The following is a 55,989-nucleotide window of genomic DNA, read 5'->3' on the forward strand; positions in this document are numbered from 1 at the left end:
ATGGCGTCGATACGGCCGTTGCGCAGGTCGGCAAACTTGCTCGGGTCGTCTTCATAGGTGCGCACATCAGCTTGCGGTACATCCTGTTTCACCCACTGCTCGTAGTTGGTGCCCAGGCCCACGCCGACCTTCTTGCCGGCCAGGTCGGCGGCCTTGTGGATGTTCAGCTGCTCGGCCTTCTTCTTCAGGATCAGCGCCTGGATGCCGGAGATGGTGTAGGGCTCGGAGAAGTCGTACTTCTTCTTGCGCTCCTCGGAAATGGTGACCTGGTTGATCACTACGTCCAGGCGCTTGGACTCCAGTGCAGCGAGGATGCCGTCCCACTTGGTCGGCTGTACCTTGGCCTTGACCCCGAGTTCCTTGGCCAGCAGTTCGGACAGCTCGACTTCGAAGCCGGTCAGCTTGCCATTCTCGTCCTGGAAGCTGAACGGTGGGTAGGTGCCTTCCAGGCCGACGTTGATCACGCCTTTTTCCTGGATGGTCTTGAGCTGCTCGCCGGCAAAGGCCTGGCTGAGCAGGCCGACACCCAGCAGGAGTGCCAGGCTGGCGTTGAGTAGCGGTTTGGCGAATTTCGACATGTGGAAGCCCCGCGCTTGTTGTCAGTGGTGGGTGGCGACTATAGGGTTGGCCGTTTAGGCCAGGAAATAATAAAAAATTATTTTCTTATTTCCTTTAGTGTTTGCGTCAGTGCCGGCTGCATTGAGGGTAGGCGAGTATCTTCCTCCCGTCATCGCTGCTTATGCCTGACTTAGTGCAGGATGGAATAAAGCGTTGTTTTTTCCAAGGGAAGGATTTGCCGTAGAGTGGCCTGCATACAAAAAACAAGTTTGGCCTACTCAGGCAGGAGAACACCGTGAGCGAACAACCTTCATCCGGGCGCTGGCAGTTGCAGAGCATCGTCGCCGGTCTGCGCGGTGCCCGTGAACAATGGCGTACGCGCAATGGCCGCAGCAGTGGCGAGCAAGGCGGGCGTGAGTTGCCTTCGCGCGAGGCGATGCGGCAGATTCTCGAGCAACTGTGCGGCGCGCTGTTCCCCATGCGCCTTGGTCCTGTCGACCTGCGCGAAGAAAGTGAAGACTTCTACGTCGGTCATACCCTGGATGCCGCGTTGACCGCCTTGCTGGCCCAGGCCCGCCTGGAGTTGCGCTATGCCGCGCGGCAAAACAAGGCCGAACTGGCCGGCGTCGATGCCCATGCGCTGAGTCTGGTCCAGGGCTTTGCCGCCGCCCTGCCGGGCCTGCGTGTACTGCTCGACACCGACGTGCTGGCCGCCTACCACGGTGACCCGGCGGCGCGCAGCGTCGACGAGGTGCTGCTGTGCTACCCGGGCATCCTGGCGATCATCCATCACCGCCTGGCGCACCACCTGTACCAGGCCGGCTTGCCGCTGCTGGCGCGGATCAGCTCGGAGCTGGCGCATTCGGCCACCGGCATCGACATTCACCCCGGGGCGCAGATCGGCCCGAGCTTCTTCATCGACCATGGTACGGGTGTGGTGATTGGCGAAACCGCGATCATCGGCGAGCGCGTGCGTATCTACCAGGCCGTGACCCTGGGGGCCAAGCGCTTCCCCAGCGACGAATCGGGCACCCTGCACAAAGGCCTGCCGCGTCACCCGATCGTCGAAGACGACGTGGTCATCTATGCCGGCGCCACGGTCCTGGGGCGGATCACCATCGGCAAAGGCTCGACCATTGGCGGCAATGTGTGGCTGACCCGTAGCGTGCCGGCCGACAGCAACATTACCCAGGCCAACCTGCAGCTGGATTGCCAGGACAAGAACTGAACCGGTGTTGCCTGTACCGGCCTGTTCGCGGGTGAGCCCGCGAAAAGGCCGGTACAGAAGGGCGCCAATCAGCGCCCTGATTCGCATTGAAATCCTATCCATGTTTAACTTGAACGCTTGTTCAATGAAAAAACGCTGGTCCGCTGCCGGTGTTCAACAGGAGGATTCCTTTGCTGAACCCGTTCATTCCGAACCTTACGTCATTCGACGAGGTGCGCCGCCCATGAGTGCACCGATCCCATCCCTTGCCGCTGGCAAGATCCGCATGAACCCCCCGGTGTTCTATTTCGCGGCGAGTTTCATCCTGCTTTTCGGCCTCGTGGTCATTGCCAACCCGCGCAGTGCCGGCGACTGGTTGCTGGCGGCGCAGAACTGGGCGGCCAACACGGTCGGCTGGTACTACATGCTGGCGATGACGCTGTACCTGGTCTTCGTGGTGGTCACCGCCTTGTCCGGCTACGGCAAGATCAAGCTCGGTGCCGACCACGACGAACCCGAGTTCAGCTACCTGTCGTGGGCTGGCATGCTGTTCGCCGCCGGTATCAGCATCACCCTGTTCTTCTTCTGCGTTTCCGAGCCGCTGACCCACATGCTGCAGCCGCCCCAGGGCGAGGCGGGCACGGCCGAGGCCGGGCGCCAGGCCATGCAGATCCTGTTCCTGCACTGGGGCCTGCATGGCTGGGGCGTGTTCGCCTTCGTCGGCATGGCCCTGGCCTACTTCGCCTATCGCCACAACTTGCCGCTGGCCTTGCGTTCGGCGTTGTACCCGCTGATCGGCAAACGCATCAACGGGCCGATCGGCTACGCGGTGGACGGTTTTGGCATCATTGCCACGGTGTTCGGCCTGGGTGCCGACATGGGCTTTGGCGTGCTGCACCTGAATGCCGGCCTCGACTACCTGTTCGGCATCAGCCATAGCCAGTGGGTGCAAGTGCTGCTGATCGTCCTGATGATGGGCGCGGCGGTCGCCGTGGCCGTCGCCGGGGTGGAGAAGGGCGTGCGGGTGATGAGCGACATCAACCTGTTCCTGGCCTGCGCGCTGTTGCTGTTCGTGCTGTTCGCCGGGCCGACCCAGCACCTGTTCAACACCTTGATCCAGAACCTTGGCGATTATCTGGGAGCCTTGCCGCGCAAGAGCTTCGATGTGTATGCCTACGGCGAGAACAATGGCTGGCTGGGCGGCTGGACGGTGTTCTACTGGGCCTGGTGGATTGCCTGGGCACCGTTCGTGGGCCTGTTCATTGCCCGTATCTCCCGCGGCCGCACCATCCGTGAATTCGTCTTCGGCGTACTGCTGATTCCGCTGGGCTTCACCCTGGCGTGGATGTCGATTTTCGGCAACAGTGCCCTGGACCAGGTCATCAACCATGGCATGACCGCGTTGGGCCAGTCGGCGCTGGATAACCCGGCGATGAGCTTGTACCTGCTGCTGGAAAGCTACCCCTGGAGCAAGACGGTGATCGCCGTGACGGTGTTCATCAGCTTCGTGTTCTTCGTCACTTCGGCCGACTCGGGCACCGTAGTGCTGTCGACCTTGTCGGCAACCGGGGGGGATGCCGACGAGGACGGGCCGAACTGGCTGCGTATCTTCTGGGGCGCGATGACGGCACTGATCACCAGTGCGCTGCTGTTCGCCGGCAGCATCGATTCGCTGAAATCGGCGGTGGTGCTGACCTCGCTGCCGTTCTCGCTGATCTTGCTGTGCATGATGTGGGGGCTGCACAAGGCGTTCTACCTGGAGTCGCAACGGCAGATCGCGCAGATGCACTCGCTGGCCCCGTTCGCACAGTCACGTCGCGGACGCGGCGGCTGGCGCCAGCGCCTGAGCCAGGCGGTGCATTTCCCGTCGCGCGACGAGGTGTACCGCTTCATGGACGACGTGGTGCGCCCGGCGATTGCCGATGTGCGCGAGGTATTCGAGCAGAAGGGCCTGGTGCTGATTACCCAGGACGACCCGAGCCATGACAACGTCAGCCTGAAGATTGGCCATGGCGAAGAACAGCCGTTCATCTACCAGGTGCAGATGCGTGGCTACTTCACGCCATCGTTCGCCCTCGGTGGGCTGGGCACCCAGGAGTTGAAGAACCGTCGTTACTACCGGGCAGAGGTGCACCTGAGCGAAGGCAGCCAGAACTATGACCTGGTGGGCTACAGCAGGGAGCAGATCATCAACGATATCCTCGACCAGTACGAACGGCACATGCAGTTCCTGCATCTGGTCAGGTAACCCGCTGGGGCCGCTTTGCGGCCCAGCGCTACACAAGGCCGTTGCTGCGCAGGTATACGATCCCCTGCAGGAGCGGCCTTGTGGGCGAAAGGAGGTCGAAGGCCTCCCCAGGGCCGTGTTAGAAAGGCGCATCCCCAAGAATGGTCGCCCGGTGCATGACCCGCCGATTGGGCCGGTAGTCATCCACGGCAAAGTGCTGGGTCACGCGGTTGTCCCAGAACGCCACGTCATTCTTCTGCCAGCGCCAGCGAATGCTGAACTCAGGCCGCGTGGCATGGGCGAACAGCAGCTTCAACAGTGCTTCGCTTTCCAGCTCGCTCAGCTCATTGATGCGTGTGGTGAACCCTTCATTGACGAACAACGCCTTGCGCCCGCTCACCGGATGCGTACGCACCACCGGGTGCGACAAAGGCGGGTTGTTGCGCCGTGTGGCTTCCCAGCGCGCCAGGTCTTCTGGCGTGGTGCCAAAGCGCTCCAGCGGAAACGACTTGGTGAAGTCGTGGGTGGCAGTGAGCCCGTCGAGCATCTCGCGCAGGGGCGCCGACAACGCTTCGAAGGCCGCGATCCCGCTGGCCCACAGGGTATCGCCACCGTAGGCCGGCAGCTGCTTGGCGCTGAGTACCGCACCCAGTGCCGGGGTCGGCAGGAAGGTCACATCGGTGTGCCACACGGCATTGTCGCGCACATCGGTGACCGCCGTATCGAGGATCAGCACCTGCGGGGTCTCCGGCACATTGGGATAGATCGGGTGGATGTGCAGGTCTCCGAAGCGGGCAGCAAAGCGTGCCTGCTGCTGCGGGGTGATCGGTTGGTCGCGGAAGAACAGCACCTGGTGCTGCAGCAACGCCTGTTCGATGGCGTCGCGCTGCGCGGCGCTGATGTCGCGGCTGAGGTCCACGCCGCTGATCTGGGCGCCGAGCGCCGGGCTGAGTGGGGTGATGGTCAGGCTCATGTCGGTCTCTTCAATCTGGCGCCAGGTTGCTGGCGTGGTCAACAGGGTTCAGTGGCTTTGCCCGTGCCAAGGCACCAGCTTGCGTTGCAGGGCGCGCAGGCCCATCTCTAGGGCGAAGGCGATCAGGGCGATCAGCAGGATGCCCAGCAGCACCACATCGGTTACCAGGAACTGCGCCGCCGACTGCACCATGAAGCCCAGGCCGCTGGTCGCCGCGATCAGCTCGGCGGCCACCAGGGTCGACCAGCCAACCCCCAGGCCGATACGCAGGCTGGTGAGGATGTCAGGCAAGGCGCTGGGCAGGATCACATGGCGGATCAGCTGGGCCCTGGTGGCTCCCAATGATTGCGCCGCGCGCAGCTTGGCCGGGTCGACCGTGCGCACGCCGGTGGCCGTGGCAATGGCGATGGGCGCGAAGATCGCCAGGTAGATCAGCAGCACCTTCGACAGCTCGCCGATGCCGCACCAGATGACGATCAGTGGCAGGTAGGCCAGCGGTGGGATTGGCCGGTAGAACTCGATCAACGGGTCGAGAATGCCACGGGCAACACGGTTGTAGCCGATGGCGATGCCCACCGGAATGGCAGTAAGGGTGGCGGCCAGCAGGGCTACGCCGATGCGTCCCAGGCTGGCACCCAGGTGCTGCCACAGGCTGGCGTCCATGTAGCCCTGGGTCAGTAAGGTCCAGGCCCTGGCCACGATATCGGCCGGCGAGGGCAGGAACAGCGGCTCGATCCAGCCGGCTGCGGTCACCAGCCACCAGGCCAGCAGCAGGCCGGCCAGGGTCAGCGTACTGATCCAGCGGGTGGCCAGGGGGGCGCGCAGCCTCGCGACTGGCCGGGGTTGGGTGTTGTGTTTGCCGGTAACCGGCAGGTCCAGGCTGCTCATGCACGCTCCTGCAGGCTTTGCCGTTGCGAGAACACCCGCGCCAGCACATGCTCGCGGGTTTCGATGAAGGCCGGGTCGGACTTGATCGCCCGGGCCGGTTCGCCGGCCGCATGGCGCTGGCCGAAATCCAGTTGCAGGCGTTCCACCACGCGACCTGGGTTGGGTGCCAGCAGCACCAGCTCGCTGGCCAGGAACACCGCTTCTTCGATGTCATGGGTAATCAGGAACACCGGCTTGGCCGTGCGTTGCCACACCTGCAGCAACAACTCCTGCATCTGCTCGCGGGTAAAGGCATCGAGCGCGCCGAACGGCTCGTCCATCAGCAGTACCCGAGGGTCGGCTGCCAGCGCCCGAGCCAGGCCCACGCGCTGCTTCTGGCCGCCGGACAATTGCCAGATACGTCGCTCGGCAAAACCGTCGAGGTCGACCAGGGCCAGCATTTCGCGGGCCTTGGCTTCGCGCTCGGCGCGGGGCATGCCGGCCAGTTCCAGGCCGAAGGCGACATTGGCCAGCACGTTCTGCCAGGGCAGCAGGGCATCGTCCTGGAACACCACGCCACGCTCGGCTCCGGGGCCCTGGACGGGCACGCCGTCCAGGGTGATGCGCCCGCCGCTGGGGGCGACGAAGCCGGCGATCAGGTTGAGCAACGAGGTCTTGCCGCTGCCGGAAGGCCCCAGGGCCACCAGCAATTGGCGTGGCCCCAGGCTGAGGTTGATGTCGGCCAGCACCGGGGTAGCGGCGCCGGGGTACTGTGCGCTGACGCGCTCCAGTTCGAGCAAGGCCATGGCAGGCTCCGGTCGGTTTCTGCAGGTTCAGTTGGGCAGGTATTGGGCACTGACGTATGGCGCATAGTCCGGCAGTACCGCGTCGACCTTGCCTTGCTGCTTGAGGAAGCTGGCCGTGTCGGTCAGCGCCTGGGTGGTCGGCGTGCCCAGGGCACTGGCCTGGTCGGCTGCCAGCGGGTAGACGTTACCCTGCAGCAACAGCGGGATGTCCGCGGGCTTGGCACCGGATAGCTTGGCCAGCTTGGCAACGTTGTCGGGGTTGGCCAGCCAGGCTTTCGGGTCTTTGCGGTAGTCGGCATAGGCGTCGAGGGTGACCTTGGCGAAGGCCTTGACCACGTCCGGGTGTTTGGCGGCGAAGTCCTTGCGAACGATCCACGCGTCGAAGGTCGGCGCACCTTTTTCAGCCAGCTCGCCCGAGGTAATCAGTACCTTGCCGTTTTCCTTGGCCACGCCCAGGGCCGGGTCCCATACATAGGTAGCGTCGATGTCGCCACGTTTCCAGGCAGCAATGATTGCTGGCGGTGCCAGGTTGAGAATCTGCACTTTGGACGGGTCGATGTTCCAGCTTTTCAGCGCTGCCAGCAGGCTGTAGTGGCCGGTGGAAACGAACGGCACGGCGACTTTCTTGCCGACCAGATCCTGCGGCGTGTTGATGCCGTTGCGGGCGACCAGTGCCTCACCGGCACCGATCTGCGTGGCGATCAGGAAGGTTTCGACCGGCAGCTTGCGGGTAGCGGCGGCGGCCAGCGGGCTGGAGCCCAGGTAGCCGATCTGTACGTCGCCGCTGGCCACGGCCGTGATTACGTCAGCGCCGTTATCGAACTTGCGCCAGTCGATGCTGGCCTTGCTGGCTTTTTCATAATTGCCGTCGACCTGCGCGACTTTGGCGGGGTCGACGGTGGTCTGGTAGGCCACGGTCAGGCCGGCAGCCTGGGCCAGCCAGCTGGCGCTGGCGAGGGCCAGGGCGGCGAACAGGCGCAACGGAGCGTGCGGGATCATGGTGAACCTCTCGTCAGCAATCGGTGTGATAGATGGCGAAAAGGCTAAATGATCTAAGAAAAGCAAAATAAATAACTTTTTTGCATTAGCTTAGGAGCTAATCGCTTGAATCACGGCTGCTACCGCGAGCCCGGGCAAGCTGACCTCACTCAGTGGCACGATCTGGAAGTGCTGCTAGGCTTTTCCGTCCTGATAGAACGATGTGGAATTAGGTTATGAGCAAACGTTTGCAAATAACTATTGGTTATTAATGGTCCCGTTGTTACTACGAATGGCTGTAACAGTTCCTAACATATTCCAGAAAAATCTTACCAATTCATAAAACGGTCATTTTGGATTTATAGGATTGTCATTATCCTGTAGCGCAGGGGGCGTCTTAGACCAAAGTCGCGAAACGTTTAGAAACGATTGACTTAATGGTCACGCTTTGGGACTAAATCGCCAATCCACGGTGAGCGGGGCAACAGATCCTGCCGCCAGAGATACACAAGAATTAGAACGTAGAGGAGCAAAATATGTACAAGTCCAGCCTGGCCCTGGCCGTGGCATTGGGGGTTCTCGCCCAGCAAGCAGGCGCTGCCGGTTTCGTTGAAGACAGCAAACTGTCGCTCAGCTCGCGCACCATGTACTTCAACAACGACAACCGTGAAGATCACGCCAAACCGGGTGCAGAGCGTCCGGACCAGCGTGAGTCGGGCCAAGGCTTCAAGCTCGACTACATCTCGGGCTTTACCCAAGGCACCGTAGGCTTCGGTGTTGATGCCCAGGCGCTGTGGGGTATTCACCTGGATGGCGGCGAGGGTTACCACAAGTCCGGCTTCTTCCCGGATGACGGCAAAGGTTCCGCCGCCCAGTGGGCCCGTTTCGGTGCCAATGCCAAGGCGCGCTTCTCCAAGACCGAAGCGCATTTCGGTAGCGCGCTCGCACCGAACCTGCCGATCCTGGTTTCCAACGATGGTCGTCTGCTGCCACAAACCTTCGAGGGTGGCACCATCCAGTCGAAGGAAATCGACAACCTGACCATCAACGCCGGTCAGCTGACCCATGCCATGGGCCGTGCTTCGAGCAACCGTACCGGTCTGTCTGTTGCCGGTTCCAATGCCGAAAGCAACAAGTTCCGCTACGGCGGCCTGGACTACAAGCTCACTCCAGACCTGACCCTGCAGTACTACTACTCGAACCTGGAAGACTTCTACAAGCAGCACTTCCTGGGCGCCACCCACGTGTTCAAGATCGCTGACGACCAGTCGTTCAAGACCGACCTGCGCTACTTCGACAGCAGCAGCGACGGCAAGAATGGCAACGACAGCGCTTACAACTTCAACAACAACGGTGGCTATGCCAAGAACACCGGCGAGATCGACAACAAGACCTGGTCGGCCATGTTCACCTATACCCTGGGTGGCCACGCGCTGATGGTCGGTCACCAGCAGGTGGGCGACGACGGCGGCTTCGTATGGTTGAACCAGGGTAGCCTGAGCAACGACAGCGGCACCTCGGAAGGCGCTGGTGGTTCCAGCTTCTACCTGTTCACCGACAGCATGATCAACCAGTTCGCTCGTGCTGGCGAAAACACCACTTTCGGTCAGTACTCCTATGACTTCGCGGCCCTGGGTGTGCCAGGCCTGAAGGCATCGCTTGCTTATCTGCGTGGTGACGATATCCGCAACAAGTCGGGCAACGGCACCTACAACGAATGGGAACGCGATGCGCGCATCGACTACACCCTTCAGGAAGGCACCTTCAAAGGCCTGGGCTTCAGCCTGCGCCAAGGCGTCTACCGTGGGTCCGGCGAGAGCAGCGCCGACCAGGATCAGGCTCGTTTCATCGTGAACTACACTTACAGCTTCCTGTAAGCCGTAGTCACAAAGAAAGCCTCGCCTAGTGCGAGGTTTTTTTTATGCCTGTCGTTGATAATTCCTTGGAGTTATAAATAAATCGTTATTTATTCTTTTTATTTCTCTCCGAGTACAGGCACATTCACTCCATGCACTACAGAACACAGCACAGGAGCCGCAGCCCATGAGCCTCAAACTCGGCGATATCGCCCCCGATTTCGAACAGGATTCCAGCGCAGGCAAGATCCGTTTCCACGAATGGCTGGGCAATAGCTGGGGCGTGTTGTTCTCCCACCCGGCCGACTTCACCCCGGTGTGCACCACCGAGCTGGGCCTCACCGCCAAGCTCAAGGACGAATTCGCCAAGCGCGGGGTCAAGGCCATCGCCCTGTCGGTCGACCCTGTCGACTCGCACCAGCGCTGGATCGAGGACATCAACGAGACCCAGAACACCGTGGTCAACTTCCCGATCATCGCCGACGCCGACCGCAAGGTGTCCGACCTGTATGACCTGATCCATCCGAATGCCAGCGACACCCTCACCGTGCGCTCGCTATTCGTTATCGACCCGAACAAGAAGGTGCGCCTGACCATCACCTACCCGGCCAGTACCGGACGCAACTTCAACGAAATCCTGCGGGTGATCGACTCGCTGCAACTGACCGACAACCACAAGGTGGCCACGCCTGGTAACTGGCAGGACGGTGACGAGGTGGTGATTGTGCCTTCGCTGAAGGACGAAGAGGAGATCAGGCAGCGTTTCCCCAGAGGTTACCGGGCAGTCAAACCCTACTTGCGTCTGACTCCGCAGCCCAATCGCTAAAGAATTCCTCGTTGCATTGCTCTTAGCCATAGCAGGGATATTCGGGCCGTTTCGACGGCCCTTTTTTATGCCTGTGGCAATTGCATCAGCCTTTTCGCGGGCCGTCTGTATAAAAACATAATGGAATAAACAAATAAAAAAATATGATTTCTAGATATATGGCTGCACTGGTAATGTCACTCCCAACCCAGCCAAGGAAACGCTGCAATGTTGGTTGTCTCAATCGGTGGTAGCCCCAGTACCCGTTCACGTTCCGGCTTGCTGCTGGAGCGTTCGCGCCAGTGGCTGCAGGATCGTGGTGTCGAAGTGGTGACGTTCCAGGTACGCGACTTCCCCGCCGAAGACCTGCTGCATGCCCGTTTCGACAGCCCGCAGGTGCAGCATTTCCAGCAACTGGTAGCCCAGGCCGATGGCCTGATCGTTGCCACCCCGGTGTACAAGGCATCTTTTGCCGGCGCCTTGAAAACCTTGCTCGACCTGCTGCCCGAGCGGGCCCTGGCCAACAAGATCGTGTTGCCGGTCGCCACCGGCGGCAGTATCGCCCACATGCTGGCGGTGGATTACGCACTGAAACCCGTGCTGTCGGCACTCAAGGCGCAGGAGACCCTGCAAGGGATCTTCGCCGACGACAGCCAGATTGCCTACGCAGATGGCAGCAAACCCGCGCAGCTGGCACCAGCGCTGGAACAACGCCTGCAGGATTCGCTGGAGACCTTCCACGTCGCCCTGGCCCGCCGGCCGCGCCCCGTGGCCCCCGGCGTGCTGGAAGAACGCCTGATCAGCGCTCGCTGGAGCATCTGACCGGCATCACTTGTTTCACCACCTTACTCGCCCGACAACGAGGCAAGCAGGTGCAACCCGAACCCCATCGCACAGGAGAGCGCCATGCGCACAGTCTTCTTGCGTCGCGGTCTGGTCGCCCTGTTTGCGGCGGCTGTGTCCTTCGGCGCCATAACCCAAGCCCAGGCCGAGAGCCTGCGTATCGGCTATCAGAAATACGGCACCCTGGTGCTGCTCAAGGCCAGAGGCACGCTGGAGAAGCGCCTGGCCGAGCAGGGCGTGCAGGTGCAGTGGACCGAATTCCCCGGCGGCCCGCAGCTGCTTGAAGGGCTGAATGTCGGCTCCATCGATTTCGGTGTCACTGGCGAAACGCCGCCGGTGTTCGCCCAGGCCGCCGGTGCCGACCTGCTGTACGTCGCCTATGAGCCACCAGCGCCGCACAGCGAGGCGATCCTGGTGCCGAAGGGTTCGCCGGTGCAGTCGGTCAAGGACCTCAAGGGCAGGAAAGTCGTCCTCAACAAGGGCTCCAACGTGCACTACCTGCTGGTCCGCGCGCTGGAAGATGCCGGCCTCAAGTACAGCGACATCCAGCCCGTCTACCTGCCACCGGCCGACGCCCGCGCCGCCTTCGAGCGCGGCAGCGTCGATGCCTGGGTGATCTGGGACCCCTACCAGGCGGCTGCCGAACAACAGCTGCAGGCGCGCACCCTGCGCGATGGCAAAGGGCTGGTCGACAACCACCAGTTCTACCTCGCGACCCGCAACTATGCGACCCAGCATCCGGCGGTGATCAACACCCTGATCGAAGAAGTCCGTGCGGTCGGCCGGTGGTCACAGGCCAACCCGCAGCAGGTGACCGAGCAGGTTGCACCGCTGCTGGGCCTGCCCGCCGACATCACCCTGACCGCGGTCAAGCGCCAGGGCTATGGCGCCGCAGCGCTCACCCCGGAAGTGGTGGCCGCGCAACAGAAGATCGCCGACACGTTCCAGGCACTGAAGCTGATACCCAAGCCGCTGAGCATCAAGGACGCGATCTGGACACCCCCGGCCAAGGTCGCCAGTGCGCCTTGATTGACTTGCTGCGCCGGGGTCTTGCCCTGGCTGAGCCCCCCTTGAGGAGACGACTCCAATGAGCCTGAACATTTTCTGGTTTCTGCCCACGCACGGTGATGGTAAGTACCTGGGCACTTCGGATGGCGCCCGCGCTGTCGATCATGGCTACCTGCAGCAGATCGCCCAGGCGGCCGACCGCCTCGGTTTTGCTGGCGTGCTGATCCCTACCGGGCGTTCCTGCGAGGACTCCTGGCTGGTCGCGGCATCGCTGATCCCGGTGACCCAGCGCCTGAAGTTCCTGGTCGCCCTGCGCCCCGGCATCATTTCGCCCACCGTGGCGGCACGCCAGGCGGCCACCCTCGATCGGCTGTCCAATGGCCGCGCGCTGTTCAACCTGGTGACCGGCGGTGACCCGGACGAGCTGGCCGGGGATGGCCTGCACCTTGACCACCAGGAGCGCTATGAAGCGTCCGTGGAGTTCACCCGTATCTGGCGCAAGGTGCTGGAAGGCGAGGTGGTCGACTACGACGGCAAGCATATCCAGGTAAAGGGCGCCAAGCTGTTGTACCCGCCGATCCAGCAACCACGCCCGCCCCTGTATTTCGGCGGCTCCTCCGAAGCCGCCCAGGACCTGGCTGCCGAGCAGGTGGAGCTGTACCTGACCTGGGGCGAGCCGCCCAGCGCGGTCGCGGAAAAGATCGCCCAGGTACGTGAAAAAGCTGCTGCCCAGGGCCGCGAAGTGCGCTTCGGCATCCGCCTGCACGTGATCGTGCGGGAAACCAACGAAGAAGCCTGGGCTGCCGCTGACAAGCTGATTTCGCACCTGGACGACGACACCATCGCTCGCGCCCAGGCCTCGCTGGCGCGCTTCGACTCGGTCGGCCAGCAGCGCATGGCGGCGCTGCACAACGGCAGCCGCGAGAAACTCGAAGTCAGCCCCAACCTGTGGGCCGGCGTCGGCCTGGTGCGTGGCGGTGCCGGTACCGCGCTGGTCGGCGACGGCCCGACCGTTGCGGCGCGGGTCAAGGAATACGCCGCGCTGGGCATCGACACCTTCATCTTCTCCGGTTACCCGCACCTGGAAGAGTCGTACCGGGTGGCCGAGCTGCTGTTCCCGCACCTGGACGTGCAGCGCCCCGAGCAAGCCAGTGCCGGCGGCTACGTGAGCCCGTTCGGCGAGATGGTGGCCAACGACATTCTGCCCAAGTCCGTTGCGCAAAGCTGAGGGCCAGGTCATGAGTCGTGCAATTTCAGATAGCCTTGGCCAACGCCTGGCGCCGTGGGCGCTGCCGATCCTGCTGCTGGCCGCCTGGCAGCTGGCGGTCAGTGCTGGCTGGCTGTCGACCCGTATCCTGCCGGCGCCCAGCGCCGTAGTCAGCGCCGGCGTCGAGCTGGTGCGCAGTGGCGAGCTCTGGACCCATCTGGCCATCAGTGGCTGGCGTGCCGGGCTGGGCTTCGTCATCGGCGGCAGCATCGGCCTGGTGCTGGGTTTCATCACCGGCTTGTCGAACTGGGGCGAACGCCTGCTCGACAGCTCGGTGCAGATGATCCGCAACGTGCCGCACCTGGCGCTGATCCCGCTGGTGATCCTGTGGTTCGGTATCGACGAGTCGGCGAAGATCTTCCTGGTCGCGCTGGGCACGCTGTTCCCGATCTACCTGAACACCTACCACGGCATCCGCAACGTCGACCCGGCGCTGGTGGAGATGGCGCGCAGCTATGGCCTGTCCGGCTTCAGCCTGTTCCGCCAGGTAATCCTGCCGGGTGCCTTGCCATCGATCTTGGTCGGTGTGCGTTTCGCTCTCGGCTTCATGTGGTTGACCCTGATCGTTGCCGAAACCATCTCGGCCAACGCCGGCATCGGCTACCTGGCAATGAATGCCCGGGAATTCCTGCAGACCGACGTGGTGGTACTGGCCATCGTCCTGTACGCCCTGCTCGGCAAGCTTGCCGACCTCGCTGCTCGCGGCCTGGAGCGCGTGTGGCTGCGCTGGCACCCGGCTTATCAAGTGGCGAAGAAGGAGGGCGCATGACCATGCTCAAGGAACAGCCGCCACGCCTGTTGCGTGGTATCCCGCTGGCTTCCAGCGGCCTGCGCAAGACCTTTGGCCAGCGCGAAGTGCTGAAGGGCATCGAGCTGCATGTTCCGGCTGGCCAGTTCGTCGCCATCGTCGGCCGCAGTGGCTGCGGCAAGAGCACCTTGCTGCGCCTGCTGGCCGGGCTCGACCAGCCCACTGCCGGCCAGCTGCTGGCCGGTGCCGCACCGCTGGAACAGGCCCGCGAAGAAACCCGCCTGATGTTCCAGGACGCACGCCTGTTGCCATGGAAGAAGGTGATCGACAACGTCGGCCTGGGCCTCTCTGGCGACTGGCGCCCGCGTGCGCTGGAAGCCCTGGAGGCCGTTGGCCTGGCCGACCGCGCCAACGAATGGCCGGCAGCGCTCTCCGGTGGGCAGAAGCAGCGCGTGGCCCTGGCCCGGGCGCTGATCCATCAACCGCGCCTGCTGCTGCTGGACGAGCCGCTTGGTGCGCTGGATGCACTGACCCGTATCGAGATGCAGCAACTGATCGAGCGCCTGTGGCGCCAGCACGGCTTCACCGTGCTGCTGGTCACCCACGATGTCAGCGAGGCGGTAGCCGTGGCTGACCGGGTGATCCTGATCGAGGACGGCGAGGTCGGGCTCGACCTCACTGTCGACCTGGCGCGGCCCCGGGCGCGGGGTTCGCACCGCCTGGCCGCGCTGGAAAGCGAAGTGCTCAACCGTGTTCTGTCGGCCCCGGGCGCCGCGCCCGAACCGGATCCTGTTGCCCCTTTGCCCACGCAATTGCGTTGGGCGCACTGAACCCGCAGAAGCCCCCAAAGAAGGAATGACATCATGACCATCAAAGCCATCAACGTTCGCAACCAGTTCAAAGGCACCGTAAAGGAAATTCTCGAAGGCCCGGTACTGTCGGAAATCGACGTGCAGACTGCCTCGGGCATCGTCACTTCGGTCATCACCACCCGCTCCGTACGTGAGCTGGAGCTGCAGGTAGGCAGTGAAGTGATCGCCTTCGTGAAGTCGACTGAAGTGTCCATCGCCAAGCTGTGATGGGGTTCAGGGGGCTGCTTGGCAGCCCTGTCCCCTCTAACAGGCAGCTGCAGGAGCGGATTTATCCACGAAGCAGGCGACGCGGGGGCTGGCACCGGCTGTGCCGGTGATCGCGGCTAAAGCCTACTGGGAACCGGCTTGCCGGCGATGAGGCCCCGAAACTTAGCGCTTGGCCAGAAACGGCGGCAGGTACAAGCCCAGATACGCCTCGCACACCCGCTTGCCTTCCTCGGCCATGCGCGGGGTAATCGCATCATGCAATTGCACCGATCGCGCATACACCCGGTCGCTCAGTTCCATGGCCAGGGCGAAGACATCGACATCCACTGGCATCACCGGCAGGTGGAAATGCTGATCGAACAACTTGTGCATCAAGTCACCCAGCTCCATGTCGTGCTGCCGATCGGCCTGCACCACTTCGCTCAACCCATGCTGAGCCAGAATCAGCTGCCGTGCTGCCGCATCCTCGTTGTAGATGTCCAGCATGCGCTGCTCGATCAGCCGGGACAGCTCATGCCAGGTGTTGAATTCACCGCCGTCGATCGGCGCGCTCAGGGCTTCGCGAAAGGCACGGTGCACATCGGCGGTCAACGCTTCCAGCAAGGCTGGCACGCTGGCGAAAAAGTGATACACCGACGATGGCGGGATCTGAGCGCGCTCGGCCACGCTGTAGATCGACAGGGCGGCTACCCCTTGTTCGGCCAGCAGCTCGCGTGCAGCCCCCAGGATCGCCTCGATCCTGGCCTGGCTGCTGGCGCGTGGCTTACGCGGGGTGGCGCTGCGGTTCATCAGTTGCTGATCGCCAGGATACTGGCCTGGTAGGCGCCGACGAACAAGTCGAAATCGCCGACCTCCTGCTGCTCCAGGCGCGACTGCTCGGCCAGCGATTCGCGGGCGAGGGTCTCGAAGGCCTGCTGGCGCTCGACCGGGAGTGGTTGCTCACGGAAGGTTTCGGCGTGGATGCGGCTCTGGCGCAGGGCGAAACTGACGAAGCTTTCGTCATGCTCGGTCATGCGCGCCAGCACCTGGGCCGATGGGGTCAGCGAGGCGTCGTCGACCTTGGCCTGCTGCGCATCCAGGGCTTTGGCGTGTTCGTCACCGCCATGTGCCTGGTCGAGCAGATCGGCCAATTGGCGGATGCGCCCCAGCAGCTCGCCAGCCCAGGCCTTCAGGCCGATCGGCTGGCCATTGCGCTGCAGTTCCAGGTCCGGGCGGCGGCCTTCCTTGACCACGGTCAGGAAGTTGTTGGTGCATTGGCCGCATTCGCCATTATCCAGTGGCGGGCTGTCTTCCAGCGCGCAGAACAGCAGGAACGCATCGAGGAAGCGCGCCTCGGTCAGGTCGATGCCCACCGGCAGGAACGGGTTGATGTCCAGGCAGCGTACTTCCACATACTGCACGCCGCGCGAGGTCAGGGCCTGGATTGGCCGCTCGCCGGTGTAGGTGACGCGCTTGGGGCGGATGTTCGAGTAGTACTCGTTTTCAATCTGCAGGATGTTGGTGTTCAGCTGCACCCACTCGCCATCCACGTGCGTGCCGATTTCAACATAGGGCGGGTAGGGCGTGCCCACCGCCTTGCGCAGACTGTCGGTGTAGCTGGCCAGGTTGTTGTAGCACGGCGTGAGGCCGGCCTGGGCGTTGCTCTGGTAGCCCAGGTCGCTCATGCGCAGGCTGGTGGCATAGGGCAGGTACAGGGTTTCGGCGTCGAGCTCTTCGAGCTGGTGCGGGCGGCCTCGCAGGAAGCCTTTGTCCAGGGCCGGCGAGGCGCCGAACAGGTACATCAGCAGCCAGCTGTAGCGGCGGAAATTGCGGATCAGCGCGATGTAGGCCGACGACTGGTAGTCGCGGTCGCTCTCGCTGCTGCCTTCGGCGCTGCGCAACAGCGGCCACAGTGCCTCCGGCAGCGAGAAATTGTAATGGATACCGGCGATGCACTGCATGGTGCGGCCGTAACGCAGGGCCAAACCCTTGCGGTAGACGTGCTTGAGCTTGCCGATGTTGGAGCTGCCGTATTCGGCAATCGGGATGTCTTCCTCGGCCGGCAGGGTGCACGGCATCGATGGGCTCCACAAGTATTCGTCGCCCAGCTTGCTATAGACGAAACGGTGGGTCTCCTCGAGGCTTTCGAGCACCTTGGCCGGGTCGGACAGGGCCGGAGTGATGAACTCCAGCAGCGACTCGGAATAATCGGTGGTGATCTGCTCGTTGGTCAGCGCCGACCCCAGGGCTTGCGGATGCGGGGTCTGGGCCAGGCGACCTTCGTTGGTCACACGCAGGCATTCGCGCTCAATACCGTGCAGGCACTGCTTGAGCAGGGGGAGATTGGCGCCGAGCAGGCTCAGGCGGCGGTTGAGGAGTTCGCTCAAGATGTATTCCTTCACGCGTCAGTCGCCCCAATATGGGGGTAGAAAAGACGGTCTACAAGGGTAGTGGGAAAAGGAACTGGCGTTGTCGCCTGGTTTACGCGGTTCCGGCATTGCGCAGCGCCGACTTCGGGGGCCGCTTCGCAGCCCCCGGTTGTTGCCGAAAATACCGCACATAACGCTTGGTGAGCTAGAGAACTGCGAAGGTTCCTTGCGCTTTCGCGACCAGTTTGTCGCCCTGGACTACGTCGGCGTCGACCACCAGGGTGCGTCGCCCGGCATGCAGCACGCGGGCAGTACACAGCACTTCGCCGTCACTGACGGCGCGCATGTAGTTGATCTTGCACTCGATGGTCACGCTTTGCTGGTCAAAGCCATGGCTGGCCGAGCAAGCCAGGCCCATGGCGATGTCCACCAGGCTGAAGATGGCCCCGCCGTGCAGCTTCTGGCCACGGTTGCGCAAGTGCGGCCCGAGCGCCAGGGTTACCTCGGCAACCCCAGGCTCCAGGTGTTGCAGGCGGCAGCCGAGAAGCTGGCTGAAAGCGCTTTCGACGTATTCGCCGGGAACGTCCATCACTTCTTCTTCAGTTGCTTGGCATTGGCGAACAGCGCGGCCATGGCATTGTTGGCCGGGGCGGCAGTGGCGGTCTCGCGCTGGCGCGGCGCCTGCTGCTGACGGTTGGCGCCTGTGCCCCGGTTGCCGCCGCGGTTGCCTTCGACCTTCTCGCCGGGGGTGTCGCTCATGCGCATGGACAGGCCGACGCGCTTGCGCGGGATGTCCACTTCCATGACCTTGACCTTGACCACGTCGCCGGCCTTGACCGCCTCACGCGGATCCTTGACGAACTTTTCCGACAGCGCCGAGATGTGCACCAGGCCGTCCTGGTGTACACCGATGTCGACGAAGGCGCCGAAGTTGGTGACGTTGGTGACCACGCCTTCGAGGATCATGCCCGGCTCCAGGTCCTTGAGGTCTTCGACGCCGTCCTGGAAGGTGGCGGTCTTGAACTCGGGGCGCGGGTCACGGCCAGGCTTGTCCAGTTCCTGCAGGATGTCGGTGACGGTCGGCAGACCGAAGGTTTCATCGGTGAACTGCTTCGGGTCCAGGCGCTTGAGGAAGCTGCTGTCACCGATCAGCGAACGGATGTCGCGGCCGGTGTCGGCGGCAATGCGCTGTACCAGCGGGTAGGCCTCGGGGTGCACTGCGGAAGCGTCCAGCGGGTTGTCGCCGTTCATCACACGGAGGAAGCCGGCGGCCTGTTCGAAGGTTTTTTCACCCAGGCGGCTGACTTTCTTCAGCGCCGCGCGGGTCGCGAACGGGCCGTTGGCATCGCGGTGGGCGACGATGTTCTGCGCCAGGGTGGCGTTGAGGCCGGAAATTCGGGTCAGGAGTGCCACCGAGGCGGTGTTGACGTCGACACCCACGGCGTTCACGCAGTCCTCGACCACCGCGTCCAGGCCACGTGCCAGCTTCACCTGGGAGACGTCGTGCTGGTACTGACCGACGCCGATGGATTTCGGGTCGATCTTCACCAGCTCGGCCAGCGGGTCCTGCAGGCGGCGGGCGATGGAAACAGCGCCACGGATCGACACGTCCAGGTCCGGGAATTCGCGGGCAGCCAACTCCGATGCGGAGTACACCGAGGCGCCGGCTTCGGAGACCATGACCTTGGTAATCTTCAGCGCCGGGTACTTCTTGACCAGCTCGGCCACCAGCTTGTCGCTTTCGCGGCTGGCGGTACCGTTGCCGATGGCGATCAACTCCACCGAGTGCTTGGCGCATAGCGCGGCCATGATGGAAATGGTGCGGTCCCAGTCGTTCTTCGGCGCGTGCGGGTAGACCGTGGTGTGGTCCAGCAGCTTGCCGGTGGCATCGACCACGGCGATCTTGCAGCCGGTGCGCAGGCCCGGGTCGAAGCCCAGGGTAGCGCGCGGGCCGGCCGGGGCGGCCAGCAGCAGGTCGTGCAGGTTGTGGGCGAACACGTTGATCGCCTCGCCTTCGGCGTTGTCACGCAACTCGCCGAACAGGTCGGTTTCCAGGTGGGTGTACAGCTTGACCTTCCAGGTCCAGCGCACCACCTCGCCGAGCCACTTGTCGGCCGGGCGGTTACGGTTCTCGATACCGACGTGGTTACCGATCATCAGCTCGCAGGGGTGCAGGGTGCCAGGCAGTTCTTCGCCAACCTTGAGCGAGGCGCTCAGCACGCCCTCGTTGCGCCCGCGGAAAATCGCCAGGGCACGGTGCGACGGCGCGTTGCGCAGCAGTTCGTCATGGGCGAAGTAATCGCGGAACTTGGCGCCTTCCTCTTCCTTGCCCGGCACCACGCGGGCGCTGAGCACGGCCTCCTGCTTGAGGAAGCTGCGCAGCTTGTCGAGCAGGGCGGCGTCTTCGGCAAAGCGCTCCATCAGGATGTACTTGGCGCCTTCCAGCGCCGCCTTGACGTCGGCCACGCCTTTGTCGGCGTTGACGAAACGTGCGGCTTCGCTTTCCGGGGCCAGGTCAGGGTTGTTGAACAGGCCATCGGCCAGCTCGCCGAGGCCGGCTTCCAGGGCGATCTGGCCCTTGGTGCGGCGCTTCTGCTTGTACGGCAGGTAAAGGTCTTCGAGGCGGGTCTTGGTGTCGGCCAGCTTGATCTCGCGGGCCAGTTCCGGGGTCAGCTTGCCCTGCTCCTCGATGCTGGCCAGGATGCTGGCGCGGCGCTCGTCGAGTTCACGCAGGTAGCGCAGGCGCTCTTCCAGATGGCGCAGCTGGGTATCGTCCAGGCTACCGGTCACTTCCTTGCGGTAACGGGCAATGAAGGGCACGGTCGAGCCTTCGTCCAGCAGGCCCACGGCCGCCTCGACCTGCTGGGGGCGTACGCCCAGTTCCTCGGCGATACGGCTGTTGATGCTGTCCATGTAAACCACCTGACATTGATTAATACGGGGGTCGCCTGTGGGCCTTTCGCCCGGCGGCGCTGGATGAAAGCCGCGCATTATACCCATCGCAACCGCCTTGCGGTGATGGCGCCCGGCCAGTTGGAACTGGCGCCAGGGGAAAAATCTGCTAACAATGCTCACGCAACGTGCAGCAATGGCTACGCCATAATGCGCGGCGATACCAGAGGAGTAATTCATGACCGGCACGCCAAACACCGCTGAAGGTGAAAAGATTCTCATCGTCGATGACGACCCGGGGCTGAGCAGCTTGCTGGAGCGTTTTTTCGCCAGCAAGGGCTATCGCGCCCGCGCAGTGCCCAACACCGAGCAAATGGACCGCCTGTTGCAGCGCGAGGTGTTCAACCTGGTCGTGCTCGACCTGATGCTGCCTGGTGAAGACGGCCTGTCGGCATGCAAGCGCCTGCGCCAGCAGAACAACCAGATCCCGATCATCATGCTCACCGCCAAGGGCGACGAGCTCAGCCGCATCAAGGGCCTGGAACTGGGCGCCGACGACTACCTCGGCAAACCGTTCAACCCGGACGAGCTGATGGCCCGGGTCAAGGCCGTTCTGCGCCGCCAGGCCCCGAGCGTGCCGGGTGCGCCGGGCAGTGAAGACGAGTCGGTCACCTTCGGCGACTACGAGCTGTCGCTGGCTACCCGCGAACTCAAGCGTGGCGACGAGGTGCACATGCTGACCACCGGTGAGTTCGCCGTACTCAAGGCGCTGGTCATGCATGCACGCGAGCCGCTGACCCGCGACAAGCTGATGAACCTGGCCCGTGGCCGCGAATGGGATGCGCTGGAGCGCTCCATCGACGTGCAGATCTCGCGCCTGCGCCGCATGATCGAGCCGGACCCGTCCAAGCCGCGGTATATCCAGACTGTCTGGGGCGTGGGCTACGTGTTCGTACCGGACGGAAACGCCGGCAAATGATGCCTCGCCGTCGATGAAGACACCGCTGTGGTTTCCGCAAAGCTTCTTCGCCCGCACGCTGTGGCTGGTGTTGATCGTCGTCCTGTTCTCCAAGGCCTTGACCCTGGTCTACCTGTTGATGAACGAGGACGTGCTGGTCGACCGTCAGTACAGCCACGGCGTCGCGCTGACCTTGCGCGCCTACTGGGCTGCCGACGAAGAAAACCGCGACAAGATCGCCGAAGCGGCGGGCCTTATCCGGGTTACCGGCGCGGGGGTGCCCGAGGGCGAGCAGCACTGGCCCTACAGTGAAATCTATCAACGGCAGATGCAGGCCGAACTGGGCGATGACACCGAGGTGCGCCTGCGTATTCACGCGCCACCGGCGTTGTGGGTCAACGCGCCGAGCCTGGGCCCCGGTTGGCTGAAAGTGCCGCTGTACCCGCACCCGCTGCGTGGGCAGAAGATCTGGAACGTGCTGGGTTGGTTCCTGGCCATTGGCTTGCTGTCCACCGCGTCGGCCTGGATCTTCGTGCGTCAGTTGAACCAGCCGCTAAAGCGCCTGGTGTTCGCCGCCCGCCTGCTGGGCCAGGGGCGCAGTGTGCGCCTGCCGATCAGCGATACGCCCAGCGAGATGACCGAGGTGTACAAGGCTTTCAACCAGATGGCCGAGGATGTCGAGCAGGCCGGGCGCGAGCGCGAACTGATGCTGGCGGGGGTGTCCCACGACCTGCGCACGCCGCTGACACGCTTGCGCCTGTCCCTGTCCTTGTTGAACAGTGACAGCGAGCTGAGTGAAGACATGGTTCGGGATATCGAGGACATGGATGCGATCCTCGATCAGTTCCTGGCCTTCATTCGCGATGGTCGTGACGAACCGCTCGAAGAGGTCGACCTGGCCGACCTGGTGCGCGAAGTGGTGGCGCCTTACAACCAGCCGGAAGAACGCGTGCGCCTGTGCCTGGAGCCGATTCCGCCGTTCCCGCTGCGCCGGGTTTCGCTCAAGCGCATGCTGGGCAACCTGATTGGCAACGCCTTGCACCATGCCGGCAAGGGGGTGGAGGTGGCCGCCTATGTGTCGGGTGACGAAAGTGCGCCGTACGTGGTGCTGAGCGTGCTGGATCGCGGCACGGGGATCGACGAGTCGGAGCTGGAAACCATCTTCAACCCGTTCATTCGCGGCGACCGGGCGCGCAGTGGCAAGGGCACCGGGCTGGGGCTGGCGATCGTCAAGCGGATCGCGGCGCAGCATGGCGGCAATGTGGAACTGCGCAACCGTTCCGGTGGCGGCATCGAGGCGCGGGTAAGGCTGCCTTTGGGGCTGTTGCTGCCGCGCAATGCCGTGTGAGGGTCACTGGCCTCTTCGCGGCTTTAGCCGCGAAGAGGCCGTTACAGCATTGAATCAACCCTTGCCCTTGGTCCGGGTCTGATTAGGCCCGCCATTCTTCTCCAGATGCTCGATGATCATCGCCGCCACGTTCTTGCCGGTGGTCACCTCGATGCCCTCCAGCCCCGGCGACGAGTTCACCTCCATCACCAGCGGCCCATGGTTGGACCGCAGGATATCCACACCCGCCACGCTCAGCCCCATCACCTTGGCCGCGCGGATGGCGGTCATGCGTTCCTCCGGCGTGATCTTGATCAGGCTGGCCACGCCACCACGGTGCAGGTTGGAACGGAACTCGCCGGGTTTGGCCTGGCGCTTCATCGAGGCGATGACCTTGTCACCGACCACAAAGCAGCGGATGTCCGCGCCGCCAGCTTCCTTGATGTACTCCTGCACCATGATGTTCTGCTTCAGGCCCATGAACGCCTCGATCACCGACTCGGCCGCCTTGGTGGTTTCGCACAGCACCACGCCGATGCCCTGGGTGCCTTCCAGCACCTTGATCACCAGCGGGGCGCCGTTGACCATCTGGATCAGGTCGGGAATATCGTCCGGCGAGTGGGCGAAGCCGGTAATCGGCAGGCCGATGCCACGCCGCGACAACAATTGCAGTGAGCGCAGCTTGTCCCGCGAGCGGGCAATCGCCACCGACTCGTTGAGCGGATACACGCCCATCATCTCGAACTGGCGCAGCACTGCGCAGCCATAGAAGGTTACCGAGGCCCCGATGCGCGGGATCACCGCATCGAACCCTTCCAGTGGTTTGCCGCGGTAGTGAATCTGCGGCTTGTGGCTGGCTATGTTCATGTAGGCCCGCAGGGTATCGATCACCACCATTTCGTGGCCCCGCTGGGTTCCGGCTTCGACCAGGCGGCGGGTGGAATACAGACGCGGATTGCGCGACAGCACAGCGATCTTCATGCAGCACCTGTGACAGGGGAAAGGGTGGCCGGGAAGGCCGGTTTGTCTTGTACGTATTTCAGCCCGGGGTTGACCACCAACTGGCCGTGGATCAGCGCCTTGGATCCCAGCAACAGGCGGTAGCGCATGTTCTTGCGGCAGGCCAGGGTGAACTCCACCTCCCACACACCATCGCCCAGTGCGAGTGACGTGCGGATGACATAGCGGGTCTGGGCCTGGCCGTTGGAGCTCTTGATGGTCTTCATGGTCACCAGTGGTGCCTCGCACCGACGATGGCGCAACTGCACTACCGAGCCCAGGTGGGCGGTGAAGCGGACCCAGGGCTGACCGTCACGCTCGAACGGTTCGATTTCGGTGGCATGCAGGCTGGAGGTGCTGGCACCGGTGTCGATCTTGGCGCGCAACCCGGCCACGCCAAGGTCGGGCAGGGCTACCCACTCGCGCAGGCCGATCACAGTCAAATGGTCAAATGTCTTCACGAAGCGCACCCTGCTGATGAGGTGTTGAACTGTAAGCACGGCGGGGATTTTTTGCATCCGATCGTTACGGTAGTACAGTTCGATGAAACACAGCATTCGAGGTAGCGGGATGGCATACAAAGCCGAAGACGACGACAAGGTCCGCCTGGACAAATGGCTGTGGGCGGCTCGCTTCTACAAGACCCGCGCACTGGCCAAGGCGGCGATCGAGAGCGGCAAGGTGCATTGCCGCGGCGAGCGCTGCAAGCCGGGCAAGGAGCCGCGGGTCGGCGACGAATTCGTGTTGCGTACGGGGTTCGATGAACGCACGGTGGTGGTGAAGGCACTGTCGGTGGTGAGGCGTGGGGCGCCGGAGGCGCAGACGTTGTACGAAGAAACCGAAGAGAGCGTGCGCCGGCGTGAGCAGGCGGCGGAAATGCGCAAGGCAGGGGCCATGGGCGTGACTACCGATGGCCGGCCGACCAAGAAGCAGCGGCGGCAGATTCACCAACTGCATGGCAGCTTTGAATAGCGGGGGCGCTTTGCGCCCCATCGCTGGCAAGCCAGCTGCCACGTGGTCTTAACGGATGACGGCCATCCGTCCGACCAACGGTAATTTGCCCAGCAGGTTGAACAACGGCGCTGTCCAGCGCATCAGCGCCGCACTGCCCTTGGCCGCCAGCGGCGTGTAACAGCTCCAGCCCAACGCCAGCAGCGCCATCAGTAACCCGCCGATGTAGTCGTCCTGCCCCCAGTGGGCACCAGCCACCAGGCGCGGCAGCATGAACAGCAGCGCCAGTGCCCAGATCACCAGGTACTGCACCAGGCGCCGGCTGAATACGCTCATGAACAGCGCCCAGATCAGCAGAACCGAGGCGTGGTCGCCGGGGAAACTGTTGCTTGAGCGGTCCTTCAGCTCCCAGGCCTTTTCCAGGTTCGGATAGTAATCGCTCAGGTGCACGACGTTGTCGAACACCATCGATGGGCTGTCGTGCTGCCAGCCCATTGCAGCCACCCACTTGGAAAACAGCGCGCGAATCACCACTAAGAGGACAAGCGTGACCAGAAAGCCGAAAAAGGCTTGGCGAACCTGTGCCGCCTTGAATACCCAGTCGCCGCGGACAAGCACTGCCAGCAGGATCAGGCCGACGACGACGTCGAAGGGGCGCAGGCTGCCGAGCGTCCAGATGTAGCGCCACGTGGCATTTTCTGCCAGCGGTGCATTCAGGCTGTGAAACAGCCATTCGTCGAAAGTCAGGCACAGGATCTGGCCAACGGGCCATAACCAGAAACACAGTAGGACGATGGGAAGCAGCGTGCAGGCTGCCAATGGCCCGAAGGACCACCTTGCTTGGAACAGTGGTGGATTGTCCATAAAATACCTCTATTGCAAACAGGACGCGGAGCGCATCGTAAGCGCTCTATAACGGGGTTCTCGCTCGATTTTCGACAACCCTTGTAACCATTTTGTCATTATTCTCAGATAGCCAAAACCTATGAGCGAATTGCCTGATACCGATTTCACCCAACGTTTCATCTTCGACGAGCGCGATGTGCGCGGCGAGTGGGTGTCTCTCGATGACAGCTACGCCGCGGTGCTGGCGCGTCATGAGTACCCACTGCCGGTGCAGACGTTGCTCGGTGAACTGATGTCCGCCACTGCCCTGTTGGTAGGGGCGCTGAAATTCGACGGCCTGCTGATTCTGCAGGCGCGTTCGGAGGGGCCGATCCCGCTGTTGATGGTCGAATGTTCCGGTGATCGCGACATCCGCGGCATGGCCCGCTACGAAGCGGACCAGATCCCGGCCGATGCGACCCTGTCGCAGCTGATGCCCGATGGCCACCTGACCCTGACCATCGACCCGGTCAAGGGCCAGCGTTACCAGGGTACCGTCGACCTCGATGGCGCCAACCTGGCGGAGTGCTTCACCAATTACTTCGTGCAGTCGCAACAGCTCAATACCCGTTTCTGGCTGCATGCCGAAGGCGGCAAGGCCCGTGGCCTGCTGCTGCAGCAACTGCCGCGCGATCGCCAGCCCGACGATGAAGAGCGCGAAGCGAGCTGGCAGCACGTGGTAGCCCTGGCCACCACGCTCAAGGCCGATGAGTGGGCCCTGGACAACGAAACCTTGCTGCACCGCCTGTACCACGAGGATGCCGTGCGCCTGTTCGACATCCAGCCGTTGCGCTTCAATTGCAGTTGCTCTCGTGAACGTTCCGGCAATGCGCTGGTCAGTCTGGGCGAGCAGGACGCCAAGGCCTTGGTCGAAGAGTGCGGCGGGCAGGTCGAGATCGATTGCCAGTTCTGTAACGAGCGCTATTTCTTCGATGCCAGTGACGTGGCGCAATTGTTTGCCGGTGGCGGCACGGACGTAGCCTCAGAAACTCGCCACTGAAACGTTTAACTACAGGACAATTTCCTGTCGAATTGCGCAAAAGCGCAGTTCTGACAGGAGGGGCCTACTTTTTTTGGGCGTTTCTGGCATAATCCGGCCACTTTTTTCGCTGTAGTAGTTTTTTCGAGACAACTACAAAACGTTTGGAGCACTCGGCCTCGGGCCGGATGGGGTATCTCATGACGCAAGCCAACAACACCGTGTACACCGACCTGAGCGTCGATGAGCTGGTAAAAGAAGCGCTGCAACGCGGTGAAGGCGTACTAGCCGATACTGGTGCACTGGTCGTGGAGACTGGTCACCGTACTGGCCGTTCGCCGGCTGACCGTTTCATCGTCGAAGAACCTTCCACCCAGGACGCCATTGCCTGGGGCCCGATCAACCGCAAGTTCCCGGCCGACAAGTTCGATGCCCTGTGGGACCGCGTCGAGGCGTTCAACAACGCCCAGGATCACTTCGTTTCCTACGTTCACGTAGGAGCGGCAGCCGAGCACTACCTGCCGGTGAAGATGACCACCCAGACTGCCTGGCAGAACCTGTTCGGTCGTTGCCTGTTCATCAACCCGGAGCAGTACAACCCGGCTGGCCGCGGTGAGTGGCAGATCCTCAACGTTGCCAACTTCGTGTGCGAGCCGGAGCGTGACGGTACCAACTCCGATGGCTGCGTGATCATCAACTTCGCCCAGAAGAAGGTGCTGATCGCTGGCATGCGCTACGCCGGCGAAATGAAGAAAGCCATGTTCTCGGTGCAGAACTTCCTGCTGCCGGCTGCCGACGTGCTGCCGATGCACTGCGCCGCCAACATCGGCGAAGCAGGCGACGTGACCCTGTTCTTCGGCCTGTCCGGCACCGGCAAGACCACCCTGTCGGCCGACGAAAGCCGTTACCTGATCGGTGACGACGAGCACGGCTGGGGCGAGGGCGTGGTCTTCAACATGGAAGGTGGTTGCTACGCCAAGTGCATCGACCTTTCCGAGAAGAACGAGCCGGTCATCTGGAAAGCCATCAAGCATGGTGCAGTGCTGGAAAACGTCGTCCTCGACGCCAACAAGCACGCCGACTACACCGACGTCAGCCTGACCCAGAACAGCCGTGCGGCCTACCCGCTGGAGCACGTGGCCAAGCGTTCCGAAGCGAACCTGGGCGGCGAGCCGAACGCAGTGATCTTCCTGACCTGCGACCTGACCGGTGTTCTGCCTCCGGTGTCGATCTTGAACAACGAGCAGGCGGCCTACCACTTCCTGTCCGGCTACACCGCGCTGGTCGGTTCCACCGAAATGGGTTCGGGCGGCGGCATCAAGTCGACCTTCTCTACCTGCTTCGGCGCCCCGTTCTTCCCGCGCCCGGCTGGTGAATACGCCGAGCTGCTGATCAAGCGTATCAACGGCTTCAACTCCAAGGTCTACCTGGTCAACACCGGCTGGACCGGCGGTGGCTATGGCGTTGGCAAGCGCTTCAGCATCCCGACCACCCGTGCCGTGATCGCTGCGATCCAGAGCGGCGCGCTGGTTGGTGCCGAAACCGAGCACCTGGACATCATCAACCTGGACGTGCCGAAGGCTGTTCCGGGTGTTGAAGCCGAGCTGCTCAACCCGCGCACCAACTGGGCTGACAAGGCTGCCTACGACGAGGCTGCCAAGGGCCTGGCCAAGCTGTTCATCGAAAACTTCAAGAAGTTCGAAGTTTCCGACGCCATCAAGGCCGCTGGCCCGCAGCTGTAAGCTGCCGCTGGTTGCAACCAGGAGCCGCCCCTCGGGGCGGCTTTTTGTTTCTCCTCCACACGCCCTTGGAGGAGCGGCACAGGCAGCGAAAGTCAGGTTTTTCTGTTTCACTGTCAGCATCCAATGCGAAGACAAGAGCCAGAACAATGACCGAATCCCCTCAACGCACTGCCTTCTCCCACTTCCACCCCATCCTCACCCGCCCGCAGGACAATGACCTGAACGGCCACATTGCCGGGGCCACCGTGCACGGCTTCTTCGAAACCGCTATCCAGGCGTTTCTCGTCGAACAGGCCGAGCTGGACCTGCGCGATGGCGAACTGGCAGCCTTCGTGGTCAGTTCTGCGGCGGATTTCTATGCGTTGCCGGGCTTTCCGGATGTGCTGGAAGTCGGGCTGGGGGCCGCGCGCCTGGCGGGCAGTACGGTGGAGTACCGCCTGGCGCTGTTTCGCCCGGGTGAGCCGCAAGCATGCGCGGCAGGGACGGTGGTACAGGTGTTCGTCGAGCGCGCCAGCGGCCGGCCGGTAATGCTGCCAGAGACGCTGCAAATGATCCTGTCCGGCGTGATGCAGGAACAGCAGGCATGAAAAAGCCCCGCTGGCAGGGGCGGGGCTTTTGTTGCCGGGGCAAAGCCCTCAGGCGTTAGTCGCGCCAGTGGCGTCTGTGCTTGCGGTGGCCGTAGTGGTGGCCATTGTCCCAGTGGCGACGGTCGTCGTCATAGCCGCGACGATAGCGTCGGCCATCGTGGTAATCGTCTTCGTCGGCCTCTTTGCCCAGGTAGCTACCCAGTGCGCCACCGGCACCACCACCGGCTGCTGCGCCAATATAGCTACCGGTGGTACCGCCCATGGAGCGACCGACCACGTTGCCACCTGCAGCGCCCAGTGCGCCGCCGATTGCGGCCTCACCGCGCTGGCGTTTGTCGGCGCCCAGGGCACCACCGGCTGCGCCGCCGAGACCCGCACCAATTGCGCCGCCTGTGCTACCACCGATGGAGTTGCCCACGACAGAGCCCAGTACCCCACCCAATGCGCCGCCAATGCCGGCCTCGGTGGTGCCGCCTGCCATGGCAACGCCGCTGAGCAAGCTGAAAGACAACAACAGTATCGAGGAGTACTTCTTCATCAAGAGAGCCTCATAGGGATGACGAGGCGAATTTGAGGCTAACAAGCTCGCCTGGCAATGGAAATCCGACGAGTAACACGAGTTGTACACAATTCTCTAAGTTACTGTATTTGCTGTGAAACTTTAGCTATTTTTCGCTGTCTGAGACTTTTATGACGAAGCCCTGAACCGCACTGGAACAGGGCTTTTTTCGTTTTTGGCGGGCGGCACAGCCGGTGCCATCCACCGCGTCGCCTGCTTCGCGGATAAATCCGCTCCTACACACGGCTTCGACTTGACGCTGCACCTGTACAAGCGGCTTTGGTCGCGAACAGGCCGGCGCAGTCTAGAGGATTCGCCCGTCGCCCTGCGCTCGCTCCAGCTTGATGGCAATGAACTTCGATGTCGGTGTGTAGCTGCCATCACCAACGCTCTCCAGCGGTACCAGCGGGTTTACCTCTGGGTAATAAGCCGCCGCCTGCCCTGCCGGGATGTCGAAGGCCAGCAGGGTGAAACCCTGCACCCGGCGCACATGCCCATCCCCCCACAACGACACGATGTCGACCTTTTGCCCCGGCTGGAAGCCCAGGCGAAGGATGTCGGCTTCGTTGACGAACAACACCTCGCGCTGGCCGCGCACACCGCGGTAGCGGTCGTCCAACCCGTAGACGGTGGTGTTGTACTGATCGTGCGAACGCATTGACTGCATGATCAGGTCCGGCAGTTGGCCGCTGGCGCGGACACGCTCGTCGAGCAGCGTGTCCGGCAGCTGGTTGGCCTTGAAATTGGCGCGGCTGGTGCTGGTCTTCCATTCGCGGGCGGCAGCGCTGTTGCCCAGGTAGAAGCCGCCCGGCTGGCGCAGGCGCTGGTTGAAGCCGGAAAAGCCGGCGATGGTGTCGCCAATCAGGTCGCGAATACGATCGTAGTCGGCCACCAGCCAACGCCAATCAACCGGGTTGTTGCCCAAGGTAGCGGCTGCGATACCGGCGATGACCGCAGGCTCCGAGCGCATCTGCGGTGACAGCGGCTGCAGCTGGCCGTTGGATGCGTGGACCATGCTGAACGAGTCCTCTACCGTCACCGCCTGTGGCCCTTCGGCCTGCAGGTCGATATCGGTACGCCCCAGGCACGGCAGGATCAACGCCTGCTTGCCGTGCACCAGGTGGCTGCGGTTGAGCTTGGTGCTGATATGCACGGTCAGTTCGCAGTTGCGCAGCGCCTGGGCGGTACGTTCAGTATCCGGTGTTGCCTGGGCGAAGTTACCACCCAGGCCGATGAACACCTTGGCCCGGCCCTCGAGCATGGCGTGAATCGCTTCGACGGTGTTGTGGCCAGGGTGCCGTGGCACGGCGAAGCCAAAGCGCTTTTCCATGGCATCGAGCAGTGCCACTGGCGGGCGCTCGTTGATGCCCATGGTGCGGTCACCCTGTACGTTGCTGTGGCCACGCACTGGGCACAGGCCGGCGCCAGGCACGCCGATGTTGCCGCGCAACAGCTGCAGGTTGACGATTTCCTGGATGGTCGGCACCGAATGGCGGTGCTGGGTGATGCCCATTGCCCAGCACATGATCACCCGCTTGCCACGGCAATACATGCGCGCGGCCAGTTCGATATCGGCCAGGGGCAGGCCGGACTGCGCCTGAATGTGTTCCCACGGCGTGGCATCCACCGCCGCCAGGTAGTCGTCGACACCATGGCCATGCTCGGCGATGAAGGCGTGGTCGAACACCGCCGGCTCGCCCTTGGCCTGGGCTTCGCGTTCCCACTGCAGCACGAACTTGGCCATGCCGCGCAGCATCGCCATGTCGCCGCCCAGGGCCGGGCGGAAAAACGCCGTATTGGTCGGGCGGTCGCTGTTGGTCAGCATTTCCAGTGGGTGCTGAGGGTGCTGGAAGCGCTCCAGGCCACGCTCCTTGAGCGGGTTGACGCACACCACCTGGGCACCGCGCTTCACCGCGTCGCGCAGCGGGTCGAGCATACGCGGGTGGTTGGTGCCCGGGTTCTGGCCCCAGACGAAAATCGCATCGGCGTGTTCGAAGTCGTCGAAGGTGACGGTGCCCTTGCCCACCCCGACGCTTTGCGCAAGGGCCACACCACTGGCCTCATGGCACATGTTCGAGCAGTCGGGGAAATTGTTGGTGCCATAGGCACGCACGAACAGTTGGTACAGGTACGCCGCTTCGTTGCTGGCGCGGCCCGAGGTGTAGAACTCAGCCTGGTCGGGGCTGGCCAACTTGTTGAGTTCGCGCCCGATCATGGCGAAGGCGGCATCCCAACTGATCGGCAGGTAGCGGTCGCTGGGGGCGTCGTAGACCATCGGTTCGGTCAGGCGCCCCTGGTATTCAAGCCAGTAGTCGCTCTGGCCCAGCAGCGAAGTGACGCTGTAGCGGGCGAAGAAGGCTGCGTCGACGCGGCGCTTGGTCGCTTCCCAGTTCACTGCCTTGGCGCCGTTCTCGCAAAACTTGACCATGCCGCTTTCCGGCGAATCGCCCCAGGCGCAGCCGGGGCAGTCGAAACCGCCGTTCTGGTTGGTCTTGAGCAGCGCGCGAATGTTCTTCAGCGCGTTATCACTGCCGACCCAGGCCTTGGCCACGCTGCGCAGCGCACCCCAGCCACCGGCGGGGCCGTGGTAGGGCTTGTAGCGAGGAGGTGAGGCTGGGGCGTTTTCCGGGAAGTGCTGGTACGAGGTCACGACTGTTACGACTCCGCCGCGGGGCTGTAGACCCGCGGTGCGCTGTGCTTGGGCAGATGGATGAGATTGAGGTTGTGCTTGCGTGCCCATTGCAGGGCGAGGCCGGTGGGCGCTGACAGGCTGACCAGGGTCTGGATGCCGGCCCGCAGCACCTTCTGGATCAGCTCCAGGCTGCAGCGGCTGGTGACGATGGCCAGGCCGCCCTGGCTGTCGATGCCCTGGCGCAGCAGTGCACCGATCAGCTTGTCGAGGGCGTTATGCCGGCCGATGTCTTCGCGGCCGAGCAACAGTTCGCCGTTGCGGTCCATGAACAGCGCCGCGTGCACCGCGCCGCAATGCTGGCCGAGGGGTTGGAAGGCATCGATGCGTTCGCGCAGCCCGACCAGCCATTGCGCAGGCGGCAAGGCGGCGCCAGGCAGCTCGGCCAGGTCCGGCAACGCCTGCTCCAGCGCTTCGACTCCGCACAGGCCACAACCACTGGTACCGGCCAGCTGGCGGCGCTGGTTCTTCAGGTTCCAGAATGCACGGCTGGAAATCTCCAGGTCGGCGTACATCGCCGAGCCACTGCCGGACAGTTTCAGGTCGTAGATTTCTGCAGTGCCTTCGACAATACCGCTGCCGACGCTGAAACCGACCGCGAAGTCTTCCAGGTCGGTGGGGCTGACCAGCATCACCGCCTGGTTCAGGCCGTTGTAGGCAATGGCCAGGGCTACTTCCTCGGCCAAGGGGGTACTGTCGCGTCGGGCGTCGTTGAGCTGGACGTAATCGTAGGTGTTGCTGGCTGCGGGCATGGACAAGGGCGAGGCCGCGCAGAGCGGAGGCTTGCTTTTCATCGGGGCTGGCTGTTCGTCGGAGCTATCGGCAGCTATCAGATAGCACAAGCCTAGGCGTGCGGGCCGGCGGCGTCTAATCGCTAGGGTCTATGCCTTGATAGAGCGCGTCGATGGGGTGTGCAGGCGGAGTCTTTGCCTAGACTTCACTGTCCAACGGTTTCACGTCAACAAGGAGAGTGTCATGAGTCTGTTCAGTTTTGTGAAAGAGGCGGGCGAAAAGTTGATCGATCTGCTGACCCCGGGTAATGCCAACGCCGAAGAACAGCTGAAGAAGCACGTGGAAAGTGTCGGCCTGGGTAACCCTGACATCAGCGCCACGGTCGAGGGCGACAAGATCATCCTCAAGGGCGAGGTGGCCAGCCAGGAGGAAAAGGAGAAGATCATCCTGGCGGCGGGCAACATCAGCGGTGTGGCCAGTGTGGATGACCAGATCACCGTAACCGGGCCGGTGGCGCAGGCGGCGCGGTTCGTGACCGTGGAGAAGGGCGACACGCTGAGTGCGATTTCGAAGAAGGTGTACGGCGACCCCAACAAGTACCAGAAAATCTTCGAGGCCAACAAACCGATGCTCAAGCACCCGGACAAGATCTACCCGGGGCAGGTGCTGCGGATCCCGGACTGATCGCGCCAGCCTGGGCCGGCCCTATCGCTGGCAAGCCAGCACCCACAAAGTGTTGCATCGCCTACAAGGCAGGTGCAGTACCTGTGGGGGTTGGTTTGCCGGCGACAAGGCCATTACAGGCCTTCCAGTAATTCCCGATAATCCTCGACGGCGGCAAACTCTTCGGTATCCCGCGGCCCCGCCTGGCTATCTGGCTGGCGCACCGCCAGCAGATGCACCACGCCGAAACGCCGCGCACTGCGCAAGATCGCCAGGGTGTCATCAATGAACAGGCTGCGCTCCGGTGCAAAGCCGATATCCGCCTGCAAGGCATCCCAGAACTGCGGGCTCTCCTTCGGGTAGCCATAATCGTGCGAGCTGATGAGCCGCTCGAAATACGGCCCCAGCTCCACCCGTTCCAGCTTCAGCGACAGTGAATCCCGGTGCGCATTGGTGATCATCACCACGCGCTTGCCGGCCTTGCGAATTGCCGCCAGGAACGTGTCGGCATCCGGGCGCAAGGCGATCAGGTGGGCGATTTCCCGTTTCAGTTCGCGAATCGGCAGGCGCAGTTCGCGGCTCCAGAAGTCCAGGCAATACCAGTTCAGCGTACCGGCATTGCGCTCGAACAGCGGCTGCAATTCCATTTCCGCCATGGCCCGGCTTACCCCGTGCAGCTCGGCATAGCGCTGGGGCAGATGGTCCAGCCAGAAGCGGTTGTCGTAATGCAGGTCGAGCAAGGTGCCGTCCATGTCCAGCAGGACAGTATCGATGGCAGACCAGGGAAGAACAGGCATGGGAAATTCTCGATCAGTCGGCAAGCCACGGTATAGTAACCCGTTCACGCCAAGGAGCCGCCCCATGCGCCAGAAACCCACCGTCCTCAGCCGCGAAATCGTCGCCAGCAGCCGCCTGTTTCGCGTCGAAGCCGTGCAATTGCGTTTCAGCAATGGCAATGAGCGCACCTACGAGCGCCTGGTGGGGCGCGGCAATGGCTACGGCGCGGTGATGATCGTGGCCATGCTCGACGCCGAGCACGCCGTGCTGGTGGAAGAATACTGCGGCGGCACCGATGAATATGAGCTGTCGTTGCCCAAGGGCCTGATCGAGCCGGGCGAGGACGTGCTGGCGGCAGCCGACCGGGAACTCAAGGAAGAAGCCGGTTTTGGTGCGCGCCAGCTGGAGCACCTGACCGAGCTGTCGCTGTCGCCGGGCTACATGAGCCAGAAGATCCAGGTGGTGCTGGCCAGCGACCTGTACGAGGAGCGCCTGGAGGGCGACGAACCGGAGCCGATGCGGGTCGACAAGGTCAATCTGCGCGAGCTGTCGGCGTTGGCCATGCACCCGCAGTTCACCGAGGGCCGTGCCCTGGCGGCGCTGTACCTGGCACGTGACCTGCTGATCCAGCGGGGGCTGCTGGAAGCATGAACGATCTCCAATTGATGCACGAAGTGGTCAAGCTGGCGCTCAAGGCCGGCGAGGCGATCCTGCCGTTCTGGCGCGCCGATGTCGCCGTGACCAGCAAGGCTGACGATTCGCCGGTGACCGCCGCCGACCTGGCGGCGCACCGGGTGATTGCCGATGGCCTGCTGGCGCTGGCGCCGCAAATTCCGCTGCTGTCCGAAGAAGACTGCAATATCCCGCTGGCCGAGCGTCAGCGCTGGCAGCGCTGGTGGCTGGTCGACCCGCTGGACGGCACCAAGGAATTCATTGCCGGCAGCGAGGAATTCACCGTCAACATTGCCCTGGTCGAAAACGGCGAGGTGGTGTTTGGCGTGGTTTCGATGCCAACCAATGGGCGCAGCTACTTCGGTGGCCGTGGGCTGGGCGCCTGGCGTGCGGAGGCCGGTGAAACCGCCCAACCCATCCAGGTACGCACTTCTGCGCCAGTGGGTGGGCGCTTTACCGTGGTGGCCAGCCGTCGGCATTCCAGCCCGGAGCAGGAAGCGTTGCTGGCCGGGCTGGGCGCTGCGCTGGGTGAACTGGAGCTGGCCAACATCGGCAGTTCGTTGAAGTTCTGCCTGTTGGCGGAAGGTAGTGCCGATTGCTATCCGCGCCTGGCGCCGACCTCGCAGTGGGATACGGCGGCGGCCCAGGGGGTGGTGGAAGGGGCCGGGGGCGAGGTGATCGGGCTGGATGGCCTGCCGTTCCGCTACCCGCCACGGGAGTCATTGCTCAACCCGCACTTCCTGGCGTTACCGGCCAATGCGCAATGGCGCCAGGCCTTCCTGAGCCTGATCTGACCGCCGCACACGATCAACGGTGCAGGACGTACTGCCCGCTGAACCTTACCGCCGGCTCATCACTGCCGGCATTGCTCACCGTGGTTTCCAGCGTCAACCGCGCCCGCCCGCGACGCTGGTACATCGCCACGAAGCGCTCCCAGGTTTTCTCGTCCGGTGCCGCGCAACGTGCCACCGCCGCCCCGGTCACCGGCAGCGGATAGCTGATCTGCCCCTCCTGGATGACGATATGCCCGTCATCGATACCCAGCTCGCGCAGGCGCAGGTGCAGCCAGCCCCAGCCCACCAGCACGGCAGCGCAGTACAGGCTGCCACCGAACATGGTGCTCTTGTGGTTGACGTTGGCCGCCAATGGCAGTTGCAGGCGCAGGGTGTGCTGCTGCCAGTCGAGCACTTCCAGGCCCATTTCACGGGTCAGCGGGATGTCGCCGTGCAGCACGGCCTGGAGATACTGGCTATCGCTATTCATCAACGGTTGTCCTCGTGATCGTCATGCCCGCCATTGCCGCCGTCAAAGCTCAAGCCATGCTTGCGCAATTTGTCGTGCAGGGTCTTGCGGGGGATGCCCAGCGCTTCGGCCAGGCTGCGCATGGAGCTGTGGGGCTGGGCCAGTTCGGCGGCGATCAGCGAGCGCTCGAACTGCTCGACCTGCTCGCTGAGGTTGCCGCTCAGCATCGGTACCGCCGGCATCGCGGCCGGTGCCGTCTGGCCATCCAGGGCCAGTTCCAGGCCAAGGGCGAAACGTTCGGCGGCGTTCTGCAGTTCGCGCACGTTACCGGGCCAGGCGTGGCGCAGCAGCATGGCGCGCTGGGCCGGCTGCAGGGTGTGCGGGGCCAGGCCATGGCGCTGGCTGGCAGCGTCGGCGAAGTGCTGGAACAGTACCAGGATGTCATCACCGCGTTCGCGCAGCGGTGGAATGCGCAGCGGCGCCACGTTCAGGCGGTAATATAGGTCGGCGCGGAAGCGCCCCTGGTCGGCGGACTGGCGCAGGTCTTCCTTGGTCGCGGCGATGATGCGGATGTCCAGCGGGATCAACTGGTTGCCGCCCAGGCGTTCAACCACTCGTTCTTGCAGCAGGCGCAGCAGCTTTACCTGCACATCCAGGCTCATGCTCTCGATCTCGTCGAGGAACAGCGTGCCGCCATTGGCAAACTCGAACTTGCCGATGCGGCGCTTCTGCGCACCGGTGAAGGCACCAGGCTCATGGCCGAACAGCTCGCTTTCGACCACCGACTCGGCCAGGGCGCCAGCGTTGATTGCCACGAACGGGCCGTCGCGGCGGCTGGACAGGTCGTGCAGGGCGCGAGCCACCACCTCCTTGCCAGCGCCGGTCTCGCCCAGGATCAGTACGTCGGCGCGGGTGCCGGCCAGGGCGCCGATCTGCTCGCGCAGGCGCAGCATGGCCGGCGACTGGCCCACCAGGCGGGTGGCCAGTTGCTGGCGGTCGCTCAGGGCCAGGCGCAGGCTGCGGTTGTCCAGTACCAGGCGGCGCAAGGCCAGGGCGCGACGCACACTGTCGAGCAGGGCGTCGCTGGCGAAGGGCTTTTCCAGGAAGTCGTAGGCACCGGCACGCATCGCCTGCACCGCCAGCGGCACATCGCCGTGGCCGGTAATCAACAATACCGGCAGCTCGTTGTCGCGGCCATGCAGTTGTTCCAGCAGTTGCAGGCCATCGATACCGGGCATGCGGATATCGCTGACCACCACGCCAGGCCAGTCGGCTTCGATGCGCTCGGCCAGGCCCTGGGCATCGGCCAGCGCGACCACCTTGAGCCCGGCCAGGTCCAGGGTCTGGCTCAGGGCCTGGCGCAGGTGCGGGTCGTCGTCGACCAGGATGACCTGGGCTTGGCTGTCGATGAGTGTCGCGGTGGTCATGCCGAGGGGTCCTCCGAATTGGGCAAAGTAGCGCCAGGCGCGGCCACACGCAGCTGCAAGGTCAGCAGTGCACCGCCTTCCGGGTGGTTGGCCAGCAGCAGTTCACCGCCCAGGGTGCGCATCAGGCTTTCGCAGATGGCCAGGCCCAGGCCAAGGCCCTGGGTGCGGGTCTTGGTGGTGAAGAATGGCTCCTTGGCATGCTCCAGGGCCTGGCGGCTGAAGCCGGGGCCGTTGTCGCGAATGTACAGATAGACGCAGTCGTCGCGCTGCTCGGCACTTAGCCACAGGCGGCGGGGGTTGGCCTTTTCGGTCAGGGCATCGAGGGCATTGGCCAGCAGGTTGCCGAGCACCTGGCGCAGGCGGGTCTCGCCCGCCTGTACCCACAGGGTGGCTTCCGGCAGATCGCGAATCAGCTCCACGGCCATGGCGCGTCGACGCTTGGCCAGTAGCGCGAGAGCATCGTCCAGGGCCGGCTGCAGGGCTACGCTTTCCGGTGCATGGCGGTCACGGCGGGCGAAGGCGCGCAAGTGAGCGATGATCGAGGCCATGCGCCCGGTCAGCTCGCCGATCAGCTTGAGGTTGCCGCGGGCGTCCTCGATGCGCTGGTGGTCGAGCAGGATCTCGGCGTTCTCCGCGTAGCTGCGGATGGCCGCCAGTGGTTGGTTGAGTTCGTGGCTGATGCTGGCTGACATGGTACCGAGCACCGAGAGCTTGCCGGCCTGCACCAGCTCGTCCTGGGCGCGTACCGCTTCTTGCTGGGCGTTCTCGCGCTCCAGCACGGCACGCTTGAGCCGGGTGTTCAGGCCTTCAAGGTCGGCGGTGCGTTCGGCCACGCGTTTTTCCAGTTCCTGCCGGCCACGGGCCTCGAAATCGATACGGTCGATGTAATGGCGGCGCCGTTGCATCACCAGGCCGGCCAGCAGCATCAGCACCAGCAAGGTGCCGGCACCGATGGCCATCACGGTCCGCACCGAGCGGTCTACCAGCATGCGCGGGGCAAGGATGCTGACCTGCCAGCCGGTTTCCTGGATGTCGCGGGTCTGGGTGATCCACGCGTCCGGGTTGAGCACCAGCGGTTGCGGGGCCTGGGTCGGGTAGGGCTGGATGGCGATGATGGCCTGGCGCTCGGCCTCGCTCAGCGGGCGGGTGGCACGGAAGCGCCAGTCCGGCCGTGAGGTGAGGATCACAACGCCATTGTGGTCTGTCAGCAGCAGTTGCTCGGGCGTACGGCCCCACAGGGTTTCGGTGTGGTCGAGGTCGACCTTGACCACCAGCACGCCAACGATGCGTTCACGGTCGCGTACCGCGGCGGCAAAGAAATAGCCGCGCTTGGCCGAAGTGGTGCCCTGGCCGAAGAAACGCCCCAGGTGGCCGGCCATGGCTTCGTTGAAGTAGGGGCGGAAGGCGAAGTTGCGGCCGACGAAGCTGTCGCGCTTGTCCCAGTTGGAGGCAGCCAGGGTGTTGCCGTTGATGTCCATCAGGTACATCACTTCGGCGCCGGTCTGCTCGACGATGCCTTTGAGCAGGCGGTTGGCATTGGTCACCGCCTCCAGGCGCAACGGGTCGGCCAGCACGCTGCGCAGCGCCGGCAGGTCGCCGAGGATCTGCGGCAAGGTCTCGTAGCGGTGCAGGGTACCGAGCAGGTTGGCCACGTACAGGTCGAGGGTTTGGCGGTTCTGCGAGGCCAGCTCTTGCTGATAATAGCGTTCAGCCAAGTGATGCAGGGGCCACAGTAACGGGGCCAGGCACAGGGCCAGCAGGGCCAGGCTGCGCCAACGGGGGCGGCGTGGGGGCGTGGGTTTTGCAATCATCACGGAGAGGCGCCAGAAAAGTCTGACGCAATTATGCGCTAGTTACGGCAGCAGTTCCGCCTTTGCCCATGGACTGTCGACCTAGTCGTTGCCGGACAGCGTCGGTGGCTGGGCCAGCCCCAGCCGATACCGGCTGCCGGGGCGAACTCGCTGGCGTTGAATGCCTCGAAGAAAAAACCAGGGCGACAGACGTGGATGCCGTAGATGACGTTTGTCGATTGTTATCGATTTTTAAACGAATCTGTTCGTAATTTTGCGCGAGGATTGGGCTTTAAAGATCGATATATATCGGTTATAAATGGATAAACGCCCCAGCACAGTCCGGCCAAGGGCCATCACAGAGGTCAACCATGAAAACCCTCAATTCCACCCCCCGTGCCGATGGTTTCCACATGCCCGCCGAGTGGGCCCCGCAGACTCAGGTGTGGATGGTCTGGCCAGAGCGCCCGGACAACTGGCGCCTGGGCGGCAAACCGGCACAAGCTGCCCATGTGACCCTGGCCAAGGCGATTGCCCGCTTCGAGCCGGTTACCGTCGCGGTTTCCGCTGCGCAGTACGAAAATGCCCGTCGCCAACTCGACCAGCCGAACATCCGCGTGGTCGAGATCAGCAACGATGACGCCTGGGTACGCGACACCGGCCCGACCTTCGTCATCAACGACCAGGGCGAAGTGCGCGGCGTCGACTGGGGCTTCAACGCCTGGGGCGGCTTCGATGGCGGCCTGTACGCACCGTGGAACCGCGACGAAGAACTGGCGGCCAAGGTGCTGGAAATGGAGCGCTGCCAGCGCTACCACACCGCAGGCTTCGTGCTCGAAGGCGGTTCGATCCATGTGGACGGCGAAGGCACCGTGATCACCACCGAAGAATGCCTGCTCAACCGCAACCGCAACCCGCACCTGAGCCGCGAACAGATCGAAGCGGTACTGCGCGAGCATCTGGCGGTGGACACCGTGGTCTGGCTGCCGGATGGCCTGTACAACGACGAAACCGATGGCCACGTCGACAACTTCTGCTGTTACGTGCGCCCGGGCGAAGTGTTACTGGCCTGGACCGATGATTCCAACGACCCCAACTATGCGCGCTGCCACGCTGCCATGGAGGTGCTCAAGCGCACCCGTGATGCCAAAGGCCGTGAGTTCATCGTGCATAAAATGCCGATCCCGGGCCCGCTGTTCGCCACCGCTGAAGAGTGTGCCGGTGTCGACCAGGTGGCTGGCAGCCAGGAACGTGACCCGTCGGTGCGCCTGGCCGGCTCGTACGTCAACTTCCTGATCGTCAACGGCGGCATTATCGCGCCAAGCTTCGACGACCCAGCAGATACTGAGGCCAGAGCGATCCTCGAGAAGGTTTTCCCCGATCATGAGGTGGTGATGATCCCCGGCCGCGAGCTGTTGTTGGGCGGGGGTAATATCCACTGCCTGACCCAGCAGCAGCCAGCGCCGGTCAAGCGTTGACAGCAACGTGAATGAAGAGGCCCGTCACCTGACGGGCCTTTTTCATTTGCGGGCGATGTCCGGTGGGGTGTTCTGGCATATCTTTTGTATTGATTTCAAAGGGATAGCCAGATGGGTAGCGCGGCAAGGCCGTGCTATCGATCTGTAACAATACATAAGTAGATTTGCCGTCCACGGGGCCAAGGAGTACGTGTAGAGATGAATGCAGCAAGTGAGTCGGCTTTGCGCCCATCGGCAGTGAATCACCAATCGCTCAAGCTTGTGGCGAAGTGGTTGAAACACCATGGAAGCATCAGGGTCAGGACGACCGACCCACGACATCTGCTTGCCGGGCGATACCCCCAAGGCCTGATCAGCGAAGCGGAAATGCAGGCGCTGATGGCGGTGTGGCACTGATCGGTTGTTTGAACCTGCCGGCCCCGGGAAGGGGCCGGCACAGGTGACATCCATCTGGACTTGTTCTCCAGTCAGCCCCGATGCAGGCGCCCCCCTCGCTCATCCCCAGGCTTCCTTCCGCTGTATCTGCACAATTCCCGAATAACGTCTTCCCCGCGCCAAGTCGTCCTGCCCGCGATCGATACGACTTTTCCTACTTAAGATAAATTGCCTGCTGATAGCGCAACGCTAGGCAGAAATGCACTCGGCTTGCCCACATTTTGGTTATAACCATCTTCATTTCACGATTTTTTGACATTTGCAAACGTGCACGGCTAGGATTCGGCCAACGCCTGCTGGCCATCATCGTGGCCACGCAGCTGCCAGAGCCGCCGTGTGAGTACCGGCAGGCCTTCCAGTCTGGATCCGCATAGCGTCGAACCTACGAAGGGGCGTTGGTTCCTGGCGTCATATTGCAGAGCGTTTTTGATTACGAACAAGGAAAACAACATGTTGAAAACCAGGATCAGCCTGGTCGCCCTGGCGATGATCGCCGCGACCCAGGCCCAGGCCAATGACCAGGCCGACAGCAAAGGCTTTATCGAGGACAGCCACGCCAACGTCCTGCTGCGCAACGCCTACATCAATCGTGACAAGAAGCACGGCACCGACGACCAGATCGAATGGGGCCAGGGCGTCATCGCCAACTTCTCCTCCGGCTTCACCCAGGGCACCGTCGGTGTCGGCGTCGATGCATTCGGCCTGTACGCCGTGCGTCTGGACGGCGGCAAGGGCCACAACGGTGGCGCTGGTGTCGACTTCTTCAAGCCATCGGACTTCAAGGACGAGAACGGCAACGCCAACTCGCCGCACAACCTGGCCCGTGGTGGCGCTGCAGTGAAGTTCCGTATCTCCAACACCGTGCTCAAGTACGGTGACCAGATGCCGGCACTGCCAGTGCTGCAGTACGACGACGCCCGCCTGCTGCCAGAAAGCTTCACCGGTACCCTGATCACCTCCAAGGAAATCCAGGGCCTGGAACTGAACGCCGGCCGCTTCACCCAGGAAGCGCGCAAGAGCGCCGAGCGCCGTGACGGTGGTGGCCTGAAGTCGATCAACGTGCTCGGTGGCAGCTACAAGTTCACCGACAACTTCACCGCTTCGCTGTACACCGCCGACAACGAAGACGTGATGAAGAAGCACTACCTGGGCCTGAACTACGTCTTCCCGATCGCCAACGACCAGTCCCTGACCCTGGACTTCAACGGCTACAAGTCGGACATCGACAACAAGTTCGTCAAGAGCGCCGAACTCAACGGCGACTCCAACACCATCTGGAGCCTGGCCGCCACCTACGCCTACGGTGCGCACTCGTTCACCATCGCCCACCAGCGCAGCACCGGCAGCACCGGCTACAACTACGGCTGGTACCAGAATGCCGGCGGCGTGGGTGACGGTGGTTCGACCATCTACCTGGCCAACTCGTACTGGTCCGACTTCAACGCCGAAGACGAGCGTTCCTGGCAGCTGGGCTACGGCCTGGACTTCGGTGCCTACGGCATTCCGGGCCTGACCTACAAGCTGGCCTACGTGGTGGGTGACAACATCAATACCCGCAACGTCGCCAACCCGCAGGGCTTCGGCGAAGGTAAAGAGCGCGAGATCTTCAACCAGATCCGTTACGTGGTGCAGGACGGCCCGGCCAAGGACCTGTCGATCAAGCTGCGTAGCTCGTTCGTGCGTACCAACAACGCCGTGCAGCAGAACGGTTACAACGACGACGGCAACGAAGTCCGCGTATTCGTCGAGTACCCGATCAGCATCTTCTGATCAGCAGAGCCTGGGGCTGCAGGGCAGCCTCAGGCTTTTCTGTTACGCCGGCTCCACCTCCCTGCGCCGCACCGCTGCAACCCTCACCTCCCCCTCACCCGTCTCTGGCGCAAAACTGTCGCTACGCGCCATCCGCCACATCCGCGCATAAAACTCGCTTTCAATCGAGCCACTGAGCAATTCGCCCGGCTTGAGAAACGTGTGCAGGTCCGAAAACAAGCCGATTTCGCTTGAGCTGATACGCCGCGCCAGGTGCTTGGGTTTGAGCTGCGAAGGGTGCTCCAGCCCCGCAGCGGCCAGCATCTCTGCCAACGCATGCAGCGTATTGCGATGGAAGCTGGCAACCCGTTCAGCCTTGTCCGGCACCACCAGGGCGCGCTGGCGCAGTGGGTCTTGCGTGGCCACCCCGGTCGGGCACTTGTTGGTGTGGCAGCTCTGCGACTGGATGCAGCCGATGGCGAACATGAAGCCGCGCGCGGAGTTGACCCAGTCAGCGCCGATAGCCAGCACACTGGCGATGTCGAAGGCGCTGACGATCTTGCCCGCTGCGCCAATGCGAATGCTGGAGCGCAGGTTCAGGCCGACCAGGGTGTTGTGCACGAACATCAGGCCCTCGCGCATCGGTACGCCCATGTTGTCGCTGAACTCGCGTGGCGCCGCGCCGGTACCGCCTTCCTTGCCGTCGACGACGATGAAGTCCGGGGTAATGCCGGTGGCCAGCATTGCCTTGGCGATGCCCATGAATTCCCACGGGTGGCCCAGGCAGAACTTGAAGCCCACCGGCTTGCCGCCCGACAGCTCGCGCAGGCTGGCAATGAACTGCAGCAACTCGACCGGCGTGCGGAAGGCACTGTGCGCCGCTGGCGAAATGCAGTCTTCACCCTCGCGTACGCCCCGGGTCTGGGCGATTTCGCGGCTGACCTTGTGCCCCGGCAGGATGCCGCCGTGGCCCGGCTTGGCGCCCTGGCTGAGCTTGACCTCGATCATCTTCACCTGCGGCGAGCGGGCCTGCTCGGCGAAGCGCTGCGGGTCGAAGCGACCGTCCTCGGTGCGGCAGCCGAAGTAGCCACTGCCGATTTCCCAGATCAGGTCACCGCCATGTTCACGGTGGTACGGGCTGATACTGCCTTCGCCCGTGTCATGGGCAAAACGGCCCATGCGTGCACCACGGTTGAGCGCCGCGATGGCGTTGGCGCTGAGCGCGCCGAAGCTCATCGCGGAAATGTTGAAGATCGACGCCGAGTAGGGCAGGCGACACTGCGGCCCGCCGATGGCGATGCGAAACGAGGCAGGGTCCGGCGTGTTTACCGGCAACATGGAATGGCTGATGAACTCGAAGCCGGGCTTGTAGGCGTCGTTGAGCGTGCCAAAGGCCTTCTCGGCGCTTTCGTTCTTGGCCCGGGCGTAGACCAGCGAGCGCTGAGCGCGGGAAAACGGCAGCTTGTCGTCGTCGCCCTCGATCAGGTACTGGCGGATTTCCGGGCGGATGGTTTCGATCAGGTAGCGGATGTTGCCCAGGATCGGGTAGTTGCGGCGCACGGCATGGTGGCTTTGGCGCAGGTCATTGAGGCCGACCAGGCTTAGCAAGGTGGTGATCAGCGTGATGGGCCATAGCCAGGTGTGCGTGTGTAGCAACGGCAGGCTGGCGAGGGTGAACAGTAGGCAGAATGCGAGGCAGGCGTAGCGGCTGGGTAGGGAATGTTTCATGGGTCCATCACAGGCAGGATGACCCGGCCTAGGATAGGCAAAGGAGGGTTAGGGAAAACCTGGGTAATCGGTAAAAGACTGTTGCATGGTTGTCATGTCTCTGGCCTGGACGGGCGCCGATTTAATGCATGGTTTGTCAGGGCTTGGGGGCTGTTCCATGCTCGCGGTCGATCGGTTTTTCCAGTTGGTTATCGAAACTGTCCCAGTCTTCGCCGAACAGTTCTGCTGGATGCATGGTCCGGCTCGCGCCGTTGCCGCATGCGAGTGCCTTGGCTGGGCAGTAGAGGTCGCAGCCCCAGCAGATGCGTTCGGGGTGGCTGGGGTTGGTGGGGAATTTCTTGGCCATGGTGAGTTGCCTCGATGAGGGCTGATCTCAGGCTAAGTCATCTGTTTGGAGCTGGCTTGATTGGGATCAATGCTAGAAAGGGGGTCGAGCCGAGCGTATTGAAAACAAAAAAGGCCCACCTTTCGGTGAGCCTTCTTTGATACTGCGTATGGTGCCGGCACCAGGAATCGAACCCGGGACCTACTGATTACAAGAAGGATGCTTTCTCTAGCTATATCGGCCACATAGCTGGATTCTTGTTACGCAAGAGGTGCGGTAACGGCCAGACTCCATGCGGAGTCTGCCGAGCTTGTTACGCAGGCTTGGGGAGGCGTTAGAGGGGGGCGGGCGAGAGCTACTCTGTCAGCCAGTTAGGTTGATTACGCCAATCGTCAGGGAAGCCCATCTGTTGCAACGCATCCTCTCTGCAGGTCTCCAGGACAGTAATGAGGCCTGCTTTCCATCTGCTATCGGGGCTCACTATATCCGTCAGATAGGCCAATACCGTCAGTACGATGTAAACCCGATCCTTTGGGCGAGGGCGGCCCCCCGGAACCATCGGTATGGCCCAGCTGTTAGGAAGCTTGGGTCGAACGCCTAACTCCCGATTCCAGAGCCGCGCGTGATGTGCACAGCAGTTTCTGATGAACGTGAGCGTATGGAGCCATGAGGCCAGTACTTCGTGCGCGACGCCGAATCTTTTCGCAATGGCTTTCTTATCGGGGGCGCGTGCCAGCGAACCATACAGGGTCGAAATGGTGCCCAAACTGAGTTCTTCAGTTATCGCCCAAGACGGAGGCAGATCCGGGGCGCTGTAGGTGTGACCGTAGAATCGAAAATAGTTGTCGCGCATGCGGCTTTCGATTCGTGCGCGCTTTTGATCATTCGTTTGGGGGCCGGCGTTGATGCGATTGGCCTCCCTCTCGAGCTTTTCTTTCTCGTTCCGGATTTTGTCATGGAGCGGCCGAAGTAGCTCTGCATGGCGAAAGTCGCGTAGAAAGTTGTCCTTATCACAGAACCAGTCGGCGCCATAGTTCGGAGACATGTGATTACTTAGGCAGGCGCGCATAGCGACCTCTACCTTTTCGATGGCGGCCATTACCTGATGGCGCAGCTTGGCATCGAAGCGGTAAATCTCAACGATCTCTCGCAGGGAGCTGCCTTCCTTGAACCTATGGTCGGCGCCAGGCTCTTGGAAAGGGCGCATGTAAGGGCTGAGCCGAAAGAGTGTTACGACCTCAAGGAATCGAGTGGCGCGCTCGTCGTTGGCGACGGTGAGGCCGCGGCGCTTAAGCAGATCCAGTTGCTCTTCTACTGTGAGGGCCGGTTTATCAAATGGCCTCATGCAGCAAATCTCCATGGCAAAAAAAACCCGCCGATTTGAGCATTCTGAAGAGACTTCAGCAGAGGCTTGGCGGGTGTGTTGGTGCGGAATCTAGAGGACAATCTCAGTGCCGTCAAATCTGGGCACGAGCGGGCCGACAGGTGGGGTGAGTGAAAAATAGAGTGCTGGGGCGAGAGCTGCCGCTGATGTAACCCCTATGTAAGCGGCTGATGGCGTGGGGGCTACTGCACCGCCTTTAGAAAACCATGGAGGTGCCTATTGAGCTGGATGCTGCATTCTGAGAACTCATCAGCAATATCGCGGATTTTCTGCGCGGTCCATGCCTCCCCGTTTCGGAAAAGCTTTGCTTTCTGATCGGATGAGTCGGTACCTGGGCGACCATGCAGTAAGCCGTTGCGCTGCTCCACCAGCTCGCCGAATTTTTGAGCGCTCACTATGAGCTCAGTTCGATCCGGGTGTTCCGCTAGCCCATCAGCTAGCAAGAGCAATCTCTTGGCAATCGCGCCAGCGGTTTTGGGGTTTAGCTCGTTGATGGAGCCGGGCTTTATGCGCTCGCAGGCCCAGACGGCATTCCATTCAAGGATGCTGAAGACAAAGGCCGCCTCTCCCAGTGCTTGGGCGTATTCCGCATCCACTGGTTGGCGTAAGCGTGCGTTCTTCAATGACGTCTCTCCTAGGAGGATTCCCGGAGAGACCGTGCCTGATCGTATCCCCTCAGCACAAGAGCAATCAGGGATAGAGCAATAGAGGATTGATGGGCTTTTACGTGGGCTTGTTACGTAGCACTAGGTCAAAAGCCAGCCAAACAATACTGTAAGTGCTTGATTTATATGGTGCCGGCACCAGGAATCGAACCCGGGACCTACTGATTACAAGTCAGTTGCTCTACCATCTGAGCTATACCGGCAGTGGGGCGTCATTATAACGATCGGTTGGCGCCTGTAAACCACTTCGTTGCGATTGTTCGCAAATGACCTAAGTTACCGGTCTGAAAGAAGAATTTTCCTACCAGCCGCGGTGGATGGTGGTGACGCTTGGCTCGGTTTTGCCTGGGTTGAAGAACAGCTTGTCATTGTCGCAGCCACGCTTGCGGCACGGGCTTTCGGTGCGCAGGGGCAGGCCGTTGTCGCCGCCCAGCTGCATGCCGGGGTGGTTCCAGTCCAGGCTGCTGTGGGGTTGGGGCGGGGTGCTGCTGGCGCAGGCGGTCAGGGCCAGGGTGAGGCACAGCAGGGCGAGGGGCTTGGTCTGGGTCACGATGGTCGGGTCCGTTAGTCCATTGTCGGTTCTGGCGCAACGCCAGAAGGTCGCGGGGCTGGCGGGCAGCGCGCGACGTCACTTTTTAATGATTTGGGGGGCGGATGATACACCGTTGCGGTGGTTGAGCATTAGCCTTGTGTTGTCTCGTAGGGCCTCATCGCGGGTGAACCCGCTCCTACAGGTACCGCGTCGCTCTGAAGTTAGAGGTCAGACAATTCTGAACTTGGGGGCAAATGCTTCAGGGTTTGGGGGCTTCGGACCTATCCTACGCGTGCCGCTGAAGTATCGCTGTTGTCGGGGAAATGGCTCACGGATACCGTTTTCGGGTCGCTCTGGCGACCGGGTGTGAGAACCCGACTCGAATAAGCGCTACCCATTTATGGTGGCCGTACGCGGGCAGACTTCGGTCTGGCCGGGCTTCCTTATTCGACCGGTTTCTCACCCCGCGTACGGCTGCCACCCAAATCCGTGAGAAAGATTTATGGCAGTGCCTTCCCCGAGTAAGGATCTATGCCATGAAGAAAAACATCATCGAGCCCATCACCACCGCAGGCCTGGAAACCTTCCTCGCAGCCGGTAACCCGTCCCTCAACCTGCTACGCGTCCAGCCCGGCGTCCCGGCCGATGCTGTCTACGAGCACGTCTCGATTCTGATGGGCTACATCAAGCACCTGGTGCGCGAGGGGGATATGGAGGATGACCACAAATTCCTCGGCGCGGCTGATTACTTGTGCGACATGGCCAAGGCGCTGATGAACGATATCGAGATTGCCAAAAACAAGACGCATTGAGCACACCAAGGCCCTGTTGTACCAACCACAACAAATGTTTATGCACAAGTGGCATTGATGGCTTGCGCGAAACGCATGCCGGATCGGCATTCCGCTGGTCTTTGCGCAAACGCCTGTTTTTACTGGGCTTGAAGTACTGGGCGGAATAAGTCAGCCGCTTGAAATAGCGCTTGGATCCAACAGCTAATCAAAAGCTTGTACACAGAGTTATCCACAGGTTGTGCTGCGGCTGACGGTCGCGTTCCGCGAGGATCAGCAGGTTGCGTGGGGTCAGTGGATAGTCACAGAACAGGCCCAGTTGCACGTTATAGCCGCGTTCTTCCAGAAACAGGGCGCGATCCAGTACCAGCCACAGCTCCAGCGGCCGACGGAACAGGTTGCGCACGCGCTCCAAGTTACGGACCTCGGCCAGGCGTTGCCAGCCGGCTGCTTCCAAGGCCGCCCAGTCCGGGTTGCCGGTCAGTTGCAGTTGCTTGAGCTCGGCCAGGTCGCGGCAGTATTGCTCGAAGGGTTTTTCCAGCCAGGCCACGGGCAGCGAAGGCGTCGGCAGGTATTCGGCGCTCTGGCGCTGCCGGCGTTGCAGCAGGTCGAAGCCCAGGCGCCGGGCCATCGAGGTGTCGCGCTGGCGCCGCACGCGGGCGCCGGCAGTGACGGTTTCGCTCAGCGGCAGGCCCAGGTCATCCAGCGACAGCTGCAGGCTGGACGCTTGCGCGGCTGTGGATAATGGCTGGTACTGCTGCGTTGCAATGCGGTTGTAGCAGCAAGGGGCGACGGCCAGTTGGCGGCAGCCTTGCTGGCTGGCCAGCTGCATCAGGCGTACATGCAAGTCGCCACAGGCGTGCAGGGCGACCACGGTTTTGTCGTCTGCCAGGTGGCGGGCGCTGTCGTCGGCCATCACATCCTGGTGCAGGTGCAGCGCCGGCAGGTGATGGTGCGCGCTCAGGGCCTGGCCGGCGGCGACCAGATCGGCGTCGTATTCCAGGCAGGTCAGCTGCTGGCCGGGTTGCAGCAGGCGGCGGCCGAGGTGGCCTTTGCCGGCGCACCAGTCCAGCCAGTGACGGGGCTGCGCGCGGAAGCTCAGGTGGCTGGCGAAGGCTTCGATCTGCTGCCATTTGCGACCGGGGACGGCAACGTCGAGGCGGTGGGCGGCAGCGGGCAGGTCGGTGGCCGGGAGGTTGCCAAGGGTAGCGAGCTGTTGGGCTTGCCGGGCCAGTTGTGGGAATGGGGCGGGCAAGTCCTCGGTGACGCTTTCGGTCTCTGCGTCTGCCAGGGAGCATTGGCGCAGGTGTGCGGCAAGTTCTGGATGCGCGGTTTCCCACTCCAGTTGCAGGGTAGTGAAGGGGCGGGGTTTCCACAGCTGCTGGTGCTCGATCAGGAATTGGTCAAGGGCCTGGAAGCGGGTGCTTAGGTGATGGCTGTGGAGGTGGCTGGGCATGGCAAGGATGTGTGGTGGTTTTTAGGGCCTCTTCGCGGGCACGCCCGCTCCAACAGGTATAGCGCCACATTCAAGGTTGGCGCTACACCTGTGGGAGCGGGCGTGCCCGCGAAGCAGTCAGTGAGGTTTCAGCGGCCTTGGCACGCATCCACACGCAGCCAGCGCTCCAGCAGCTTGAAGCCCTGCACCAGCACGAACGAGATCACCAGGTAGAACACCCCGGCGGCAAAGAAGATTTCTACCGGCAGGTAGGTGCGGGCAATGATGGTACGGGCCATGCCGGTCAGTTCCAGCAGGGTCACGGTACTGGCCAGGGCGCTGGCCTTGAGCATCAGGATCACTTCGTTGCTGTACGCCGGCAGGCCGATGCGCGCGGCGCGCGGCAGCATGATGTAGAACAGCGTCTTGCCACGCGACATGCCCAGCGCCCGTGCCGCCTCGATCTCACCCTTGGGGATCGACTGCAGCGCACCGCGCAAAATCTCGGCGATGTAGGCGGCGGTGTGCAGGGTCATGGTCAGCACCGTGCACCAGAACGGATCGCGCAGGTAAGGCCACAGCGAACTCGAACGCACCACGTCGAATTGCGCCAGGCCGTAATAGACCAGGAACAGCTGCACCAGCAGCGGCGTACCGCGGAAGAAGAAGATGTAGCTGAACGGCACGGCGCGTACATACCAGTGGCGCGAGGAGCGGGCGATGCCCAGCGGGATGGCCAGGATCAGCCCGGCCACCACGGCGATGGCTACCAGCTCCAGGGTCAGGGTGGCACCCTGGGCCAGGCGTGGCAGCCATTTGATGATCACTTCCCAGTTCATTACACGGCCCTCGCAAAGCCGCGAGCGGCGCGTTTTTCCATGAAGTGCATGCCGGTCATGGCGATGATGGTCAGGCTCAGGTAGATGCAGGCCGCGACCATGTAGAAGGTGAACGGCTCCTTGGTCACGGTCACGCCGATTTGCGCGTGGCGCATGATTTCTTCCAGGCCGATCACCGACACCAGTGCGGTGTCCTTCATCAGGATCATGAACAGGTTGCCCAGGCCGGGCAGGGCGATGCGCCACATCTGCGGCAGGATGATCCGCGACAGGATGCGGCCCTTGGACAGGCCCAGTGCCAGGCCGGCTTCGCGGTGGCCCTTGGGGATCGCCAGGATCGCGCCACGGAACACTTCGGTGGCATAGGCGCCAAAGCACAGGCCCAGGGCAATCACGCCCGCCGCGAAGGCGCTGAGCTCCAGGCCCGGCATGTTCAGGGCCTCACCGAGGCTGTTCATCAAGCCTACGGTGCCAAAGTAGATAAGCAGGACCCACAGCAGTTCGGGCACGCCGCGCACCAGGGTCGAATAGAAGCCGCCAAGCCATTGCAGTGGCTTGACCGAGGAAGTCTTGGCCAGGGCGCCGAGCAGGCCCAAAACCAGGCCCAGCAGCAAGGCGCAAAGCGCCAGTTTTACGGTCATCAGGGTGCCGGCCATCATGGCCGGACCGAATCCGTGCAGGTCGATATTCATGGGCAGGTCATTCTAGGGACTGGCGCGCCGCAAGGGCGCGCCAGTCTGGGCGGGTCATTCGATGCTGAACGGGAAGTACTTGTCGTTGATCTTCTTGTACGTACCGTCGGCCTTGATTTCTGCCAGGGCTTTGTTCAGGTCGTTGCGCAGCTTGTCGTCGCCCTTGCGCACGGCAATGCCGATCTTGTCGCTGTCCATCACCGGCTCGCCCTTGAACTCGAAGTTCGAGCCGTCCTTGCTCTTCAGCCACTCGTACTGCACGTACTTGTCGGCCAGGATGCCGTCGATGCGACCGGAGACCAGGTCCAGGTAGGCGTTTTCCTGGGTGTCGTACAGCTTGATCTCTACGGTATCGCCGTAGTTGTCTTCCAGCCAGGTGCCGGCCAGGGTGGCGCGCTGGGTGCCGATCACCTTGCCCTTGAGCGAGGCCTTGTCGGTCTTGAAGTCGACGTTCTTCGGCGCGATGAACTGCAGCTTGTTGGAGTAGTACGGGTCGGTGAAGTCCACTGCCTGCTTGCGCTCGTCAGTGATCGACAGCGACGACACCAGGAAGTCGAACTTCTTGGCATTCAGCGCCGGGATGATGCCGTCCCAGTCCGAGGTGACGACCGAGCATTCGACTTTCATCTTGGCGCACAGGGCGTCGCCGATGTCCTTGTCGAAGCCGACCACGTTACCGCTGGCATCCTTGTTGTTGAACGGTGGGTAGGCGGCTTCGATACCCATGCGCAGTTTTTCTGCGGCCATGGCGTTGGCCGACATCACCAGCGTGGCAGCGGCTGCCAGGAGAAACTTCTTGTAAGTGTGCATGTATTGCTCCGTTAACGGTGGCTGGACATGAATTGCTTGCAACGCGCCGAGGTCGGGTTCTCGAACACCTGCTGCGGCGATCCCTGCTCTTCGACCAGGCCCTGGTGCAGGAAGACGACTTCACTGGACACATGGCGGGCAAAGCTCATCTCGTGCGTCACCAGCAGCATGGTACGGCCTTCTTCGGCCAATGCGCGGATAACGTTTAGCACTTCCTGGACCATTTCCGGGTCGAGCGCCGAAGTTGGCTCGTCGAACAGGATGACCTTGGGCTTCATGGCCAGGGTACGGGCAATGGCGGCGCGCTGTTGCTGGCCACCGGAAAGCTGGGCGGGGTAGCTGTGGCGCTTGTCGTAGATGCCGACCTTGTTCAGCAGCGCTTCGGCGGCTTCGATGGCCTCGGCCTTGCTCTGCCCCAGTACGCGGCGTGGCGCCTCGATGATGTTGTCGAGGATCGACATGTGTGGCCACAGGTTGAAGTTCTGGAAGACGAAGCCGATCTCGCTGCGCAGGCGGTTGATCTGGCGATTGTCGGCGGCGACCAGGTCGCCGTTCTTGGCGGCCTTGAGCTTGAGCGCTTCACCAGCGACCAGGATTTCGCCCTGGTGCGGGTTCTCGAGCAGGTTGATGCAGCGCAGCAGGGTGGACTTGCCGGAGCCGGACGACCCCAGGATGGAGATCACGTCACCGTCGCGTGCGGTCAGCGAAATGCCCTTGAGAATTTCCTGCTCGCCGTAGCGTTTGTGCAGGTTGCGGATTTCCAGCGCGGGCGTGGCCTGAGCCATGTGCGGTCCTCATTGTGTTCGGGTGCGTTCCCAGCTGTTGGCGGCCTTCCTGGCGAGCGCCAAGCTAGCATAGCGGTATCGCGGCGGCCAACAGGGGCGCCAGGTGCTCGGGGCGCTGGTGGGGCAGTTTGTCGCATCGCTGCAGCGCAACGTCGCGCGGATGTCCGCGAAGGTTTCGCCCAGCACCAGAGCCTTGATGAAAAAAGGCGCGATGGTGCCAGCTTTGGCCGGCTCAGGGAAGCGCTTTTAGACCATTCGCGGGTAGATCCGGCCTGCCAAGGTAGCAGAGCCCATGAAAATCGGATCACCGACAAAGGCCTTTATAAGGTGTTTGGTTGTACCTGTGGGTTGCACTTTTTTTGCTTTGCAGCGGTGCAAAGGTGTTACCGAGGAGCACCTTTGGTGCGTTTGTAAGTGAGTATTTCAGTAATCCGGTGATTTGATGCCCTTTCGGTCAGCTCTTGGCCGAAAGCCCTCAGAACCGCGTCCTGAAAGGCCTGCCGGGCTTTCTGACGAATGCGTTCCGTAGATGGCGCGCTTATTGCCAGCAGGAACCCGCCGATTGCAGCGACGCCCAGGTCAACCCTTGGCGCGCTTTGTACCCGCAGTCGGCGTGGTCCACTCCTTACAAAGGTAGTTTTATGAGCGGTAACAATTCCAATGACCTCGCTCAGGGGCTCAAACAACGGCATGTGACCATGCTGTCCATCGCTGGCGTCATCGGTGCCGGCCTTTTCGTTGGCTCCGGCCACGCCATTGCCGCTGCCGGGCCTGCCGTGCTGCTGGCTTACGCTGCCGCCGGTACTCTGGTCGTACTGGTGATGCGCATGTTGGGTGAAATGGCGGTCGCCTCGCCTGACACCGGTTCGTTCTCCACTTATGCCGACCGCGCCATCGGGCGCTGGGCCGGCTTCACCATCGGCTGGCTGTACTGGTGGTTCTGGGTGCTGGTGATTCCGCTGGAAGCCAACGCCGCCGCAGCCATCCTGCATGCCTGGTTCCCTGCGGTTGACCTGTGGGCGTTCTCCCTGGTGATTACCCTGGCGCTGACCCTGACCAACCTGTGCAGCGTGAAGAACTATGGCGAGTTCGAGTTCTGGTTCGCCCTGCTCAAGGTCCTGGCGATCATCGGCTTCATCGCCGTGGGTTGTGCTGCCTTGTTCGGCTTCGTGCCAAGCAGCCAGGTCAGCGGTGCCAGCCACCTGTTCGACACCCAGGGCTTCATGCCCAATGGCCTGGGCGCGGTGCTGGCAGCCATGCTGACCACCATGTTCTCGTTCATGGGTACCGAAATCGTCACCATCGCCGCAGCCGAGTCGAAGGACCCGGGCAAGCAGATCAGCCGTGCTACCAACTCGGTCATCTGGCGTATCTGCCTGTTCTACCTGGTGTCGATCTTCCTGGTCGTGGCCCTGGTACCGTGGAACGACCCGGCGCTGGCCGAGACCGGTTCCTACCAGACCGTGCTGAGCCGCATCGGCGTGCCGAATGCCAAGCTGATAGTCGACATCGTCGTGCTGATCGCGGTAACCAGCTGCCTGAACTCGGCGCTGTACACCTCGTCGCGCATGCTGTTCTCGCTGAGCAAGCGCGGTGACGCCCCGGCCATCGCCCAGCGCACCACCAAGTCGGCGACCCCGCACGTGGCGGTACTGCTGTCCACCGCAGCGGCGTTCCTCTGCGTGTTCGCCAACTTCGTGGCCCCGGCCCAGGTGTTCGAGTTCCTGCTGGCAAGCTCCGGTGCCATTGCCCTGCTGGTGTACCTGGTGATTGCCGTGTCGCAGCTGCGCATGCGTGCCCAGCGTGAGGCCCGTGGCGAGAAGATCACCTTCAAGATGTGGCTGTTCCCGGGCCTGACCTGGGCGACCATCGCCTTCATCGTTGCCATTCTGGTGGTGATGGCGCTGCGTGAAGACCACCGCGCCGAAATCATCGCGACCGCGCTGCTGAGCATTGGTGTGGTGGCGGCGGGCTTGCTGGTACACCGCAAGCGTGAAGCTGCCGGGCGGGTGGCGCTGGATAACTGATCCGCGCTGGCTGCAATGAAAAGGCCGCGCCCTGTGTAGGGCGCGGCCTTTTTTGTTGCCTGTATTGGCCTCTTCGCGGGTAAACCCGCTCCCACAGGTACACCACATATTTCAATTGCTGTGATATTCCTGTGGGAGCGGGTTTACCCGCGAATGGGCCGGGGCAAGTCACATGGCCCTGTCAGCCAAACTGCTTCTGTTGTTGTTGCTGCTTGGCAACCAGCTCGGAGGCTGCCACATAGGCTGCCTGGAATTCGTCGCTTTCCAGCCAGGCCATGGTGGCGTCTTCGTCTGCGCCGTCCAGCCATTTACGGTAGGCGTTGAACACCAGCACAATGTAGTCGGTGGCGTGTTCTTCCTTGTGCCCCTTGAGCACCAGGCCCAGCAGCGGGTCAACCAGGAACACCGAGATCATCGGTACCAGGCCGCCCTCCTGGGCTTCCTTCATCTTCTTGAACAGCGCGTCGTAGCTGCCCGACTCCATGGCCTTGTAGTACACCTGCTCGATGCTGGCACTGTCGCCGGCACTGGCCTTGACTGCCTGGCCGCTGCGTACCATGCGGTTCTGCTTGGCCTTGCTGGCGGCGCGCTTGGCGCGTTTCTGTTGCTTGGTAGGGGTGGCCATGGGGAATCCTTGGGTGTGTCTGAAAGTGCGCGTATTGAAGCGTAGTTGCCGAGGAAACCCAAGTGCCGCACAAAGGGGCTGCGAAGCAGCCCCGGCAAGCTAACTGGCTACCGCCGCAGGTTCGTCTTCTTCGAACCCCCGCGATGCGCGCCCGACCAGCAGCGCATCTGGCGCATGCGCCACACTGTGGTCCTTGCCCGGGTAATCCAGCGAATGCAGGAAGTGCCGGATGCAGTTGATGCGCGCCC

54 protein-coding genes and 1 tRNA gene (2 of these 55 only partly in view) are annotated in these 55,989 nt (G+C 62.7%); 23 read left to right on the forward strand and 32 right to left on the reverse strand.

The window, feature by feature from the left end; translation table 11 throughout:
• A protein-coding gene (gene tcyJ, locus HU760_RS23840; RefSeq protein ID WP_186674906.1) for a cystine ABC transporter substrate-binding protein crosses the window boundary here: on the reverse strand, window positions 1-578 show its 5' portion. Its footprint begins 217 nt before the window's first position; the window shows 578 of its 795 coding nt (coding positions 1-578); its start codon is at window positions 576-578; its stop codon lies beyond the left edge, outside the window.
• 275 nt (window positions 579-853) lie between these two features.
• Between tcyJ and epsC the strand changes: the two genes are divergently transcribed.
• Both epsC and betT read left to right on the forward strand, forming a co-directional pair.
• A complete protein-coding gene (epsC, locus tag HU760_RS23845; RefSeq protein ID WP_186674907.1) occupies window positions 854-1,786 on the forward strand; it encodes a serine O-acetyltransferase EpsC in 933 nt (310 codons plus the stop codon).
• A gap of 265 nt (window positions 1,787-2,051) precedes the next feature.
• On the forward strand, window positions 2,052-4,013 hold the full coding sequence (gene betT / locus HU760_RS23850) for a choline transporter BetT (RefSeq protein ID WP_186675066.1): 1,962 nt from the start codon (window positions 2,052-2,054) through the stop codon (window positions 4,011-4,013).
• Between the two features lie 118 nt (window positions 4,014-4,131).
• Here betT and tauD read toward each other — a convergent pair whose 3' ends face one another.
• The 4 genes from tauD to tauA are packed head-to-tail and all read right to left on the reverse strand — an operon-like array spanning window position 4,132 to window position 7,637.
• Window positions 4,132-4,965, reverse strand: a complete 834-nt coding sequence (gene tauD, locus HU760_RS23855) for a taurine dioxygenase (RefSeq protein WP_186674908.1) — start codon at window positions 4,963-4,965, stop codon at window positions 4,132-4,134.
• Between the two features lie 48 nt (window positions 4,966-5,013).
• Window positions 5,014-5,853, reverse strand: a complete 840-nt coding sequence (gene tauC, locus HU760_RS23860) for a taurine ABC transporter permease TauC (protein ID WP_186674909.1) — start codon at window positions 5,851-5,853, stop codon at window positions 5,014-5,016.
• Window positions 5,850-6,638, reverse strand: a complete 789-nt coding sequence (gene tauB, locus HU760_RS23865) for a taurine ABC transporter ATP-binding subunit (protein ID WP_186674910.1) — start codon at window positions 6,636-6,638, stop codon at window positions 5,850-5,852. Before tauB ends, tauC begins: the two co-directional genes overlap by 4 nt.
• A gap of 27 nt (window positions 6,639-6,665) precedes the next feature.
• Window positions 6,666-7,637: a taurine ABC transporter substrate-binding protein gene (gene tauA, locus HU760_RS23870; protein WP_186674911.1), complete on the reverse strand. Its 972-nt coding sequence runs from the start codon at window positions 7,635-7,637 to the stop codon at window positions 6,666-6,668.
• A gap of 515 nt (window positions 7,638-8,152) precedes the next feature.
• Here tauA and HU760_RS23875 point away from each other — a divergent pair.
• The 8 genes from HU760_RS23875 (at window position 8,153) to HU760_RS23910 (ending at window position 15,222) form a co-directional block, all read left to right on the forward strand.
• Complete coding sequence (locus HU760_RS23875; protein ID WP_186674912.1) at window positions 8,153-9,493, forward strand: OprD family porin; 1,341 nt, start codon at window positions 8,153-8,155, stop codon at window positions 9,491-9,493.
• 166 nt (window positions 9,494-9,659) lie between these two features.
• Window positions 9,660-10,298, forward strand: a complete 639-nt coding sequence (locus HU760_RS23880; protein ID WP_186674913.1) for a peroxiredoxin — start codon at window positions 9,660-9,662, stop codon at window positions 10,296-10,298.
• 207 nt (window positions 10,299-10,505) lie between these two features.
• A complete protein-coding gene (ssuE, locus tag HU760_RS23885; RefSeq protein ID WP_186674914.1) occupies window positions 10,506-11,099 on the forward strand; it encodes an NADPH-dependent FMN reductase in 594 nt (197 codons plus the stop codon).
• 84 nt (window positions 11,100-11,183) lie between these two features.
• Entirely contained in the window at window positions 11,184-12,149 is a 966-nt protein-coding gene (locus HU760_RS23890) for a sulfonate ABC transporter substrate-binding protein (protein ID WP_186674915.1), read from the forward strand.
• A gap of 58 nt (window positions 12,150-12,207) precedes the next feature.
• Window positions 12,208-13,356 carry an FMNH2-dependent alkanesulfonate monooxygenase gene (gene ssuD / locus HU760_RS23895; RefSeq protein WP_186674916.1) on the forward strand — a complete coding sequence of 383 codons (1,149 nt, stop codon included), beginning with the start codon at window positions 12,208-12,210 and terminating at the stop codon, window positions 13,354-13,356.
• Window positions 13,357-13,366: 10 nt separating this feature from the next.
• Window positions 13,367-14,164, forward strand: a complete 798-nt coding sequence (gene ssuC, locus HU760_RS23900; protein WP_186674917.1) for an aliphatic sulfonate ABC transporter permease SsuC — start codon at window positions 13,367-13,369, stop codon at window positions 14,162-14,164.
• Between the two features lie 2 nt (window positions 14,165-14,166).
• Window positions 14,167-14,973: an aliphatic sulfonates ABC transporter ATP-binding protein gene (gene ssuB, locus HU760_RS23905; protein WP_186675067.1), complete on the forward strand. Its 807-nt coding sequence runs from the start codon at window positions 14,167-14,169 to the stop codon at window positions 14,971-14,973.
• Between the two features lie 33 nt (window positions 14,974-15,006).
• A complete protein-coding gene (locus HU760_RS23910) occupies window positions 15,007-15,222 on the forward strand; it encodes a TOBE domain-containing protein (protein WP_003255829.1) in 216 nt (71 codons plus the stop codon).
• Between the two features lie 162 nt (window positions 15,223-15,384).
• On the opposite strand, the gene HU760_RS23915 is transcribed toward HU760_RS23910, so the two are convergent.
• The 4 genes from HU760_RS23915 to HU760_RS23930 form a co-directional block, all read right to left on the reverse strand.
• The gene (locus tag HU760_RS23915) at window positions 15,385-16,011 is read right to left on the reverse strand and encodes a TetR/AcrR family transcriptional regulator (protein WP_186674918.1); all 627 of its coding nucleotides are present in this window, start codon (window positions 16,009-16,011) and stop codon (window positions 15,385-15,387) included.
• Window positions 16,011-17,588 (reverse strand): glutamate--cysteine ligase, encoded by a 1,578-nt coding sequence (gene gshA / locus HU760_RS23920; protein ID WP_186674919.1) that lies wholly within the window; start codon window positions 17,586-17,588, stop codon window positions 16,011-16,013. Before gshA ends, HU760_RS23915 begins: the two co-directional genes overlap by 1 nt.
• A gap of 187 nt (window positions 17,589-17,775) precedes the next feature.
• Window positions 17,776-18,159 carry a PaaI family thioesterase gene (locus tag HU760_RS23925; protein WP_186674920.1) on the reverse strand — a complete coding sequence of 128 codons (384 nt, stop codon included), beginning with the start codon at window positions 18,157-18,159 and terminating at the stop codon, window positions 17,776-17,778.
• Window positions 18,159-20,483 carry a Tex family protein gene (locus HU760_RS23930; protein WP_186674921.1) on the reverse strand — a complete coding sequence of 775 codons (2,325 nt, stop codon included), beginning with the start codon at window positions 20,481-20,483 and terminating at the stop codon, window positions 18,159-18,161. Before HU760_RS23930 ends, HU760_RS23925 begins: the two co-directional genes overlap by 1 nt.
• Window positions 20,484-20,700: 217 nt before the next feature.
• Here HU760_RS23930 and ompR point away from each other — a divergent pair, with 217 nt between their 5' ends.
• Window positions 20,701-21,441 carry an osmolarity response regulator transcription factor OmpR gene (ompR, locus tag HU760_RS23935; protein WP_170027818.1) on the forward strand — a complete coding sequence of 247 codons (741 nt, stop codon included), beginning with the start codon at window positions 20,701-20,703 and terminating at the stop codon, window positions 21,439-21,441.
• A 13-nt stretch (window positions 21,442-21,454) separates the two neighbouring features.
• On the forward strand, window positions 21,455-22,768 hold the full coding sequence (locus HU760_RS23940) for an ATP-binding protein (RefSeq protein ID WP_186674922.1): 1,314 nt from the start codon (window positions 21,455-21,457) through the stop codon (window positions 22,766-22,768).
• Window positions 22,769-22,822: 54 nt separating this feature from the next.
• On the opposite strand, the gene rimK is transcribed toward HU760_RS23940, so the two are convergent.
• Window positions 22,823-23,728 carry a 30S ribosomal protein S6--L-glutamate ligase gene (gene rimK / locus HU760_RS23945; protein ID WP_013970455.1) on the reverse strand — a complete coding sequence of 302 codons (906 nt, stop codon included), beginning with the start codon at window positions 23,726-23,728 and terminating at the stop codon, window positions 22,823-22,825.
• On the reverse strand, window positions 23,725-24,207 hold the full coding sequence (gene rimB / locus HU760_RS23950) for a retropepsin-like aspartic endopeptidase RimB (RefSeq protein ID WP_420831029.1): 483 nt from the start codon (window positions 24,205-24,207) through the stop codon (window positions 23,725-23,727). Before rimB ends, rimK begins: the two co-directional genes overlap by 4 nt.
• Window positions 24,208-24,316: 109 nt before the next feature.
• Here rimB and HU760_RS23955 point away from each other — a divergent pair, with 109 nt between their 5' ends.
• Complete coding sequence (locus tag HU760_RS23955) at window positions 24,317-24,718, forward strand: RNA-binding S4 domain-containing protein (protein ID WP_186674923.1); 402 nt, start codon at window positions 24,317-24,319, stop codon at window positions 24,716-24,718.
• Window positions 24,719-24,766: 48 nt separating this feature from the next.
• Here HU760_RS23955 and HU760_RS23960 read toward each other — a convergent pair whose 3' ends face one another.
• Complete coding sequence (locus tag HU760_RS23960; RefSeq protein WP_186674924.1) at window positions 24,767-25,561, reverse strand: phosphatase PAP2 family protein; 795 nt, start codon at window positions 25,559-25,561, stop codon at window positions 24,767-24,769.
• Window positions 25,562-25,682: 121 nt separating this feature from the next.
• On the opposite strand from HU760_RS23960, the gene hslO reads away from it, so the two are divergent.
• The 3 genes from hslO to HU760_RS23975 all read left to right on the forward strand — a co-directional run bounded on the left by hslO (window position 25,683) and on the right by HU760_RS23975 (window position 28,890).
• Window positions 25,683-26,582 (forward strand): Hsp33 family molecular chaperone HslO, encoded by a 900-nt coding sequence (hslO, locus tag HU760_RS23965; protein ID WP_186674925.1) that lies wholly within the window; start codon window positions 25,683-25,685, stop codon window positions 26,580-26,582.
• Between the two features lie 179 nt (window positions 26,583-26,761).
• Entirely contained in the window at window positions 26,762-28,303 is a 1,542-nt protein-coding gene (locus HU760_RS23970; RefSeq protein ID WP_186674926.1) for a phosphoenolpyruvate carboxykinase, read from the forward strand.
• 146 nt (window positions 28,304-28,449) lie between these two features.
• Window positions 28,450-28,890 (forward strand): acyl-CoA thioesterase, encoded by a 441-nt coding sequence (locus tag HU760_RS23975; protein ID WP_186674927.1) that lies wholly within the window; start codon window positions 28,450-28,452, stop codon window positions 28,888-28,890.
• A gap of 55 nt (window positions 28,891-28,945) precedes the next feature.
• Here HU760_RS23975 and HU760_RS23980 read toward each other — a convergent pair whose 3' ends face one another.
• The 3 genes from HU760_RS23980 to fdhD all read right to left on the reverse strand — a co-directional run bounded on the left by HU760_RS23980 (window position 28,946) and on the right by fdhD (window position 32,932).
• Window positions 28,946-29,428, reverse strand: a complete 483-nt coding sequence (locus tag HU760_RS23980; protein WP_186674928.1) for a YMGG-like glycine zipper-containing protein — start codon at window positions 29,426-29,428, stop codon at window positions 28,946-28,948.
• Window positions 29,429-29,753: 325 nt separating this feature from the next.
• Window positions 29,754-32,099, reverse strand: coding sequence for an FdhF/YdeP family oxidoreductase (locus tag HU760_RS23985; RefSeq protein WP_186674929.1), 2,346 nt, complete (start codon window positions 32,097-32,099; stop codon window positions 29,754-29,756).
• A gap of 5 nt (window positions 32,100-32,104) precedes the next feature.
• Entirely contained in the window at window positions 32,105-32,932 is an 828-nt protein-coding gene (gene fdhD, locus HU760_RS23990; RefSeq protein ID WP_186674930.1) for a formate dehydrogenase accessory sulfurtransferase FdhD, read from the reverse strand.
• A 181-nt stretch (window positions 32,933-33,113) separates the two neighbouring features.
• Here fdhD and lysM point away from each other — a divergent pair, with 181 nt between their 5' ends.
• The gene (gene lysM / locus HU760_RS23995; protein ID WP_186674931.1) at window positions 33,114-33,554 is read left to right on the forward strand and encodes a peptidoglycan-binding protein LysM; all 441 of its coding nucleotides are present in this window, start codon (window positions 33,114-33,116) and stop codon (window positions 33,552-33,554) included.
• A gap of 113 nt (window positions 33,555-33,667) precedes the next feature.
• Here the strand turns inward: lysM and yrfG are convergent, their stop codons facing one another.
• Window positions 33,668-34,330, reverse strand: coding sequence for a GMP/IMP nucleotidase (gene yrfG, locus HU760_RS24000; protein ID WP_186674932.1), 663 nt, complete (start codon window positions 34,328-34,330; stop codon window positions 33,668-33,670).
• Between the two features lie 64 nt (window positions 34,331-34,394).
• Here yrfG and nudE point away from each other — a divergent pair, with 64 nt between their 5' ends.
• Together nudE and cysQ are read left to right on the forward strand one after the other, a co-directional pair.
• Window positions 34,395-34,961 carry an ADP compounds hydrolase NudE gene (gene nudE, locus HU760_RS24005; protein WP_015268611.1) on the forward strand — a complete coding sequence of 189 codons (567 nt, stop codon included), beginning with the start codon at window positions 34,395-34,397 and terminating at the stop codon, window positions 34,959-34,961.
• Window positions 34,958-35,776: a 3'(2'),5'-bisphosphate nucleotidase CysQ gene (gene cysQ / locus HU760_RS24010; RefSeq protein ID WP_186674933.1), complete on the forward strand. Its 819-nt coding sequence runs from the start codon at window positions 34,958-34,960 to the stop codon at window positions 35,774-35,776. The genes nudE and cysQ overlap by 4 nt, the downstream gene beginning before the upstream one ends.
• Window positions 35,777-35,789: 13 nt before the next feature.
• Here cysQ and HU760_RS24015 read toward each other — a convergent pair whose 3' ends face one another.
• Genes HU760_RS24015 through HU760_RS24025 form a run of 3 tightly spaced genes read right to left on the reverse strand, consistent with a single transcriptional unit; the run spans window position 35,790 to window position 39,462 of the window.
• A complete protein-coding gene (locus HU760_RS24015) occupies window positions 35,790-36,245 on the reverse strand; it encodes a thioesterase domain-containing protein (RefSeq protein ID WP_186674934.1) in 456 nt (151 codons plus the stop codon).
• Window positions 36,245-37,651 (reverse strand): sigma-54-dependent transcriptional regulator, encoded by a 1,407-nt coding sequence (locus tag HU760_RS24020; protein WP_186674935.1) that lies wholly within the window; start codon window positions 37,649-37,651, stop codon window positions 36,245-36,247. Before HU760_RS24020 ends, HU760_RS24015 begins: the two co-directional genes overlap by 1 nt.
• Window positions 37,648-39,462: a sensor histidine kinase gene (locus tag HU760_RS24025; protein ID WP_186674936.1), complete on the reverse strand. Its 1,815-nt coding sequence runs from the start codon at window positions 39,460-39,462 to the stop codon at window positions 37,648-37,650. The genes HU760_RS24020 and HU760_RS24025 overlap by 4 nt, the downstream gene beginning before the upstream one ends.
• Before the next feature lie 350 nt (window positions 39,463-39,812).
• Here HU760_RS24025 and aguA point away from each other — a divergent pair, with 350 nt between their 5' ends.
• On the forward strand, window positions 39,813-40,919 hold the full coding sequence (aguA, locus tag HU760_RS24030; protein ID WP_186674937.1) for an agmatine deiminase: 1,107 nt from the start codon (window positions 39,813-39,815) through the stop codon (window positions 40,917-40,919).
• 885 nt (window positions 40,920-41,804) lie between these two features.
• Entirely contained in the window at window positions 41,805-43,124 is a 1,320-nt protein-coding gene (locus tag HU760_RS24035) for an OprD family porin (RefSeq protein ID WP_186674938.1), read from the forward strand.
• A gap of 42 nt (window positions 43,125-43,166) precedes the next feature.
• Here HU760_RS24035 and HU760_RS24040 read toward each other — a convergent pair whose 3' ends face one another.
• The 6 genes from HU760_RS24040 to HU760_RS24065 all read right to left on the reverse strand — a co-directional run bounded on the left by HU760_RS24040 (window position 43,167) and on the right by HU760_RS24065 (window position 47,755).
• Complete coding sequence (locus HU760_RS24040) at window positions 43,167-44,831, reverse strand: FMN-binding glutamate synthase family protein (protein WP_186674939.1); 1,665 nt, start codon at window positions 44,829-44,831, stop codon at window positions 43,167-43,169.
• Between the two features lie 136 nt (window positions 44,832-44,967).
• The gene (locus HU760_RS24045) at window positions 44,968-45,177 is read right to left on the reverse strand and encodes a DUF3079 domain-containing protein (RefSeq protein WP_186674940.1); all 210 of its coding nucleotides are present in this window, start codon (window positions 45,175-45,177) and stop codon (window positions 44,968-44,970) included.
• Between the two features lie 334 nt (window positions 45,178-45,511).
• A complete protein-coding gene (locus HU760_RS24050) occupies window positions 45,512-46,501 on the reverse strand; it encodes an Abi family protein (RefSeq protein ID WP_186674941.1) in 990 nt (329 codons plus the stop codon).
• Between the two features lie 221 nt (window positions 46,502-46,722).
• Complete coding sequence (locus HU760_RS24055) at window positions 46,723-47,163, reverse strand: hypothetical protein (protein ID WP_186674942.1); 441 nt, start codon at window positions 47,161-47,163, stop codon at window positions 46,723-46,725.
• Between the two features lie 169 nt (window positions 47,164-47,332).
• A tRNA-Thr gene (locus tag HU760_RS24060) sits at window positions 47,333-47,408 on the reverse strand.
• A 98-nt stretch (window positions 47,409-47,506) separates the two neighbouring features.
• On the reverse strand, window positions 47,507-47,755 hold the full coding sequence (locus HU760_RS24065; RefSeq protein ID WP_170027842.1) for a hypothetical protein: 249 nt from the start codon (window positions 47,753-47,755) through the stop codon (window positions 47,507-47,509).
• A gap of 518 nt (window positions 47,756-48,273) precedes the next feature.
• Here HU760_RS24065 and HU760_RS24070 point away from each other — a divergent pair.
• A complete protein-coding gene (locus HU760_RS24070; protein WP_186674943.1) occupies window positions 48,274-48,549 on the forward strand; it encodes a DUF3077 domain-containing protein in 276 nt (91 codons plus the stop codon).
• A 187-nt stretch (window positions 48,550-48,736) separates the two neighbouring features.
• On the opposite strand, the gene HU760_RS24075 is transcribed toward HU760_RS24070, so the two are convergent.
• The 5 genes from HU760_RS24075 to HU760_RS24095 all read right to left on the reverse strand — a co-directional run bounded on the left by HU760_RS24075 (window position 48,737) and on the right by HU760_RS24095 (window position 53,089).
• Entirely contained in the window at window positions 48,737-49,984 is a 1,248-nt protein-coding gene (locus HU760_RS24075) for a methyltransferase (RefSeq protein ID WP_186674944.1), read from the reverse strand.
• 128 nt (window positions 49,985-50,112) lie between these two features.
• Entirely contained in the window at window positions 50,113-50,802 is a 690-nt protein-coding gene (locus HU760_RS24080; RefSeq protein ID WP_170027845.1) for an ABC transporter permease, read from the reverse strand.
• Window positions 50,802-51,494 (reverse strand): ABC transporter permease, encoded by a 693-nt coding sequence (locus tag HU760_RS24085; RefSeq protein ID WP_186674945.1) that lies wholly within the window; start codon window positions 51,492-51,494, stop codon window positions 50,802-50,804. The genes HU760_RS24080 and HU760_RS24085 overlap by 1 nt, the downstream gene beginning before the upstream one ends.
• 54 nt (window positions 51,495-51,548) lie before the next feature.
• Window positions 51,549-52,304, reverse strand: coding sequence for an ABC transporter substrate-binding protein (locus HU760_RS24090; RefSeq protein ID WP_186674946.1), 756 nt, complete (start codon window positions 52,302-52,304; stop codon window positions 51,549-51,551).
• Window positions 52,305-52,315: 11 nt separating this feature from the next.
• Window positions 52,316-53,089 (reverse strand): ABC transporter ATP-binding protein, encoded by a 774-nt coding sequence (locus HU760_RS24095; RefSeq protein WP_003257472.1) that lies wholly within the window; start codon window positions 53,087-53,089, stop codon window positions 52,316-52,318.
• Window positions 53,090-53,730: 641 nt separating this feature from the next.
• On the opposite strand from HU760_RS24095, the gene gabP reads away from it, so the two are divergent.
• Window positions 53,731-55,116 carry a GABA permease gene (gene gabP, locus HU760_RS24100; RefSeq protein WP_186674947.1) on the forward strand — a complete coding sequence of 462 codons (1,386 nt, stop codon included), beginning with the start codon at window positions 53,731-53,733 and terminating at the stop codon, window positions 55,114-55,116.
• A 181-nt stretch (window positions 55,117-55,297) separates the two neighbouring features.
• On the opposite strand, the gene HU760_RS24105 is transcribed toward gabP, so the two are convergent.
• Both HU760_RS24105 and ppk2 read right to left on the reverse strand, forming a co-directional pair.
• Window positions 55,298-55,741 (reverse strand): hypothetical protein, encoded by a 444-nt coding sequence (locus HU760_RS24105; protein WP_186674948.1) that lies wholly within the window; start codon window positions 55,739-55,741, stop codon window positions 55,298-55,300.
• A gap of 99 nt (window positions 55,742-55,840) precedes the next feature.
• A protein-coding gene (gene ppk2 / locus HU760_RS24110) for a polyphosphate kinase 2 (protein WP_225932899.1) crosses the window boundary here: on the reverse strand, window positions 55,841-55,989 show its 3' end. Its footprint extends 832 nt past the window's final position; the window shows 149 of its 981 coding nt (coding positions 833-981); its start codon lies beyond the right edge, outside the window; its stop codon occupies window positions 55,841-55,843.

Origin of the sequence: Pseudomonas oryzicola (assembly GCF_014269185.2) — a bacterium.
Taxonomy (GTDB): domain Bacteria; phylum Pseudomonadota; class Gammaproteobacteria; order Pseudomonadales; family Pseudomonadaceae; genus Aquipseudomonas; species Aquipseudomonas oryzicola.

Coding starts and splice junctions, on each gene's coding strand:
- hslO (WP_186674925.1), top strand. CDS start 25,683: ATGAGCGAATTGCCTGATACCGATTTCACCCAACGTTTCATCTTCGAC.
- HU760_RS23890 (WP_186674915.1), top strand. CDS start 11,184: ATGCGCACAGTCTTCTTGCGTCGCGGTCTGGTCGCCCTGTTTGCGGCG.
- HU760_RS24105 (WP_186674948.1), bottom strand. CDS start 55,741: ATGGCCACCCCTACCAAGCAACAGAAACGCGCCAAGCGCGCCGCCAGC.
- HU760_RS24020 (WP_186674935.1), bottom strand. CDS start 37,651: ATGACCACCGCGACACTCATCGACAGCCAAGCCCAGGTCATCCTGGTC.
- tauD (WP_186674908.1), bottom strand. CDS start 4,965: ATGAGCCTGACCATCACCCCACTCAGCCCGGCGCTCGGCGCCCAGATC.
- rimK (WP_013970455.1), bottom strand. CDS start 23,728: ATGAAGATCGCTGTGCTGTCGCGCAATCCGCGTCTGTATTCCACCCGC.
- HU760_RS24035 (WP_186674938.1), top strand. CDS start 41,805: ATGTTGAAAACCAGGATCAGCCTGGTCGCCCTGGCGATGATCGCCGCG.
- HU760_RS23940 (WP_186674922.1), top strand. CDS start 21,455: ATGAAGACACCGCTGTGGTTTCCGCAAAGCTTCTTCGCCCGCACGCTG.
- HU760_RS23955 (WP_186674923.1), top strand. CDS start 24,317: ATGGCATACAAAGCCGAAGACGACGACAAGGTCCGCCTGGACAAATGG.
- HU760_RS23930 (WP_186674921.1), bottom strand. CDS start 20,483: ATGGACAGCATCAACAGCCGTATCGCCGAGGAACTGGGCGTACGCCCC.
- HU760_RS23925 (WP_186674920.1), bottom strand. CDS start 18,159: ATGGACGTTCCCGGCGAATACGTCGAAAGCGCTTTCAGCCAGCTTCTC.
- HU760_RS23960 (WP_186674924.1), bottom strand. CDS start 25,561: ATGGACAATCCACCACTGTTCCAAGCAAGGTGGTCCTTCGGGCCATTG.
- HU760_RS24050 (WP_186674941.1), bottom strand. CDS start 46,501: ATGAGGCCATTTGATAAACCGGCCCTCACAGTAGAAGAGCAACTGGAT.
- tauC (WP_186674909.1), bottom strand. CDS start 5,853: ATGAGCAGCCTGGACCTGCCGGTTACCGGCAAACACAACACCCAACCC.
- HU760_RS24015 (WP_186674934.1), bottom strand. CDS start 36,245: ATGAATAGCGATAGCCAGTATCTCCAGGCCGTGCTGCACGGCGACATC.
- HU760_RS23980 (WP_186674928.1), bottom strand. CDS start 29,428: ATGAAGAAGTACTCCTCGATACTGTTGTTGTCTTTCAGCTTGCTCAGC.
- HU760_RS24090 (WP_186674946.1), bottom strand. CDS start 52,304: ATGCACACTTACAAGAAGTTTCTCCTGGCAGCCGCTGCCACGCTGGTG.
- HU760_RS24095 (WP_003257472.1), bottom strand. CDS start 53,089: ATGGCTCAGGCCACGCCCGCGCTGGAAATCCGCAACCTGCACAAACGC.
- lysM (WP_186674931.1), top strand. CDS start 33,114: ATGAGTCTGTTCAGTTTTGTGAAAGAGGCGGGCGAAAAGTTGATCGAT.
- ssuD (WP_186674916.1), top strand. CDS start 12,208: ATGAGCCTGAACATTTTCTGGTTTCTGCCCACGCACGGTGATGGTAAG.
- ssuB (WP_186675067.1), top strand. CDS start 14,167: ATGCTCAAGGAACAGCCGCCACGCCTGTTGCGTGGTATCCCGCTGGCT.
- ssuC (WP_186674917.1), top strand. CDS start 13,367: ATGAGTCGTGCAATTTCAGATAGCCTTGGCCAACGCCTGGCGCCGTGG.
- HU760_RS24080 (WP_170027845.1), bottom strand. CDS start 50,802: ATGAACTGGGAAGTGATCATCAAATGGCTGCCACGCCTGGCCCAGGGT.
- ompR (WP_170027818.1), top strand. CDS start 20,701: ATGACCGGCACGCCAAACACCGCTGAAGGTGAAAAGATTCTCATCGTC.
- yrfG (WP_186674932.1), bottom strand. CDS start 34,330: ATGCCTGTTCTTCCCTGGTCTGCCATCGATACTGTCCTGCTGGACATG.
- HU760_RS23975 (WP_186674927.1), top strand. CDS start 28,450: ATGACCGAATCCCCTCAACGCACTGCCTTCTCCCACTTCCACCCCATC.
- aguA (WP_186674937.1), top strand. CDS start 39,813: ATGAAAACCCTCAATTCCACCCCCCGTGCCGATGGTTTCCACATGCCC.
- HU760_RS24045 (WP_186674940.1), bottom strand. CDS start 45,177: ATGGCCAAGAAATTCCCCACCAACCCCAGCCACCCCGAACGCATCTGC.
- tauA (WP_186674911.1), bottom strand. CDS start 7,637: ATGATCCCGCACGCTCCGTTGCGCCTGTTCGCCGCCCTGGCCCTCGCC.
- HU760_RS23875 (WP_186674912.1), top strand. CDS start 8,153: ATGTACAAGTCCAGCCTGGCCCTGGCCGTGGCATTGGGGGTTCTCGCC.
- HU760_RS23910 (WP_003255829.1), top strand. CDS start 15,007: ATGACCATCAAAGCCATCAACGTTCGCAACCAGTTCAAAGGCACCGTA.
- nudE (WP_015268611.1), top strand. CDS start 34,395: ATGCGCCAGAAACCCACCGTCCTCAGCCGCGAAATCGTCGCCAGCAGC.
- betT (WP_186675066.1), top strand. CDS start 2,052: ATGAACCCCCCGGTGTTCTATTTCGCGGCGAGTTTCATCCTGCTTTTC.
- HU760_RS24025 (WP_186674936.1), bottom strand. CDS start 39,462: ATGATTGCAAAACCCACGCCCCCACGCCGCCCCCGTTGGCGCAGCCTG.
- HU760_RS24040 (WP_186674939.1), bottom strand. CDS start 44,831: ATGAAACATTCCCTACCCAGCCGCTACGCCTGCCTCGCATTCTGCCTA.
- ssuE (WP_186674914.1), top strand. CDS start 10,506: ATGTTGGTTGTCTCAATCGGTGGTAGCCCCAGTACCCGTTCACGTTCC.
- gabP (WP_186674947.1), top strand. CDS start 53,731: ATGAGCGGTAACAATTCCAATGACCTCGCTCAGGGGCTCAAACAACGG.
- HU760_RS24070 (WP_186674943.1), top strand. CDS start 48,274: ATGAAGAAAAACATCATCGAGCCCATCACCACCGCAGGCCTGGAAACC.
- HU760_RS23970 (WP_186674926.1), top strand. CDS start 26,762: ATGACGCAAGCCAACAACACCGTGTACACCGACCTGAGCGTCGATGAG.
- HU760_RS24085 (WP_186674945.1), bottom strand. CDS start 51,494: ATGAATATCGACCTGCACGGATTCGGTCCGGCCATGATGGCCGGCACC.
- fdhD (WP_186674930.1), bottom strand. CDS start 32,932: ATGAAAAGCAAGCCTCCGCTCTGCGCGGCCTCGCCCTTGTCCATGCCC.
- cysQ (WP_186674933.1), top strand. CDS start 34,958: ATGAACGATCTCCAATTGATGCACGAAGTGGTCAAGCTGGCGCTCAAG.
- HU760_RS24075 (WP_186674944.1), bottom strand. CDS start 49,984: ATGCCCAGCCACCTCCACAGCCATCACCTAAGCACCCGCTTCCAGGCC.
- HU760_RS23915 (WP_186674918.1), bottom strand. CDS start 16,011: ATGAACCGCAGCGCCACCCCGCGTAAGCCACGCGCCAGCAGCCAGGCC.
- HU760_RS23880 (WP_186674913.1), top strand. CDS start 9,660: ATGAGCCTCAAACTCGGCGATATCGCCCCCGATTTCGAACAGGATTCC.
- tauB (WP_186674910.1), bottom strand. CDS start 6,638: ATGGCCTTGCTCGAACTGGAGCGCGTCAGCGCACAGTACCCCGGCGCC.